This is a genomic window from Acinetobacter sp. AOR12_HL (genome assembly GCF_027855275.1).
Lineage (GTDB): Bacteria > Pseudomonadota > Gammaproteobacteria > Pseudomonadales > Moraxellaceae > Acinetobacter > Acinetobacter baumannii.
Map to the genome: position 1 here is coordinate 173,014 of NZ_JAKTIJ010000005.1, position 57,671 is coordinate 230,684.

At 40.3% G+C, this 57,671-nt stretch carries 55 protein-coding genes (1 of these 55 running past the window's edge); 26 read left to right on the forward strand and 29 right to left on the reverse strand.

What is annotated here, in order from left to right:
- Window positions 1-1,510, reverse strand: partial view of an ATP-binding cassette domain-containing protein gene (locus MKL36_RS01885; RefSeq protein WP_000323469.1) — the 5' portion only. It extends 401 nt beyond the left edge of the window; 1,510 of the gene's 1,911 nt are visible here — the first part of the coding sequence; its start codon is at window positions 1,508-1,510; the stop codon falls past the left edge of the window.
- A gap of 32 nt (window positions 1,511-1,542) precedes the next feature.
- On the opposite strand from MKL36_RS01885, the gene MKL36_RS01890 reads away from it, so the two are divergent.
- On the forward strand, window positions 1,543-1,788 hold the full coding sequence (locus tag MKL36_RS01890) for a SlyX family protein (protein WP_000165735.1): 246 nt from the start codon (window positions 1,543-1,545) through the stop codon (window positions 1,786-1,788).
- Window positions 1,789-1,836: 48 nt separating this feature from the next.
- On the opposite strand, the gene MKL36_RS01895 is transcribed toward MKL36_RS01890, so the two are convergent.
- Window positions 1,837-2,847 (reverse strand): zinc-binding alcohol dehydrogenase family protein, encoded by a 1,011-nt coding sequence (locus MKL36_RS01895; protein WP_000648637.1) that lies wholly within the window; start codon window positions 2,845-2,847, stop codon window positions 1,837-1,839.
- Between the two features lie 99 nt (window positions 2,848-2,946).
- Between MKL36_RS01895 and MKL36_RS01900 the strand changes: the two genes are divergently transcribed.
- The 10 genes from MKL36_RS01900 to MKL36_RS01945 all read left to right on the forward strand — a co-directional run bounded on the left by MKL36_RS01900 (window position 2,947) and on the right by MKL36_RS01945 (window position 11,900).
- Complete coding sequence (locus MKL36_RS01900; RefSeq protein WP_001029768.1) at window positions 2,947-3,324, forward strand: winged helix-turn-helix transcriptional regulator; 378 nt, start codon at window positions 2,947-2,949, stop codon at window positions 3,322-3,324.
- A gap of 147 nt (window positions 3,325-3,471) precedes the next feature.
- Window positions 3,472-3,921 (forward strand): hypothetical protein, encoded by a 450-nt coding sequence (locus MKL36_RS01905; RefSeq protein ID WP_000368721.1) that lies wholly within the window; start codon window positions 3,472-3,474, stop codon window positions 3,919-3,921.
- A 35-nt stretch (window positions 3,922-3,956) separates the two neighbouring features.
- The gene (gene topA, locus MKL36_RS01910; protein WP_000024261.1) at window positions 3,957-6,593 is read left to right on the forward strand and encodes a type I DNA topoisomerase; all 2,637 of its coding nucleotides are present in this window, start codon (window positions 3,957-3,959) and stop codon (window positions 6,591-6,593) included.
- A gap of 87 nt (window positions 6,594-6,680) precedes the next feature.
- On the forward strand, window positions 6,681-7,439 hold the full coding sequence (locus MKL36_RS01915) for a hypothetical protein (protein WP_000265771.1): 759 nt from the start codon (window positions 6,681-6,683) through the stop codon (window positions 7,437-7,439).
- Window positions 7,440-7,576: 137 nt separating this feature from the next.
- Window positions 7,577-8,149, forward strand: a complete 573-nt coding sequence (locus tag MKL36_RS01920; protein WP_000859452.1) for an HdeD family acid-resistance protein — start codon at window positions 7,577-7,579, stop codon at window positions 8,147-8,149.
- A 116-nt stretch (window positions 8,150-8,265) separates the two neighbouring features.
- Window positions 8,266-10,245 carry an ATP-dependent helicase gene (locus MKL36_RS01925; RefSeq protein ID WP_000050354.1) on the forward strand — a complete coding sequence of 660 codons (1,980 nt, stop codon included), beginning with the start codon at window positions 8,266-8,268 and terminating at the stop codon, window positions 10,243-10,245.
- 73 nt (window positions 10,246-10,318) lie between these two features.
- Window positions 10,319-10,558, forward strand: coding sequence for an RNA recognition motif domain-containing protein (locus MKL36_RS01930; RefSeq protein ID WP_000699342.1), 240 nt, complete (start codon window positions 10,319-10,321; stop codon window positions 10,556-10,558).
- A gap of 7 nt (window positions 10,559-10,565) precedes the next feature.
- Window positions 10,566-10,925, forward strand: coding sequence for an ASCH domain-containing protein (locus tag MKL36_RS01935; protein ID WP_001183876.1), 360 nt, complete (start codon window positions 10,566-10,568; stop codon window positions 10,923-10,925).
- Window positions 10,926-11,005: 80 nt separating this feature from the next.
- Entirely contained in the window at window positions 11,006-11,509 is a 504-nt protein-coding gene (locus MKL36_RS01940; RefSeq protein WP_002027464.1) for a DUF6586 family protein, read from the forward strand.
- 112 nt (window positions 11,510-11,621) lie between these two features.
- Window positions 11,622-11,900: a hypothetical protein gene (locus tag MKL36_RS01945; RefSeq protein ID WP_000027403.1), complete on the forward strand. Its 279-nt coding sequence runs from the start codon at window positions 11,622-11,624 to the stop codon at window positions 11,898-11,900.
- Window positions 11,901-11,937: 37 nt separating this feature from the next.
- Here MKL36_RS01945 and MKL36_RS01950 read toward each other — a convergent pair whose 3' ends face one another.
- From MKL36_RS01950 to MKL36_RS01965, 4 genes are all read right to left on the reverse strand, one after another.
- Entirely contained in the window at window positions 11,938-13,647 is a 1,710-nt protein-coding gene (locus MKL36_RS01950) for a cation:proton antiporter (protein ID WP_021511351.1), read from the reverse strand.
- A 147-nt stretch (window positions 13,648-13,794) separates the two neighbouring features.
- Window positions 13,795-13,950, reverse strand: a complete 156-nt coding sequence (gene rpmG / locus MKL36_RS01955; protein WP_001205031.1) for a 50S ribosomal protein L33 — start codon at window positions 13,948-13,950, stop codon at window positions 13,795-13,797.
- A 12-nt stretch (window positions 13,951-13,962) separates the two neighbouring features.
- Window positions 13,963-14,199 (reverse strand): 50S ribosomal protein L28, encoded by a 237-nt coding sequence (gene rpmB / locus MKL36_RS01960; protein WP_000048256.1) that lies wholly within the window; start codon window positions 14,197-14,199, stop codon window positions 13,963-13,965.
- Window positions 14,200-14,366: 167 nt separating this feature from the next.
- A complete protein-coding gene (locus MKL36_RS01965; RefSeq protein WP_001088254.1) occupies window positions 14,367-15,815 on the reverse strand; it encodes a coniferyl aldehyde dehydrogenase in 1,449 nt (482 codons plus the stop codon).
- 112 nt (window positions 15,816-15,927) lie between these two features.
- Here MKL36_RS01965 and MKL36_RS01970 point away from each other — a divergent pair, with 112 nt between their 5' ends.
- From MKL36_RS01970 to MKL36_RS01990, 5 genes are all read left to right on the forward strand, one after another.
- Complete coding sequence (locus MKL36_RS01970; protein WP_000056618.1) at window positions 15,928-16,620, forward strand: TetR/AcrR family transcriptional regulator; 693 nt, start codon at window positions 15,928-15,930, stop codon at window positions 16,618-16,620.
- 74 nt (window positions 16,621-16,694) lie between these two features.
- On the forward strand, window positions 16,695-17,558 hold the full coding sequence (purU, locus tag MKL36_RS01975) for a formyltetrahydrofolate deformylase (protein ID WP_001057506.1): 864 nt from the start codon (window positions 16,695-16,697) through the stop codon (window positions 17,556-17,558).
- A gap of 392 nt (window positions 17,559-17,950) precedes the next feature.
- Window positions 17,951-18,706 carry an energy transducer TonB gene (locus MKL36_RS01980; RefSeq protein WP_000083586.1) on the forward strand — a complete coding sequence of 252 codons (756 nt, stop codon included), beginning with the start codon at window positions 17,951-17,953 and terminating at the stop codon, window positions 18,704-18,706.
- Between the two features lie 44 nt (window positions 18,707-18,750).
- Complete coding sequence (locus MKL36_RS01985; protein ID WP_001011664.1) at window positions 18,751-19,371, forward strand: MotA/TolQ/ExbB proton channel family protein; 621 nt, start codon at window positions 18,751-18,753, stop codon at window positions 19,369-19,371.
- Window positions 19,371-19,775: an ExbD/TolR family protein gene (locus tag MKL36_RS01990; protein WP_000885431.1), complete on the forward strand. Its 405-nt coding sequence runs from the start codon at window positions 19,371-19,373 to the stop codon at window positions 19,773-19,775. Before MKL36_RS01985 ends, MKL36_RS01990 begins: the two co-directional genes overlap by 1 nt.
- A gap of 60 nt (window positions 19,776-19,835) precedes the next feature.
- Here MKL36_RS01990 and msrA read toward each other — a convergent pair whose 3' ends face one another.
- The 7 genes from msrA to lgt all read right to left on the reverse strand — a co-directional run bounded on the left by msrA (window position 19,836) and on the right by lgt (window position 24,671).
- Window positions 19,836-20,357: a peptide-methionine (S)-S-oxide reductase MsrA gene (gene msrA / locus MKL36_RS01995; RefSeq protein ID WP_001183413.1), complete on the reverse strand. Its 522-nt coding sequence runs from the start codon at window positions 20,355-20,357 to the stop codon at window positions 19,836-19,838.
- A 100-nt stretch (window positions 20,358-20,457) separates the two neighbouring features.
- Window positions 20,458-21,513: a DUF4105 domain-containing protein gene (locus MKL36_RS02000; protein ID WP_021511350.1), complete on the reverse strand. Its 1,056-nt coding sequence runs from the start codon at window positions 21,511-21,513 to the stop codon at window positions 20,458-20,460.
- Window positions 21,514-21,527: 14 nt separating this feature from the next.
- A complete protein-coding gene (locus MKL36_RS02005) occupies window positions 21,528-22,037 on the reverse strand; it encodes a dihydrofolate reductase (RefSeq protein WP_000312548.1) in 510 nt (169 codons plus the stop codon).
- 44 nt (window positions 22,038-22,081) lie between these two features.
- On the reverse strand, window positions 22,082-22,924 hold the full coding sequence (gene thyA / locus MKL36_RS02010) for a thymidylate synthase (protein WP_001203168.1): 843 nt from the start codon (window positions 22,922-22,924) through the stop codon (window positions 22,082-22,084).
- 122 nt (window positions 22,925-23,046) lie between these two features.
- Complete coding sequence (locus MKL36_RS02015) at window positions 23,047-23,409, reverse strand: hypothetical protein (RefSeq protein ID WP_021511349.1); 363 nt, start codon at window positions 23,407-23,409, stop codon at window positions 23,047-23,049.
- 10 nt (window positions 23,410-23,419) lie between these two features.
- A complete protein-coding gene (locus MKL36_RS02020) occupies window positions 23,420-23,779 on the reverse strand; it encodes a hypothetical protein (RefSeq protein ID WP_000889270.1) in 360 nt (119 codons plus the stop codon).
- 73 nt (window positions 23,780-23,852) lie between these two features.
- Window positions 23,853-24,671 (reverse strand): prolipoprotein diacylglyceryl transferase, encoded by an 819-nt coding sequence (gene lgt / locus MKL36_RS02025; protein WP_000959085.1) that lies wholly within the window; start codon window positions 24,669-24,671, stop codon window positions 23,853-23,855.
- 93 nt (window positions 24,672-24,764) lie between these two features.
- On the opposite strand from lgt, the gene MKL36_RS02030 reads away from it, so the two are divergent.
- Complete coding sequence (locus MKL36_RS02030) at window positions 24,765-25,544, forward strand: NRDE family protein (RefSeq protein ID WP_000335019.1); 780 nt, start codon at window positions 24,765-24,767, stop codon at window positions 25,542-25,544.
- A gap of 43 nt (window positions 25,545-25,587) precedes the next feature.
- Here MKL36_RS02030 and MKL36_RS02035 read toward each other — a convergent pair whose 3' ends face one another.
- The 5 genes from MKL36_RS02035 to MKL36_RS02055 all read right to left on the reverse strand — a co-directional run bounded on the left by MKL36_RS02035 (window position 25,588) and on the right by MKL36_RS02055 (window position 31,917).
- Window positions 25,588-27,921 carry a PhoX family protein gene (locus tag MKL36_RS02035; protein ID WP_021511348.1) on the reverse strand — a complete coding sequence of 778 codons (2,334 nt, stop codon included), beginning with the start codon at window positions 27,919-27,921 and terminating at the stop codon, window positions 25,588-25,590.
- Between the two features lie 208 nt (window positions 27,922-28,129).
- Complete coding sequence (locus MKL36_RS02040; protein ID WP_021511347.1) at window positions 28,130-30,310, reverse strand: PhoX family protein; 2,181 nt, start codon at window positions 30,308-30,310, stop codon at window positions 28,130-28,132.
- Between the two features lie 172 nt (window positions 30,311-30,482).
- The gene (gene tatC / locus MKL36_RS02045; RefSeq protein ID WP_001072722.1) at window positions 30,483-31,253 is read right to left on the reverse strand and encodes a twin-arginine translocase subunit TatC; all 771 of its coding nucleotides are present in this window, start codon (window positions 31,251-31,253) and stop codon (window positions 30,483-30,485) included.
- Window positions 31,250-31,687 carry a Sec-independent protein translocase protein TatB gene (gene tatB, locus MKL36_RS02050; protein WP_000887761.1) on the reverse strand — a complete coding sequence of 146 codons (438 nt, stop codon included), beginning with the start codon at window positions 31,685-31,687 and terminating at the stop codon, window positions 31,250-31,252. Before tatB ends, tatC begins: the two co-directional genes overlap by 4 nt.
- An 11-nt stretch (window positions 31,688-31,698) precedes the next feature.
- Window positions 31,699-31,917 (reverse strand): Sec-independent protein translocase subunit TatA, encoded by a 219-nt coding sequence (locus MKL36_RS02055; RefSeq protein ID WP_000908081.1) that lies wholly within the window; start codon window positions 31,915-31,917, stop codon window positions 31,699-31,701.
- A gap of 252 nt (window positions 31,918-32,169) precedes the next feature.
- Here MKL36_RS02055 and MKL36_RS02060 point away from each other — a divergent pair, with 252 nt between their 5' ends.
- Window positions 32,170-33,045, forward strand: coding sequence for an AEC family transporter (locus MKL36_RS02060; protein WP_021511346.1), 876 nt, complete (start codon window positions 32,170-32,172; stop codon window positions 33,043-33,045).
- A 195-nt stretch (window positions 33,046-33,240) separates the two neighbouring features.
- On the opposite strand, the gene rdgB is transcribed toward MKL36_RS02060, so the two are convergent.
- The 7 genes from rdgB to MKL36_RS02095 all read right to left on the reverse strand — a co-directional run bounded on the left by rdgB (window position 33,241) and on the right by MKL36_RS02095 (window position 41,632).
- Window positions 33,241-33,867 carry an RdgB/HAM1 family non-canonical purine NTP pyrophosphatase gene (gene rdgB / locus MKL36_RS02065; protein ID WP_021511345.1) on the reverse strand — a complete coding sequence of 209 codons (627 nt, stop codon included), beginning with the start codon at window positions 33,865-33,867 and terminating at the stop codon, window positions 33,241-33,243.
- Between the two features lie 168 nt (window positions 33,868-34,035).
- Window positions 34,036-34,623, reverse strand: a complete 588-nt coding sequence (locus tag MKL36_RS02070; RefSeq protein ID WP_000751692.1) for a tetratricopeptide repeat protein — start codon at window positions 34,621-34,623, stop codon at window positions 34,036-34,038.
- On the reverse strand, window positions 34,620-35,213 hold the full coding sequence (gene metW / locus MKL36_RS02075; RefSeq protein WP_001217230.1) for a methionine biosynthesis protein MetW: 594 nt from the start codon (window positions 35,211-35,213) through the stop codon (window positions 34,620-34,622). The genes MKL36_RS02070 and metW overlap by 4 nt, the downstream gene beginning before the upstream one ends.
- The gene (gene metX, locus MKL36_RS02080) at window positions 35,213-36,373 is read right to left on the reverse strand and encodes a homoserine O-succinyltransferase MetX (protein WP_000009640.1); all 1,161 of its coding nucleotides are present in this window, start codon (window positions 36,371-36,373) and stop codon (window positions 35,213-35,215) included. Before metX ends, metW begins: the two co-directional genes overlap by 1 nt.
- Before the next feature lie 83 nt (window positions 36,374-36,456).
- Entirely contained in the window at window positions 36,457-38,154 is a 1,698-nt protein-coding gene (gene leuA, locus MKL36_RS02085) for a 2-isopropylmalate synthase (protein ID WP_000978837.1), read from the reverse strand.
- A gap of 458 nt (window positions 38,155-38,612) precedes the next feature.
- Window positions 38,613-39,296, reverse strand: coding sequence for a Fe2+-dependent dioxygenase (locus MKL36_RS02090; protein ID WP_001984475.1), 684 nt, complete (start codon window positions 39,294-39,296; stop codon window positions 38,613-38,615).
- A 104-nt stretch (window positions 39,297-39,400) separates the two neighbouring features.
- Window positions 39,401-41,632, reverse strand: coding sequence for a TonB-dependent receptor (locus MKL36_RS02095; RefSeq protein WP_002072256.1), 2,232 nt, complete (start codon window positions 41,630-41,632; stop codon window positions 39,401-39,403).
- A gap of 414 nt (window positions 41,633-42,046) precedes the next feature.
- On the opposite strand from MKL36_RS02095, the gene tig reads away from it, so the two are divergent.
- The 4 genes from tig to MKL36_RS02115 all read left to right on the forward strand — a co-directional run bounded on the left by tig (window position 42,047) and on the right by MKL36_RS02115 (window position 46,459).
- Window positions 42,047-43,381 carry a trigger factor gene (gene tig / locus MKL36_RS02100; protein ID WP_001198432.1) on the forward strand — a complete coding sequence of 445 codons (1,335 nt, stop codon included), beginning with the start codon at window positions 42,047-42,049 and terminating at the stop codon, window positions 43,379-43,381.
- A 192-nt stretch (window positions 43,382-43,573) separates the two neighbouring features.
- Complete coding sequence (gene clpP / locus MKL36_RS02105) at window positions 43,574-44,179, forward strand: ATP-dependent Clp endopeptidase proteolytic subunit ClpP (protein ID WP_000289452.1); 606 nt, start codon at window positions 43,574-43,576, stop codon at window positions 44,177-44,179.
- A 101-nt stretch (window positions 44,180-44,280) separates the two neighbouring features.
- The gene (gene clpX, locus MKL36_RS02110; protein ID WP_001289250.1) at window positions 44,281-45,594 is read left to right on the forward strand and encodes an ATP-dependent Clp protease ATP-binding subunit ClpX; all 1,314 of its coding nucleotides are present in this window, start codon (window positions 44,281-44,283) and stop codon (window positions 45,592-45,594) included.
- A gap of 148 nt (window positions 45,595-45,742) precedes the next feature.
- On the forward strand, window positions 45,743-46,459 hold the full coding sequence (locus MKL36_RS02115; RefSeq protein WP_086374128.1) for a DUF2846 domain-containing protein: 717 nt from the start codon (window positions 45,743-45,745) through the stop codon (window positions 46,457-46,459).
- A gap of 24 nt (window positions 46,460-46,483) precedes the next feature.
- Here the strand turns inward: MKL36_RS02115 and MKL36_RS02120 are convergent, their stop codons facing one another.
- The 4 genes from MKL36_RS02120 to MKL36_RS02135 all read right to left on the reverse strand — a co-directional run bounded on the left by MKL36_RS02120 (window position 46,484) and on the right by MKL36_RS02135 (window position 52,323).
- On the reverse strand, window positions 46,484-47,038 hold the full coding sequence (locus MKL36_RS02120) for a DUF2059 domain-containing protein (protein ID WP_079548066.1): 555 nt from the start codon (window positions 47,036-47,038) through the stop codon (window positions 46,484-46,486).
- A gap of 141 nt (window positions 47,039-47,179) precedes the next feature.
- Window positions 47,180-48,706: a fumarate hydratase gene (locus MKL36_RS02125; RefSeq protein WP_000207467.1), complete on the reverse strand. Its 1,527-nt coding sequence runs from the start codon at window positions 48,704-48,706 to the stop codon at window positions 47,180-47,182.
- A gap of 226 nt (window positions 48,707-48,932) precedes the next feature.
- Window positions 48,933-51,077, reverse strand: coding sequence for a phosphate acetyltransferase (gene pta / locus MKL36_RS02130; RefSeq protein WP_086374127.1), 2,145 nt, complete (start codon window positions 51,075-51,077; stop codon window positions 48,933-48,935).
- A gap of 43 nt (window positions 51,078-51,120) precedes the next feature.
- Window positions 51,121-52,323, reverse strand: coding sequence for an acetate/propionate family kinase (locus MKL36_RS02135; RefSeq protein WP_000236000.1), 1,203 nt, complete (start codon window positions 52,321-52,323; stop codon window positions 51,121-51,123).
- 762 nt (window positions 52,324-53,085) lie between these two features.
- Between MKL36_RS02135 and edd the strand changes: the two genes are divergently transcribed.
- The 4 genes from edd (at window position 53,086) to MKL36_RS02155 (ending at window position 57,664) form a co-directional block, all read left to right on the forward strand.
- Complete coding sequence (edd, locus tag MKL36_RS02140; RefSeq protein WP_000365488.1) at window positions 53,086-54,939, forward strand: phosphogluconate dehydratase; 1,854 nt, start codon at window positions 53,086-53,088, stop codon at window positions 54,937-54,939.
- Between the two features lie 20 nt (window positions 54,940-54,959).
- Window positions 54,960-55,580, forward strand: coding sequence for a bifunctional 4-hydroxy-2-oxoglutarate aldolase/2-dehydro-3-deoxy-phosphogluconate aldolase (gene eda / locus MKL36_RS02145; RefSeq protein WP_000034283.1), 621 nt, complete (start codon window positions 54,960-54,962; stop codon window positions 55,578-55,580).
- A 195-nt stretch (window positions 55,581-55,775) separates the two neighbouring features.
- Window positions 55,776-57,134: a GntT/GntP/DsdX family permease gene (locus tag MKL36_RS02150; protein WP_000450961.1), complete on the forward strand. Its 1,359-nt coding sequence runs from the start codon at window positions 55,776-55,778 to the stop codon at window positions 57,132-57,134.
- A gap of 17 nt (window positions 57,135-57,151) precedes the next feature.
- Complete coding sequence (locus tag MKL36_RS02155; RefSeq protein ID WP_001978744.1) at window positions 57,152-57,664, forward strand: gluconokinase; 513 nt, start codon at window positions 57,152-57,154, stop codon at window positions 57,662-57,664.
- Window positions 57,665-57,671: the final 7 nt, after the last annotated feature.

Genomic DNA, 57,671 nt, shown 5'->3' on the forward strand with positions numbered 1-57,671 from the left:
ATGTCACAACGTTGTCCATAAAAGCACGGTCATGGCTAATTAGGAGCAAAGTACCTTTATATTCAGACAACATCTCCTCAAGTAGCTCAAGTGTGACCATATCTAAGTCATTCGTTGGCTCATCCATTACAATCAGGTTCGATGGCTTGAGCAATAGTTTTGCTAACAGGACACGATTACGCTCACCACCAGAAAGTGCTTTTACTGGTGTACGAGCTCGTTCCGGAGAGAATAGGAAGTCTTGTAAGTAACTGAGAATATGGCGACGTTGACCATTTACATCAACGAAATCTGAACCTTCAGAAACGTTTTCAGAAACCGACTTTTCAAGATCAAGCTGATTACGTAATTGGTCGAAGTAAGCAATTTCAAGCTGAGTTCCTGTTTTGACAACACCTTCGTGCTGAACTTCGCCTAAGATCGCTTTAATTAAAGTAGTCTTTCCTACGCCGTTATCACCGACCAAACCAATGCGGTCACCGCGCATAACAATGGCAGAGAAATCTCTAATGAGGGTTTGTCCATCGTAGCTTACGCTTAGATGTTCAATATCAAATACAAGTTTGCCTGAGCGTTGTGCTTCTTGAACGCCCATATTGACTTTGCCTTGTTGGAAACGGCGAGCTTTTGACTCTTCTCGTAATGCTTTAAGGGCACGAACACGACCTTCATTACGTGTACGACGTGCTTTAATACCTTGACGAATCCATGCTTCTTCTTCGGCAAGTTTCTTTTCAAACAAGGCATTTTGTTTTTCTTCAGCTTCAAGTTGCTGAGCTTTGAGGTCAAGGTAACGAGAATAGTTTCCTTCATAGCTGCGTAATATGCCGCGATCCAATTCCACAATACGAGTTGCAAGGCGGTCTACAAAAGAACGGTCATGCGAAATAAAGAGTAAGGTTAAATTATTTTGATCAAGCAGGAATTTCTCAAGCCACTCAATACTTTCAACATCTAAGTGGTTAGTTGGCTCATCGAGTAATAACACATCTGGTTGGGTAAGTAGGGCGCGGGCAAGTAAAACACGACGTTTACGACCACCCGATAGGTCGGCTAGATCTGCATTCGGATCTAACTCCATTTTACCTAAAATCGTGTTGACCTTATTTTCTAATGCCCATCCATCAAGTTGGTCAAGTTTATGCTGTAAAGATCCCATACGATCGCAAGCTTCCATGTCACCAAGTACACAGGCATCACTTGCTTCATGATAGGCTTTAAGTACGGCAGCAGCTTCTCCTGCACCTTCTGCTACAATATCTGCAACTTTGCCCGATGACATTGGAACATCTTGGGCTAACATAGAAACAGTTAAACCATTTTGGACAGAAACTTCACCAGAATCTGGTAGTAGGCTTCCCTCAATGAGTTTAAGTAAAGTAGACTTACCTTCACCATTACGACCAATTAAACAGACTCGTTCGCCACGTTCTAGGTTGAAGTTCGCGCCATCGAGCAGGGCAGGTCCGCCAAAAGCAAGTTGGACATCCCTTAAAGTAATATAGGCCATAATGTTTTCCAAAATCTCAAATGAGGACTTAAATGACTAAACCACCATATCATGATGATCAAGCGTCATTTTCCGCACCCATTGAAGATTTGCAAGTGCGAATTGCATTTTTAGATGATTTAGTTGAGGAATTAAATCAGCAACTCGCGATTCAAACTCTAGAAATAGCTGATTTAAAAAAACAAATGCAATTACTTTATCAACGTGTGGAATCTGCAGATTTATCAGAGGGTGTTGCACCTTTTGATCCATTAACGAATAAACCACCGCATTATTAATTAAAATGGCAAGCGTTAAGCTTGCCATTTATTTTTCAAAAGTACGACTTAAAATCCGTGTAAAACGATTTTCCCTTTGGTTGAACCACTTTCAATTTGCTCATGAACCTGTGTTAAGTTTTCAGCATTAATTGGGCTTAAAACCTGAGTCACAGTTGTTTTGATTTTACCTTCATCCACCAGTTTACTGACTTCATTTAGTAGCGCACTTTGTTTTTCCATATCTTCCGTTTGGAACATTGAGCGCGTAAACATAAACTCCCAGTGGACTGAGACAGACTTAGATTTAAACGGTTTAATATCTAACTGATCAGGGTCATCAATAAGTCCAAAATGACCTTGTGGAGCAATTAACTCTACGATATCTGATAAATGTTGATCTGTTTCAGTGGTTGAGAATACATATAAAGGTGCACTTAAACCTAATTGTTTAATTTGTGCAGCTAAAGGCTGACGGTGGTTTAATACATAGTCAGCACCTAGTTGTTCTACCCATTCTTTTGTTTCGGGGCGTGAAGCTGTAGCAATAATCGTGAGGTTAGTTAATTGCTTAAGAAGCTGAATGGTAATTGAACCTACCCCACCAGCTCCACCAATCACTAAAATAGTCGTATTAGCAGGCGCAGTCTTTGGAACTTGTAGACGATCAAATAACATTTCCCAAGCTGTGATTGCTGTTAAAGGAAGAGCCGCAGCTTCAGTTGCTTCTAAAGTTTTTGGTTTATGACCGACAATACGTTCATCAACTAATTGCAATTCACTATTACTGCCTTGGCGATTTAAAGCACCTGCATACCAAACCACATCACCAATTTTAAATTGAGTAACTTTATCGCCAATCGCTTCTACCGTGCCTACAGCATCCCATCCAAGAACTTTCCAGCCAGATTGTTCAGCACTTACATTTTTACGTATTTTGGTATCGACTGGATTTACTGATACAGCTTGAACACGAACAAGTAAATCATGTCCTTTAGCTACTGGAGTGTCGAGTTCAATATCTACGAGTGCCTCTGGCAATGTAATAGGCCCCGCTTTTTGATATGCCACAGCTTTCATAATCATCATTCCTCTTGTTGAGAGTTTGATCATAACGTAAGCTTAAAAATAGTGACTACAGACAAATAACGCTCATAGTGTCAAAAAGGATACTGTAAAATGGCAAAAGCTCGACATTCAAGTTTTGACTGCTCACCAGGTTGTTCAGTTGAGGCCGCAATCAGTTTGATTGATGGCAAATGGAAATGTGTCATTCTTTGGCATTTATTAAATGAAGGAACTTTACGATTTAATGAAATTCGTAAACGAGTTCCAAGCATTACACAAAGAATGCTGACCAATCAGCTTCGGGAGTTAGAACAAGATGGCATTATTCATCGTGAGGTTTATCCTCAAGTGCCTCCTAAAGTGGAATATTGTCTAACTGATTTAGGGCGCGGGCTTGAGCAGATACTTCTTGCTTTAAAAACTTGGGGAGATGCGCATCTGGATCAGTTTGGTAAGTTAACTACTCTTGAAACTGAAAAGAGCGCCTAAATATTCTGCCTAGATTGTTAAAAATATCTATGAGGAAATGTTGTAGTTTTTAGCCTTGTCGGTTAATTGGACATTATTTTTATGATGTAACTTGCGTTTTCTGGTCAGCTTATGCAACTCTAATAAAAGAGATTAATAGGTTTTGCTATGGACAATATCGGAATTTGGGTTACCGTTATCATTGTTCTTTTCGTGCTAGGCTCCATTTTTGGTTTAAGAGTGAGTCCACGTGAAAAGGCGCTGGGAATTATGCGAGACAAAGCCCGCAAAATGGGGCTACATCCACGCGTAATTGCTGCACCTGAATGGACACATGTCCCGATGGCAACTGAAAAGCGTGCCAGCATGGTTGCTTACTATAGTGTATTGATCCCCGATGCTCGTTTACCGCTCATGCGTGCTCGCGTTATAGACGGAAAATTAAAAGTTGTGCAAGGCGATGAGAAATTTAATGATTCTCCCATTGCATTAAAAGGGATTTATGCTATTGATATGCAGGCAAACTGTGTAGGCCTTTATTGGGATGAGGAATCGGACCTGAAAGCTACGCAATTAGATGAGATGAAGGCTTATCTGTTGGCCTTGGCTGAAGCCTGATTTTTAAATTTATTGGTATAGGAATAACATTTTATATGGCGAATACCTCGCGCTCTGCATCTCAAAGCACAGCATCTTCTGCCTCTGCTGCACATAAACGTGCCTTAGTGATTGTGGAGTCGCCTGCCAAAGCGAAAACCATCAACAAATATTTAGGTTCGCAGTACATTGTTAAGTCTTCTGTAGGTCACGTACGTGACTTGCCAACAGGCGGCAGTAAAGCAACAGAGAAAAAGCCGGCTGCCCGGACCAAACTCACTGAGGCTGAAAAAGAACAAAAAGCGAATCAGGCTTTAATCAATCGTATGGGCGTCGATCCGGAACATGGATGGCAAGCGCATTACGAAGTTCTGCCTGGCAAAGAAAATGTTGTTGCTGAACTCAAGAAACTTGCTAAAGATGCAGATGCAATCTATCTCGCAACGGACTTGGATAGAGAAGGGGAAGCAATCGCTTGGCACTTACGCGAAGTGATTGGTGGTGACGATAGCCGTTATCATCGTGTGGTATTTAACGAAATTACTAAAAATGCCATTCAAGAAGCATTTAAACAGCCAACACGTCTCGACTTAAACCGTGTTAATGCACAACAAGCACGTCGTTTCTTGGACCGTGTAGTAGGCTTCATGGTTTCGCCATTATTATGGGAAAAGATTGCCCGTGGTTTATCGGCAGGTCGTGTACAGTCTGTAGCGGTAAAGCTTGTTGTTGAACGTGAACGTGAAATTCGTGCTTTTATTCCAGAAGAATATTGGCAAGTCTTTGCAGACACTAAAGCTAAAAAAGATGACATTCGTCTTGAGGCTGTAAAACAGGCGGGTAAAACGCTTAAATTAAAAAATAAAGCTGAAACAGATGCCCTGTTAGATGTATTAAAAGGTGCTGAATATAAAGTTGCCCAGCGTGAAGATAAACCAACTAAGGTGAATCCAAGCGCCCCATACATCACATCGACTTTGCAACAGGCTGCAAGTACACGTTTAGGTTTCTCTGTAAAGAAAACCATGATGTTAGCGCAGCGCTTGTATGAAGCTGGTTTCATTACTTATATGCGTACTGACTCAACGTTTTTGAGTGATGATGCTGTAAGTATGGTACGTGCGCATATTGAAAGCCAATATGGCGAAAAATATTTACCAGCTAAGCCAAATCGCTATGGTAATAAAGCAGGTGCTCAAGAAGCCCACGAAGCTATTCGTCCATCAAATGTTGCGCTGACTGGTGATCAACTTGCTGGTGTAGAGCGTGATGCTCAGCGTTTGTATGATTTAATTTGGCGTCAATTCGTAGCTTGCCAAATGACTCCGGCAGAATATTTATCTTCAACTTTAACAGTTGAAGCTGGCAATGTTGAGTTAAAGGCAAAAGGCCGTACGCTTGTATTTGATGGCTTTACTAAAGTTCGTGGTGCCAACAAATCTGATGACGATATCATTTTACCTGCAATTAAAGTGGGTGAAATTTTAAAGCTCGAAAAGCTAGATCCAAGTCAGCATTTTACCAAACCGCCAGCTCGTTTTACTGAAGCATCTTTAGTAAAAGAACTTGAAAAACGTGGTATTGGTCGTCCGTCGACTTATGCTGCCATTATTTCTACGATTCAAGAACGTGGTTACGTTAAGTTAGAAAATCGCCGTCTCTTTGCTGAGAAAATGGGTGAGATCGTAACGGATCGTCTTGATGAAAGTTTTAATAACCTAATGAATTATGCATTTACTGCAGATTTAGAAGGTCAGTTGGACCGTGTAGCAACGGGTGAGCGTAACTGGAAGGAATTGCTAGACACATTCTATGGTGATTTTAAAAAGCGTCTGACCAATGCTCAAGGTGAGCAGGGAATGCGTCGTAACCAGCCAGTTGAAGTACCAGCAGTACATTGCCCTGAATGTTCACGTCCAATGCAGATTCGTACGGGAACAACAGGTGTATTCTTAGGGTGTTCTGGTTATAACTTGCCGCCTAAAGAACGCTGTAAAGGGACCTTGAACTTAACGCCAGTTGAGTCTTTAGCAGCGTTATCTGATGACGATAGTGCTGAAACAGCAGACTTGATGTCAAAACATCGTTGTCCGAAATGTGGTACAGCAATGGACAGCTACGTCATTGATGGTGGCCGTAAGTTACATGTTTGTGGTAACAACCCGGATTGCGATGGCTATGAGCTTGAAGAAGGCGAGTTCAAGATCAAAGGTTATGATGGCCCAACCATTCCATGTGATAAATGTGATGGTGAAATGCAGCTTAAAACTGGCCGTTTTGGTCCGTATTTCGCTTGTACAAGCTGTGACAATACTCGTAAAGTCTTGAAAAATGGTCAACCTGCACCACCACGTGTAGAACCAATCAAGATGGAACATTTGCGTTCAACCAAGCATGATGATTATTTTGTGTTACGTGATGGCGCGGCTGGTCTGTTCTTGGCTGCAAGTAAGTTCCCGAAAATTCGTGAAACACGTGCACCAAAAGTTGCTGAGCTTCGTAGCGTAGCTGATCAACTTGATCCAAAATACCAGTTTATTTTACAAGCTCCAGATGTAGACCCTGAAGGTAATCCAACCATTGTGAAGTTTAGTCGTAAGAACCAATCACAATATGTGGGTTCTGAAACACCAGAAGGTAAACAAACTAAATGGAGCCTAATTTATCAAGATGGTAAATGGATTGAAGGCTAAATAAGACAGATAAAAAATGCTAGCTCAGCTAGCATTTTTTTCATCTACAACAATAAAAGAAAATATTAATTTTTATGGGGAAAAAGAATGTGGAAAAACATTCGGATTTTATGTCTATTAATTGTTTTATTAATCGTTGCAGTTCAAGCGTGGCGTGACCAAAACCAAGACTGGAATCAGCCTATTGTGGTGGTATTGCACCCAATAAATGCAGATGGCTTACAAACCACACAAGCTTATATTCATCAGTTACAAAACACTGATTTCCAGACGCTTAAAAGCTATTTAAGTGAATGGTCGCAACATTATCGGGGGCAATCAGCAAACTTTGAAATACGTTTGGGGCAACAGTTACAGCAGCGTCCACCTGAGGTGCCACAAAATGCCGGTATTTTTCATGTGGTTTGGTGGAGTTTAAAGTTTCGTTTTTATGCCTGGCGACAACAACAGCCTGAAGATAATGGAGCATCGCTCAAACTTTATTTAAATTATTACGATCCCAATTATCAAAAAGTTTTGGTGCATTCGACTGCTTTAGAAAAGGGCCGTATTGGTAGTGTTAATTTGTTTGCTACACGTGGGCAAGCATCACAAAATCAGGTTGTAATCGTTCATGAGCTATTGCATGGCTTTGGGGCAAAAGATAAATATGATTTAAAAACAGGTCAGCCCATATATCCATTAGGATATGCACAACCTGAAAAAGTACCTCTTTATCCACAAAAGCGAGCAGAAATCATGGGTGGTCGAACACCATTATCTGAGCAGACCAGCAAAATGCCAAGTGATTTACAAGAAACCGTCATAGGTTTACCAACAGCTCAAGAAGTGGGGTGGCTGAAATAAAATTGTGGATAAATACTGTTTTATCCACATCAATTGTTAATAAACGATGCACATCTTATACAGACAATAAATGTGAAGTACATCACTATAATGACATTATATAAACTTCCTAATACCTGATAATAAGAGTCGCCGTCATGAAAACTGTAGGTAATGATTTGGTTCGTAATCAGCTACATGCTGATCGTAAATGGTATCTAATATTAGGCTTTGTGCTCATTATTTTTGGTTTGGTGTTATTTAGCTCACTGCCATTTGCCACATTTTCGGTTGTTTTTCTGTTTGGTATTTTAATGATGGTGGGTGGTGTATTGCATTTAATTGCTGCCTTAAGTGTGTTTAAAGGCGGTAGCCGATGGCTGTGGGCACTTTTTGGAGTGCTGTATTTAATGGCAGGCTATTATGCATTTTCTACGCCTGTTACTACGGCTGTGGTTTTAACAAGCTTATTATCAATTGCTCTGATTATTGCGGGTGTAATCCGCACTATAAATGCATTTTTACTAAGACCAATTGCAGGGTGGGGCTGGACCTTATTTTCAGGATTATTAACCCTCGCTACAGGTATTTTAATTTTAGTTTCTAAAGATTCTCCGTTTTGGGTGTTGGGAATGTTTTTAGCAGTAGATATTTTATTTCAGGGCATTAACTTTTTAGGGCTCGCTTCTGCGATTAAGCATTTACCTTCTAGTTCAAAAACGGTTTCTTAATATAAATAACGAACAAAAGAGCACTTAGGGTGCTCTTTTTTGTTTTTAGTGAGCGAAGGTCCATCTCATGGCATGGGTCTGTTAAACTAAGCCTTGGTGTTTTAGCGATATGTGTTATGAGTCTTGCAAAGTTAATTAATGAATTAAATGCTCAGCAAAAAAAAGCAGCGACGACTATGGCTCAAAACTGTTTGGTTTTGGCTGGAGCGGGTTGTGGCAAGACGAAAACTATTGTTGCTCGCGCAGCTTATTTAATTGATCAAGGTTTGCCTGCAAATCAAATTCAGATTTTAACGTTTACCCGCCGAGCTGCGAGTGAAATTGTTGCAAGGGTCGAACAGCATGTTGGAGCACAAGCCAAAGGTCTTCGTGCATCCACTTTCCATACCTTTTGCATGTATTTATTGCGTCGTAATCCGCAAGCGTTTGGTTTAACCCAATTTAGTATTATTGATCGTGATGATCAGTTACTCATGTTTCGCTTATTAAGAGGCAAAGACAAAGATAATGTTTTGCCTAAAGCGGCAGAGCTGTGTGATTTGTATTCTTATGCCCGAAATACGCAATCGAAGCTTTCTGAAGCGTTACTCAAGCAATTACCTGAAGCATATGAATATAAATCACAAATTGCTGAGTTAATGAAAACCTATGAACAGCGTAAAAGAGAGCGTAATTTTTTAGACTATGATGACATTTTGTCGATCGTCGCTGTTCATTTACAAAACTCGGAAGCACTGACGAACTGGGTTGCTGGTTTCTGCCAAGCTTTGTTGGTTGATGAGATGCAAGATACCAACCCTTTACAGTGGGCACTTTTGCAGCCACTGATTGGTAAGGTGAAATTATTTTGTGTGGGAGATGATGCCCAGTCAATTTACGGTTTCCGTGGGGCCGATTTTGAAAACATTCATTCTTTTAAAGAACGTATTCCTGATGCTGTTATTCATACTTTAGATCTGAATTATCGCTCGACTCAAGAAATATTAGATTTATCAAATTGGTTACTCGCTCACAGTCCAATCGATTACCAAAAACAGTTACAGGCACATCGTGGCAAAGGACAAAAGCCACAACTCCATTTGTTTGGTAATGAATTTGAAGAAGCCAACTGGATTGCACAAGACTTAATAGAGCGACACCAACAGGGCGCAAATTGGTACGACCATATGGTGTTAGTCCGCTCTGGTTACAGCGCACGCTATTTGGAAGGTGCATTTATTGCCGCTGAAATTCCGTATCGTTTTATTGGTGGCGTAAAGTTACTTGAATCAGCGCATGTAAAGGATGTGCTCAGTTTATTGCGTATTGTGAGTAACCCGCAGGATGACTTGGCTTGGATGCGCTTTTTAACCTTATGGGATGGTATTGGAGATGTGGGTGCCAGCAAGTTGGCGCAAGAGTTAATGAGCATTAGTGAGGTCGAAGAGCGTTGTCAGCGTTTGGAGCGTCATGGAAAAGTTCCTTTACAGGCCATTTTGATTTTGAAACAGCTTGATGTGCTACAGCAGCATGTTGAGGCAAGCATTGGTCTAGCACTAGATGCATTAAGTGAACAGTTAGAGCAAAACTATAAAACTAAAGACTGGTCACGTCGTGCTAGGGATTTTGATTTAGTCAAACAACTTGCGCGTAAACATGCATCTCTTGGTGAGTTTCTTGAAGAATATGTGCTTGAACCAATTTCAATTTCTGAAATTGAAAAAGCGGGTGATGATGATTTAGTGACCTTAATTACAATTCACTCCGCTAAAGGTGCAGAACAGAAAGTGTGTTATGTGCCACATGTCTCACCAAACCAATATCCCTATGCGCGAGCACAGGGCGATTTTGATGAAGTCGAAGAAGAGCGCAGAGTATTGTATGTTGCATTAACACGTGCGGAAAATGAATTGATTTTGACGAAGCAAAATCTCAATACATGGTCACAAGACACGTATGACGAACAAGGCCGCAAAATCGAAAGCTATTTTCTAAATGATTTACCTGCCCATTTGGTTCAGGCAAAAATTCATCGTCAGGTGCCACAGCCATTCGCCAAAAAACAATGGAATACTTCACGAACAGTAAACTTAGGTTTTGGTATCGATCTTGACTAAATTACTGTATAAGACACTGTGAATACTCAAATGTATATTGGCCTTTCTTTTGATGGTCAATGAAGGTTGGAAAATGAAAATATTAGTTCGTAATTTAGATCGTTCAGTGACTGAAGCTGAAGTTTTAGAGCTGTTTAAAGCTTATGGTAAAGTTGAGTCTTGTGTCGTTGTAACCGATAAAGATACGGGTAAATCAAAGGGCTTTGGCTTTGTCGAAATGCCGAATCCGCGTGAAGCCATTAAAGCAATCAAAGGTCTAAATACACTTAAAGTAAAAGGTTACGGTATTCGGGTTAAGGCAGCTGAAGAGTAAGGCTTTTATGCAACAATTTTTAGCTCTTTCTGTGGTTGCTCCAAATGGAACCCGTATAGCTCAGGGAATAAAAACACTTGAAGTTCGTTCATGGGTCCCTGCACAGCTGCCTCTTAAAGATCTATTCATTGTTGAGAACCAAAATTTTTTAATAAATGATGGTGATGAAGAAGAGGGAGTCGCCGTCGCTTTGGTTGATGTTGATTCTATTCATGTTTGGCGAAACGATGAAATTGAACCTGCCTGTGCCTCTGGTTGGAGTGAAGGATATTTTGCTTGGGTTCTAAGTAATGTGCGTCCTATGAAGCGACAGTTGAAAGTTCCGGCTAAACGTAAAATTTATCAAGTCTCTCTGGATTTACCATAAATAACGTTGATTTTATCAATGGAGTCGTTAAGCTAAGAATAGCCATATAGATGGCAATTTTAGAACAGGAAAGTTTAGTTATGTCACGTGTTGCTCGTTATCATGCCGATCGTACCAATCAAAAACTCTATTTTGCACGCTTAGCGTGTCAACAAGCAGAGCAAACTGATCATGTACAGCAGGTGCAAGCGTATCGTGAAGCAGCTGTATTTCATTTACATGGTGCGATGTTGGCATTTTTGCAAGAATTGGTACGTTATTACCGTTTAAATGACTTGCAACCGACATTAAAATCTATTGAAGAGCATATGGCGGCAAAAGGACAAGTTTCTCCGGAAGTTTCTGTTTTGCAGCAATTGGCAAAAGATGGCTTCGTTGCAGAATTAAAACGTGCTTACCGTATGTGCCAATATGCACCGGAACCAACTGAACCGACACCGGAAGAAGAAACTTCTTCTAATTTGATCATTAAAGTGACTCAGGGACCACAATCATGGTTACCTGATGTGAAAATTTTGCGTGAATGGCATAGAGAGTTAAGTCATTTAATTGATGGTTTTCGTAACGAAATGGTCGAGTTCTAAAATTAAACTATCTGAGCGCTTGAAATTTAATCCCAGTGCGCCTATATAAATAAGACGAGAGATGCAAAGTGCAAGGGTGCTTTGCCACCATGTTGAAACATGGAGGAAGTATATGTCTATACAGCAATTGAAAGAGTTATTTGGAAATCAAGAAGCAGTGTTGGAATTAGTCCAACTAGAAGGTGGTGAGCTCGCCTTGCGTAATGCTGGTTCTGAAAAAGAGCCCTTGGTTAAAATTCAGTTTAGTGATGAACTAAAGGCAATATTAGGTGAACAGACGCCTATAGTTGCACAACATATGATTCAAGCTGCTTTGTTTGGGCTGTTAGAAAAGCAGGTCAATGAATGGCAGGCTGAAGTTGTGGATGAGCAGCCTAAATTCTTAAGTTAAAAAAAGCGTACTCTTGAGTACGCTTTTTTTGTATGCATTAATGATGTGTGGACTGATGCGCAAGTTCGATTTGATTTAAAATATGATGGCTCATATTCTTAGCCATTTCTTCTTTCGCATAGAATACTTCACCAATGTGTTCGTCTCTAATCACTGCGGCTTCTTCTTTACTTTCTGCACAAATTAAAACCTGAATTTGAGGGTTCAATTGCTTCGCAATATCTACAATCCGATGAATATCTAAAATATCCATAGGTGAAATTACCAAGAGTCGTGCGTGCATGATATGTGCTTGAATTAAAACGCCAGGTTCGGTTGCTACACCACTTACAGCTGCAATATTTGCCTGACGTAGTTTTTCTACGATTTCACGATTCTCTTCTGCAATTACGACTTTAATATTTTGATTAATTAAATTTTCAGTAATACGTCGTCCAACGCCACCATACCCTATAATCACCACTTGATCGCGTAGATAAGATTGATCGACTTCATCGGGCAGCATGGCTAATGGGTCGCCACTACGTTCAAGAAGTCGTGCTAAATGAGAGCGTTCACGAATCCAACGTTGTACCGGCTCAATTGCCGAGAAGATGAAAGAGTTCAGTGTAATTGAGAATAATGCGCCTGCTAAAATCAGGTTTTGAGCTTCTAAAGTTAATAGACCTAAAGAGACACCAAGGGTAGCCAAAATAAATGAAAACTCACCAATTTGAGCAAGGCTGGCCCCGACTGTTAAAGCAGTATTGATTGGATAGCGGAAGAATAAAACCAAGGCCATTGCAGCAAGTGTTTTACCCACCATAATAATTGCGATAACAGCCAAGATATGTAGTGGACGTTCAATAAGAATATGTGGATCAAACAACATCCCTACTGAAACGAAAAATAAAATCGAGAAAATTTCACGTAGTGGTAGCGTTTCTTCTTCTGCGCGATGGCTAAAATCTGATTCTTTAACGACCATTCCGGCAAAAAATGCCCCTAATGCCATTGAAACCCCAAAGATGGCATAAGAACCATAGGCAATCGATACAGCCGCAGCGACTACAGTAAGTGTAAAAAGCTCTCTTGAACCTAAGCGAGCAACAAACTGCATAATGATAGGCACTACACGCTTGCCTACAATCAGCATAAAGGCGATAAAGCCAATAACCTTTAATAGGGTGATTCCAAGTGTTAGCCAGATGTTACCTTCTGCGCCTGCTGGAGCTTTTCCGCCCAGTAAAACAGCTGTAGCTGGAAGAAGTACTAAAACAAGTACCATGACTAAATCTTCAACTAATAGCCAGCCCACAGCAATTTTGCCGTTTACAGAATCTAGAAGACCACGGTCTCCCAAAGCTTTTAATAATACAACTGTACTCGCACATGACAGGCTTAAGCCAAAAACGAGTGCGGAGCCAAAGCTCCAGCCCCATAACATTGAAACGCCAATACCCAGTAAAGTTGCAACAGCAATTTGTAAGATTGCACCTGGCAAGGCAATGCGGCGAACAAGTAAAAGATCATTTAAGGAAAAATGCATACCAACGCCAAACATGAGGAACATTACACCGAGTTCAGCAAGTTGGTTTGCAAGATGAATATCTGCTTCAACACCAGGAGTATTAGGACTAATAATAATTCCGGCAATGAGATAGCCAATAAGAGGGGGAAGTCGTAGTCGGGCGGCAATATAGCCAAAAAACAGGGCAACGCCGAAACCAACAGCAAGTAAAATAATTAAATCTACGTCATGCGGCACTAAAAACTCCTTTTACGTGAGTTAGGCTAAAGACAAGCATAAAAAATGCCAAGGCGGAATATGTGGAAAGTTTAACAAAAAGGCAGGTATAAAAAAAATGCAAAAAAAAACGACTTCATAAAGAAGTCGTTTTTTTCGAGGCTAAAATTATTTGATTTTAGCTTCTTTGAAAATCACGTGTTGACGGATTTTTGGATCAAATTTTTTGATTTCCATTTTTTCCGGCATAGTACGTTTGTTTTTAGTCGTGGTATAGAAGTAACCTGTACCAGCTGAAGAAACGAGGCGAATCTTATCACGCATTGCTCAGACTCCTTAGATCTTTTGACCTTGAGCACGAAGGTCTGCAACAACCTTTTCGATACCCAATTTGTCAATAATACGCATACCTTTAGTGGTTAAACGAAGACGTACAAAACGTTTTTCGCTTTCTAACCAGAAACGGTGGTGGTGCAGGTTCGGCTCGAACCGGCGCTTGGTTTTGTTGTTGGCGTGTGAGACGTTGTTACCAACGACTGGACGCTTGCCGGTAACTTGGCAAACCTTAGACATGGTGTAACTCCATTGATTTAGCCAACAGCAAATCTGTGGCCAGTCATACTAAATGTAAACGGATGAATTCATTCAAGGGGCGTTTTATACCAAAAATACGATTAAAAGACAAGCGAAATTGGTAAAAACGAGGCATGATCTAGTATAACAGATCATGCCTTGATCAGTTAACGCAACAAGGTTTTCGAAATGAAGCGATGAATCGGTTTATTGAACGGCGGAAGAATATATTTCAAGCTATAAAGTTTTGGATTTGACATGACCGAACGTTCATGCGAAAGCCCAAAAAAGCCCTCCGGTCCGTGATATTTACCCATACCTGACGCACCAATACCGCCAAAAGGTAAATCATCTTGGGCTACATGGGTAATCACCATGTTAATTCCGAAATGCCCTGAATGAGTATGCTGAGAGATATAATCGGCGCGTGCCTGATCATAGTCAAAATAATACATCGCCAAAGGACGTGGTCGACTATTAATAAATTCGATGACTTCTTCTATTTGGTCATATTCTAAAATTGGTAGAACAGGACCAAAAATTTCATTTTGCATAATATCCATTGCAGTTGTTACACCAGTAACCAGAGTCGGTGCAATTTTGCGGACATCATCTAAAATTTCATTTTGAGGATTAATTTCAATAATACGAGCACCCTGATCACGGGCATTTTCTAGATAGCCCTGAATACGGTTATACTGCTTATCATTAATAATAGATGTGTAGTCTTGATTGTTACGGAAATGAGGATACATTCCAGCCACAATCAATTTAAAGTTTTCAATGAACTCGGCAGTTTTACCACGCGGCAAGAAAATATGGTCTGGCGCAACGCAAGTTTGGCCTGCATTCCATAATTTACCCACAGCAATACGCTGTGCGACATCTTTCATGTCTACGGAAGCATGTACAAGCGCAGGGGATTTACCACCCAACTCAAGAATGACTGGCACAAGGTTTTGAGCTGCAGCCGCCATGACTGTTTTACCGACAGAAGTCGAGCCTGTGAAAATCATTTTGTCAAAAGGCAGGTGACTAAACGCATCAGAGATCACACCGCCGCCATTAACCACAGCAACCAATTCTTGTGGAAAAGCTTCAGAAAGAGCATTTTCAAGAACCTGTCCAAAATTTGGAGAAGCACTCGAAATTTTGATCATGGCATGGTTACCAGCCGCCAAAGCACAGATGAGTGGGCCAACGGAAAGTAGTAATGGGTAGTTCCAAGGTGTAATAATGCCAATAACACCCATTGGTTGATATTGTACCCAACCTTTTGCTGGCTGATGTAATACACTGATATGGCGTTTTGATGGTTTCATCCATCCGGTCAGGTTCTTACTGTAATACTTGATTTGTTCAAGACAGGTAAGTAACTCACCAATTTTGGTTTCCATAATGGCACGATTGCCATAATCAAGGTTAATTGCTTCGGCAATCTGATCTTGATATTTTACCAAGACTCTTTTAAGACGAGCTAAACGATCAATACGCTCTTTAGCAGTGGGTACCGGATGACGTAAGTAGGCAATCTTTTGCTGCTCAAGCAAATCATGTAAATGCTTAACATCATAAGGAACCTGAGTCTCTGGATTTGTTTTTGTTTGACTGTTCATCGGTACTTACCAAATATACTGATATACTTATTTTTTAGAGTAAATACTCTAAAGAGTCAAGTTGGTTTCTGTGTGCAAGTCTTAACCATATGAATTAACGAAGGTTATTAAAATGTCTCTACCTAAAGCTCTGAAGACAAAAGACCGGATTTTACAAATCAGTTTGCAGCTTTTTAATGAGCGTGGCGAACGGTCTGTCACTACCAATCATATTGCTGCAGAGTTGGGGATTAGTCCTGGAAACTTGTATTATCACTTTCGAAACAAGCATGAAATCATTAAGGAATTAATGCACCAATATCAGGTCGAGACTTTAGAAATGCTCTCTTTACCTGAGGACAGACCATTAACGACCAATGATAAAATTAATTATTTTCAGGTGCTCAGTGGTCAGCTATGGAACTATCGTTTTATCCACCGCGATGTTTATCATTTAGTTGAAAGTAACGAAGACTTTAAAAAGATCTATCCTCGGTTTGCAGGACAGGTCATGCAGCAAGGGCAAAGAATTTATCAGGCCTTTGTTGATGCCGGGCTTATGAAAATGACGCCATCGGAAATTGAAGCGCTCATTATTAACCTCTGGATTGTCTTAACGAACTGGACCAACTTTCTATATATGTCCGGACACATTAGTGACAATAACCACCTTGAAGAAAAATGGGTTTGGCAAGCTTTACGTCAAATGGTTTTTTTAGAAGGCCCTTATTTAATGGGTGAAAGCCGCGCGACTTATGAGCAATTATTGGAGTCGCTTGGACCTTCTGATCTTTTTGCCAGCTTATCGTCCCTAAAAGATGAATAGTTGTGCTTGTTTATTTAGAGCGCTAGAATACTCGGCTTATCAAAATTTTGTCTCAATTAAGTGATATTAACCAAATGAATATGACCACTGCCAATACAGCCCGTTTACTGATTACTTGTGAAGACAAGCCTGGGATCGTACAGGCTGTATCGAGCTTTTTGTACCATCAGGGTGCAAACATTACCGCGCTTGATCAGTATGCGACGGAAGCTCAAGGCGGACGTTATTTCATGCGTGTTGAATTTGAACTTGATCATTTACAGTCTCGTAAAGATGCTTTAATTCAGACTTTCGCAGCAAATGTAGCGGAACGTTATGGCATGCAATGGCGTCTTGCTTTTGTTAATGATATTAAAAAGGTTGGTATTTTAGTTTCTAAAGTTGACCATGCTTTGCTTGAGCTATTGTGGCGTCATGCACGTGGTTCTTTACCGTGTGAAATTACCCACGTAATTTCTAACCACGAAGATTTACGTGAAGCGGTTGAAAACTTTGGTATTCCATTTACAGTCATTAAAGTAACCAAAGACAATAAAGCAGAAGCTTATGCTCAAATTCATGAAATGATGCAAGGCAATGACTTATTAGTTCTTGCACGTTACATGCAGATTTTAAGTGAAGATTTCGTTTCTAAATGGGAAATGAAAATTATCAATATTCACCACTCATTCTTACCTGCTTTTGTGGGCGCAAACCCATACAAGCAAGCATATGAAAAAGGTGTAAAGTTGATTGGTGCAACAGCTCACTATGTGACTGCTGACCTAGACCAAGGCCCAATTATTGAGCAAGACGTTGAACGTGTGAGCCATGATTATAATGTTGAGCAGTTGCGTGAGCTTGGCGAAGATGTTGAACGTAATGTATTAGCTCGTGCTGTTAAATGGCATTTAGAAGACCGAATTATTGTAGATGGCAATAAGACTGTTGTTTTCTAACAACTTATATTCCTTTAAAAGCATGCTTTTGAGCGTGCTTTTTTTATGGCTAAAATAAATTTAAAATGTTATAACATAACTAGAGTCTGTTGCTCTATAGATTACTTTTAATATCTAGCTACTTAATTATTTTTTTAAGCTGAGCGCGATCTGATAAGTGAAAATAGGGAACTTACAAATTTTAGTGCGTTGCCTAAGCATGAGAAAACTAAGGTGATATCACTTTATCAAGTTAGACCTCGCGATAATGAGGAATGTTTTCATAAAAAAGTAGTTGCAAATGAAAACACTTCTCATTTATTATTGTGGCACTTTATTGTTCTATCCGATGTTTGAAATCGTTTCTATAAATTGAAAGCCGAAATCATCATCCATTAGGTAATTAGATTCTTATGAGTCAATCTTCCGCAGCCTTAAACTCTCCCAATCCGATGAAAAAGAAAGTCATCACGGCACTAATTGCGGTTGCAATTGGTCATATCGGGGTCTTATGGGCAGTCAGCCACATTAAGCCTGCTGAACTAAAGCCAATTGAAAAGAAACCTTTACAAGTCCGCTTTGTAAAAATTCAAGAGCAACCAAAACCTTTACCACCAAAACCAAAAGAACCGCCTAAAAAGCCGGAACCTAAAAAAGAAGTGAAAGAGGTTAAAGTTGTCGAGAAACCTGTAACTCCACCTAAGAAAGTGGAAAAAATTCAGCAGGTCAAAAAGGCTGAAACACCTAAAGAAACAGTAAAAACAGAACCTAAAGTTGAACCGAAAATAGTAACGCCAACGACTACTGTGACTGAAAAAGTCGTTGAAAAGCCAAAGCCAGTGGTTCAAGAAGCACCTAAAGCTCAACCTGCTCCAGATCCATCGCCAAAACGCGTTTCAATTGGTGGTTCGGGTGTACAGTGGAGCCGCTCACCACGTTTGACTGTTTCACCAAAAGATTTACAGGGCGAAGCACGCTCGGTTGTTGTACTTATTGAAGCCGATGAGAAAGGCAAGATTACTAACGTGCGCGTAACCCGTAGCAGCGGTATTCCAAGTCTAGATGACAAAGTAGTCCGTGCTGTACGTAGTGCAAAATTTAAACCTTATATGGAAAACGGTGTTGCTTATCCAATTAAAGCAGAGCAACCGTTTGACTTAACCCCTTAAACGAATTTGAGTCCCAACGGCTAACCTTAATCAGGAGTTCGAATATGAACTTTTCAATCTATTGGCAACATGCAGATGCAGTGAGTAAAACCCTGTATTTCATCTTATTGGCAATGTCGATTGCTACCTGGACAGTTTTCATCTTACGTTTGATGGGGACTCGCCAACTAAAACAACAAGCTTATGCTCAACTCTCTCAGGCTATTACTTCGCTCAAAGCAAAGTTACAACCTTTGAGTTTTGAACAACGTAAAGCAGTTGCAGAGCAAGCATTATTGCGTCAGATTTCTGCTGAGAAAGCCAATGCTGATAAAGGTATTTCAGTTTTAGGAACAATTGCTTCAATTGCACCATTCGTGGGTTTGTTTGGTACAGTATGGGGTATTTTCCACGCGTTAGTTGCTGTTGGTAAGAGCGGACAGGCAGGTTTAGCTCAAGTGGCTACACCAGTAGGTGAAGCACTTATTATGACTGGTCTTGGTCTAGCAGTTGCGATTCCAGCGGTATTGGCTTATAACATCTGTGTACGTGCGAATCGTGGCCTTGCTCATGATTTACAAGATCAAGCACACAGTTTGTTAATCGACACCATGTTGCAGCAAGACTCAACTGTAAAGTCTGATGTTAAAACTGCACAGCAAAGTTATGTTGGAGGTCAAGCTTAATGGCTTTTCAATTGGGTGAAGACCACGATAGTGGCATGAATGAGATGAATCTCATTCCGCTAATCGACATTATGTTGGTGTTAATGATCATCTTTTTGGTCACAGCAACAGTTGCCAACCCATCGATTCCATTAACGCTTCCTAAAACAACTGCTGAAATTATTGATCCACCACCAAAAGCAATTACGATTAGTATCAATGCAAATGGTGAAGTGGCTTGGGATACTCAAGTAATTAGCCTTGATGAGCTTCAAAAACGTTTCCAAGAAGCAGGTCAAGGTGCGGTTAAACCGACAGTTCAACTTCGCGCTGATAAAGAGTCGAAGTACGATACTGTTGCTCAGGTAATGTCTCGCGCCAGTGAAGCCGGACTGAGCGATATTGCCTTTGTAAGTGAAAATTAAAATCTAGTTTCACGTAATAAAAAAGCAACCAATTCGGTTGCTTTTTTATTTTCTCATTTATTAATTTTTCATGAGATGTTGGAATTTACTATGTAACTTTAACAGTTTAGGTGGGATTGCAAAGTTGCAGTAACCTTGTGAAGGGTTCTTTTCATAGTAATTTTGATGATAGTCTTCTGCTGGATAGAACGTAGGAGCAGGAGATAATTCAGTCACAATATCAAGATCGTCATCTTTTAATGTCTGAATGGTGTGTTCTGCTGCCTGCTTTTGCTCTTCATTAAAATAGTAAATAACAGAGCGATATTGAGTACCAATATCATTACCTTGGCGGTTTAAAGTCGTTGGATCATGCGTTGCAAAGAACACATCAAGTAACTGAGAATATGTAACTTGTTGTTCATCAAAGTCGATAAGGACCACTTCAGCATGCTGAGTGTCACCTTGACATACTTGCTCATAAGTTGGGTGAGTTGTATGCCCACCAGCATAACCACTTGTTACTTTTTCTACACCACGTATTTGTAAAAATACGGCTTCGACGCACCAAAAACAGCCGCCGCCAAATAATGCCTGTTGCATTGTTTTTTCCTCTATTTCCTGCCTATTAGAATAGGGTTTATCTAGTTAGATTACAAAGTAAAGCGTGTATAAAAAAGTAAAGAAAATTGCATTACTTATTTCATTTTACTTTAGGTAAACCCTGTCGAACAATTTGAGAGAAATGCTCACTGCTTTGGTCTGCAAATTGTTCGAAATGTTCAGTACGTGGGTTAATGTGTGCAATTTGGTACCACTGTTTCAAGCTAATATTTTGATCGAGTGCTTTAAGATCATATAAATAATTAGGCAAGTAACCAGAGGCAATTAACCGATAATCTTTAGGAAGCTGATATGGGTTAATGGCTTGAACCATATCAAAAATTAAAGTTGTACAATTACTTGTGAGCGTATTGTACCACTTTGGTTCTGCACGTAGTTCATCTGCTTTTTTAAGATATTCTAAAAAGAGCGCTTTTTGCTCAGAGCGAGGCATATTGACCGGGAAATTATAAACTTGCTCTTTACGGATATTGCTACGCGTGTAGACAATATCTTTTTCATCAGATGCAATTAAGCTCAGTTCATATTTTCTAAAGAAGCCGCCAATTGCTGAAAACTCTTCCGTCTTTTCTTTTCGAATTTCGATCGAAAAAACTAAAGGTTGTTGATTTTTAAATTCGAAACTGACTAGCGTATGGGCAATTTGTGGCCCCATCCAGTAAGAAGTAATAATATTTATGCCATTTAACTGGCTCAGATCAAAAGTACGGGTTTCCCAGCGAACATCATAGGTTCCATCAGGATGCCAGTTGAAGTTACGGACATTATGCAAAGTAATAACATCGCCGTGTTTTTTGTAACTTAGCATATTGGCAACTTCAGGGTTCCAGTCACGGTCTTGACGTGCAGTAATCGAAAAGTACCAAACCAAAGAGCAGGCAAAAGCTAACAGGTAGATTAAAACGTCTGTACGACGGCTAATAATATGCCCATTAAAATATAAACCCGCCATACTTAAAGCAAAGGCAATCCATATGCCAATAATAATACGGCTGCCTAACCAGCCAAAAGGTTGTTGGACCCATAGGGCTAAGCATACCCAAATGCTGGAAAGCACAATAAACAACGTGAATAAACTATGTAAAGCGCCGAAGAGGAGGGCGATAATAAATTCACGTGTTCCAATATTGTGCATAGGCGACCAGAAAATTATTTTTTATAAGTGGCAAATTCGAATGAAGTTCCTGATTTTTCATCTACTTGCTGTTCGCTTGCAGTTTTGTGAAATTCACTCGGTATTGTTGGATAATGTGCATCACCTTGTACATCTAAGTCAACATGAGTGAGCTCAAGACGGTCTGCAATTGACAAGGTTTGCTTAAAGATTTCACCACCACCAATAATGAATAAAGCTTGCTTTTCGGTGTTTTTGGCATCTTCTAAAGCAGCATTTAAAGCATCTTCAATTGAATACGCAATTTTTACGCCGTCAAAATGCCAGTTAATGTCACGGGTAATTACCCAGTTCACACGGTTCGGTAGAGCACGGCCCATAGACTCAAGCGTTTTGCGGCCCATGATCACCACACCACCTTGTGTGATTTCTTTAAAGTGTTTTAAGTCGGCAGAGATATGCCATGGCAACGCATTGCCTTTACCAATACAGTGATTTTTGTCCATTGCGACAACGTGGACAACTTCTACATTTTGCCATGCCATAATCTTATTCTCTAAACCGTAATCTAATGAAATTTAAGCCGTCGTTATACTGCAACTGGTGCTTTAATTGCCGGATGTGACTCGTAACCTACAATCTCGATGTCTTCAAATTTGAAGTCGAAAATATCTTTAACATCCGGATTAAGTTTTAATTGGCAAAGTGGTAATGGCTCACGCGTCAATTGTAGTTTTGCCTGCTCAAAATGGTTGGCATAAAGATGCGTATCGCCACCTGTCCAAACAAAATCACCAACACCTAAGCCACACACTTGAGCAATCATATGGGTGAGTAGGGCATAGCTGGCAATATTAAATGGCACGCCTAAGAATACGTCAGCACTACGTTGATAAAGCTGGCATGACAACTTGTTGTCTTGTACGAAGAATTGGAAGAGCGTATGGCAAGGCGGTAAAGCAACTTGTCCAGCCTCATTTGGGTTCCAGCCAGAGACAATTAAACGGCGTGAATTTGGGTTGGTTTTAATTTCATTAATTAACCATTTAATTTGGTCAAAACCATCTTGGTTATAAGTACCATCGGCATTTTTAGTTGCGCCGAAATTACGCCATTGATGGCCATAAACTGGGCCAAGCTCATGTTCTGGGCGGCCGAAACGGGCAGTTTGTTCTGCTGTGGCCCATTCATCCCAAATGGTGACTTTATTGTCTTGTAAGTACTTAACGTTAGTATCGCCTTTTAAGAACCAAAGTAACTCAATCACGATAGAACGAAAGTGAACTTTTTTTGTGGTGAGTAAAGGAAAACCCTTAGAGAGATCAAAACGCATTTGATGACCAAATACAGAACGGGTTCCTGTGCCTGTACGGTCGCCTTTGTCACCGCCATTATCAAGGATATGTTGTAGAAGGTCTAAATATGCACGCATAACACTCTCGAGTTCGGATTAATTTCCATAAAATAAAAGGGGAGACGGTTCATGGATTAATAAACCGTGGAAGATAATAGCATGCTTTAACGATAGGTAGGAAAGAGAGCTACATTTACTGTTTAAAAACGTTTGGCCCGATTTTGATAAATCGGAACAAGAAAAAATCCAACCAGTACAAAGCCTAAAGCTTGTAGTGTTGCGATCCAATTGTGTTGAGGGGGCAGTAACCACATTATAATAGCTACAATAATGAGAGGGTAAATTCTAAGCAGAAACTGGAGCTTAAGTTTATATGAACTGTGCTCTGGAATTTTTGTTTGTAAATATTGCCCGAAATGAAGCCCAAAACCTAACACGAGGCTAAGAACAGTGTAAGTCGGCGATAAAGGCTGTACCTGATTGGCTGCATAAATTGCAGCACAAACGACAATAATGAAGATGAGTTTGATGTGACGCGGTGCGTTATACCAATAAGCCAACATAAAAATGAGCCTATTTGTTAAATAACGATTGGGGTGAAAAAATAAAAGCAGCAAGCGCCATAAATGCGATTCCTTGAACGCCCCAGATCAGCAAGTTAGGCATGGTTTTTACAAAGATAAGTGCAAATAAAAGAGCGATAGGAACCCACGTAAATAGGCGGTAAAGTAAACCAGTCGGGTTACTTTGAGCAAAATGCAATTTAAAGTAACGGCAGATTAAAAAAATAACCCCAGTTCCTGTAAACATTAAAATGGTATCTAAAGGCAATGGTTGATATTGATATAACCCAATACAGATTAAGAGGGTAATAATTAAAATGATCAATTTTTTAAAAGTCGGGACTTGCGTATTAAACCAGAATTCCAGCATGGCGAATCTTCTTTCTTGGGAGATAAAAACTGTAGCATAAAAAAGAGGAGCCGAAACTCCTCTGATTTAGATGTTAACTGTTCTTTTGAGGGCCCCAGTCATAAATTTTCTTTTGGTAGGCATACCACATCATCCAAAGGCCTATCAGTAGCATTGGAACGGTGAGGATTTGTCCTTTCGTCATCCAGCCAAACAAGATGAAACCTTGGTCGGCATCCGGTTGACGGAAGAATTCCATCACAAAGCGTGCAACACCATAACCCATTAAAAATAGGGCAGATACAGCCATACGTGGGCGTGGTTTTGAGCTAAACCACCACAAAATAATAAAGAGTAATAGTCCTTCGCAAAGCGCTTGGTAGATTTGAGAAGGGTGACGAACCAGATGTAATGGATCGGTTGGGAAAATCATTCCGAATGGATAATTCGGATCTGTGACCGCACGGCCATATAACTCTCCGCCAATAAAGTTACCAATACGACCGAACATTAAGCCTGTCGGTACACATGGGGCAACAAAGTCGAGTGTCTGGAACCATGTTTTTTGATATTTTTTACACCAGAATAGCATTGCGATCATGACGCCTAAGAAGCCGCCGTGGAAGCTCATACCACCTGTCCAGACTTGGAATAACCAGATTGGGTTTTCAAGGAATTTGTCAAACTCATAGAAAAGCACATAGCCGATACGTCCGCCGAGTACAACACCTAAGGCGCCGTAAAACACCAGATCGGAAACCATGTCCGATGTCCAGCCATCACGCTGTTTGGCACGGTAGGAAGCAAGCCCCCAAGCACATAAAAATGCCAATAAATACATGAGTCCATACCAATGGACTTGAAGAGGTCCTAGATGTATTGCGACCGGATCGATATTAGGATAGGTCAGCATTGCTGCTCCTTGATCTTACGTTTTGACAGATTGTAGCGGAATGATGTGAAAAATGTTGTACATTCAATGTGTAAACATAGGGAACAAGAATCAATGTGTATTGTGGCTTTAGCATGGCATGTTCTGGATGATATGCCCTTGTGTCTGATTTCAAATCGTGATGAATTTTATCATCGACCAACCGCATTGTTGCATCAATGGGAACATACACCAATCATTGCAGGGCAAGACTTACAGTCGGGTGGTACTTGGATGGGTGTTACGCCGCAGGGCCGATGGGCTGTGTTAACCAATTTCCGTGATGGACGTGATAAAAAACAATATGAGACCTCTCGTGGTCATTTGGTTCAGGCTTTTTTAGAGTCTGATTTGTTACCGATTCGCTTTGCTCAGCAATTAGAACAACAGCAACAGAACTTTGCTGGTTTTAACCTGTTTATGGGAACTGCTGATCAGGCGGTCTATATGAGTAACCGCGGTGAGGCTCCTCAAGTATTAGCCAACGGCGTATATGTGGTTTCGAATGGTTTAATGTCCGATCACTGGGAAAAAACCAGACATTTACGTACACGTTTTACGCAAGAGTTCTTGCCTATGCATCAGCACAAAACAGAAGAGTTAAGTTTGCAGCATGCAGCGTGGGATATTTTAGAAGATGAGCGTAAGGTCACCACAGCATTGTTGCCAAACACGGGCATTCAGCCGGAAATGGAAGAATTATTGTCATCGACTTTTATTCAAAGCCCCGTATATGGAACACGGTGTTCGAATTTTTTAAGAATGACCAATAATGAATGGATATGGTTGGAAAAGACCCAGCAAGGTGAACATAGTGGTCAAATTGTGCAGCAACAGGTGCTTTTAAACCGTTAGAAAAATGCCGATCAAGTGATCGGCATTTTTTTGGGTAAATCAATTAACCGGCAATAACGCCGCCATCTTTACGGGTAATCACAACAGTTGCTGAGCGTGGGCGCGCAGTTTTATTGCTTGGGTCTTTTTGTGTGGCAGGCCAGTTACTTTCTGGTTTTGCGTAACTTGGTGAATCTTCACCAGGGTGCTGAACATTAATGAAAATTGCTTTGTAGTCAGGAGTCATGGCAATACCAGTAATTTCACATTGCTTTGGTCCGACTAAGAAACGACGTAATGTTGCGTCTGTAACTTTGGCACCTGTTATGGTCTGCTGACCATTTGAAGTTGTTGCTGTACCACCATCACCGATTTGACCCGGCAGAGCTGCAAGCATCATACAGTTAGTAACATCAGTGTAAGCGCCGTCATCGGTTTCAATCCAGAGAACACCGCGTGGGTCAAACCACATACCATCCGGAGATGAAAAATCATTGTTATCTGTTAAGCCAGATAAGTTGATGTTTGAAGCCATTGCTGCTTCTGCGCCAAATAAATAGATATCCCATTTGAAGGTTTCAGCAGTCGTTTTATCATCAGTTTCTTTAAAACGGATAATATGACCGTTTACGTTTCCTTTTTGTTCTTTTGTGCCTGCATATAGGTCTGTATAGTTGCGTGGGTTAGCTGCATCAGTTGCATAGTCTTTACCACGATTTGAGTTATTGGTGAGTGTGACATAAATTTCACCATTTAATGGATTGATCGTACACCATTCTGGGCGGTCCATTTTTGTAGCGCCTACAGAATCTGCTGCTAAGCGTGCAAATGTAACAACGTCTGCCTGTGACTTAAACGGGTAGGTGGTGTTGCTTTCATTTAAGCCATTTTTGCCATAAGCAAGTTCAATCCATTGACCTGAGCCATCGTTATTAAACTTAGCAACATACAATTTGCCTGCATTCATGTATTTGTCGCCAGCTGTATAACCACCGTTTATATCTTTGGTGTCCCACACAGCGGTTGAAACGAATTTATAGATGTATTCACCACGAGAGTCATCACCCATATAAAATGCTAATGGTTGACCTACTACGGCACGGCAAGCACTGTCTTCATGTGCGAAACGGCCTAATGAAGTACGCTTAACCGGATTTTGGCGTCCATCAAATGGATCAATCTCAACCATCCAGCCAAATGTATTTGGCCCATTTCGGTAATCTTGGGTAGCTTGAGCTGCTTTTACATCGGCATTCCAGCGATCATACAAGTCTTGTGACTCTACTTGACCAATTGCTGTTTCCCAGCCGTAACGCGAACTTGTGCCTAAATAAATTTGTCGCCCTTGTTCATCAACGTTAGGGATTAACTCACCATTTTTATCTTTTAAGTAAATGATCTTGCCATCTTTATCTTTTTTAGGTGCACCTTTTTCATCTTTCTCATACAGATAAGGTTCATCTTTTTTAACGCCTAAACCATAACGTTTTAATGCAATTTTTTCTGCATCTGTACGTGCATATTCATCGCTACCCGAACGTTGGAAATAACCAATAAAGTTTTCTTCAGTGGTTAAATAAGTGCCCCAAGGTGTATAACCGTTACCGCAGTTATTATGAGTGCCACGTGTTTGACGTCCAGCAGGTGAGAAGCGAGTTGCAAGCAGGCTTGAACCCGCTGCAGCACCTGCAAACTCCATAACTGTAGAAGCTGTAATACGACGATTAAAAATAGAGTTTTTAACAATCTCTACTTTTTGAGTGGTTGGATCTTTTTTAATATGAATTACAGAAACCCCATGTGCATTGGTTTCACGAATGACTTCATCTTCAGGGCGACGTCCATCCACTTTTGTAGGACCTTTGGGATGAAGGAAGGTCTGATTAATATATTCGTGATTCATCACCAACAAACCTTGTGCTGACACAGTCTCGTCAAAGCGGTTTGTTGATGTGTTTAAGCCAAAATAATGCATGCCGTCATGGCAGTCGCCAGAGCGAAACTGGAAGCTTGGGCCAGATGGAATATTATTGTCGTCCCAATCTCCAACTCTTGGATTGATTGAGTCACCTAAAGCGTAGATGACATTAGCTTCATAACCTTCAGGTACAGTCACAATATCATTTAAATTTTTAGCTACAGGCGTAAATGTGAGTTTTTCCGGTTTTTTATTTGGATCTACAGGTGTGGTTCCACCATTATTAGAGCCAGAGTCATCATCGTTATCATTACAGCCAGTTAAAGTAGAAGCTAAAGTCAGTGCTACTGCACCGCTTGCTGCTTTGGTGATTAAACTACGACGACTGATGTGTTGTTCTAAAATGTCACGAAAGTGGATATTGTCAGAAGTATTATTATCCAATTCTTGGTCTTCATGATATGGCGTCAGCTCTGTCATGGGAAATTCCTAAGTAAATAAAGAGATTGTTCTAAAAGTCTTCATGAGCTTAGTTTGTGAATGTGACGAGGCTTTGACGTTTTGATGATAAGTTAATGAAATATTTGACCGTTTAGTGAAAGGTTGAAGGAATTTTATTTTTTTAATGAGACTTTAAAAATAAAAGAAACCTGCATAAAGCAGGCCTCTTTTATAGTGTTGAAAGAAATTATTTCTTCACAACAGATGGTGCAATTGGGTCGGCAGTGATATAGCCAACTGCTGCTGCAAATTTATTACTGTAATTTGTATTAATTGCAGTATCAATTTGAGCAAGTAAATCTGCGCTAATACCAGTACGAACACCATCTTTTTCTTTGTAGAAACGGTTCCATTCGTCACCTGGATGCTGGAAGTTACTCATGATGTAAGTCCAACCGTTTACCTCGTCGACTGCATGTAGACCCGTCGATTCAGCACCTGCCGGTGTAGATAAAATACGGATGAGCTGTTTGGTATCAACGTTATAAGCCCATAAGAAGTTATTTAAGTGGTTACCAGAGTCTTCACCGATAAATAAAGTGCGAAGCTTTTCTGAGAACTTCAAGTTATCAGGGCTAGCAATTTGCTCTGGGTCAGCGGTGTTCCCTAAGCTGTCAAAGCTAATATCTTTACCTTTAATGAGAAGGTTAGATTGGCTAGGTACCCACTCACTATTGATTGCAACATTTGAGCTGTCTTTCTGTCCACCAGTTAATGTGTGCTCCAAAATACCACCAGCAGTGATTTTCGGGAATTTAACGTTGTGCTCAGCAAGATAACCGCTACCACCTTCAACCATTGAGTCGACAATATTAGCTAAAGCTGAATAAGCTTTTTTATCTGCAATATTGACTGTTGTGCCTTCATTTTTGGTCAATGCCATTGAAGCACCCATGTAAGCAGCATAACGGTGTGTTTCAAGGAAAGCCGCTGCAAGTTTAGTTCTGTCGCTATTATCTTTAAGCTTGAGATATACGCCAGTTTTACTTAAATAAGTAAATTTAAAACCTTGAGCTTCCAATTCTGCTTTTTGGGCAGTTTGTTGTAGTTTTAAACGCTCTTTTGCAGCTTTGGCTAAAGCTTGTTGTTCAGGAGTACCTTTGTCGCCTGCATCAATAGCCTCTTTCTCTGCTGTTGTTGCATCGCTTGGATATTTAGCAATTTGTAGAACTGACTCAAAAATATCAGTTCCTTTAATGCCGCTCTTGATGAGGTTTTCAATCTCGGCACTTGTTGCATGACCAAGTCTGATCCAAGAAATCTGACCAGTCGTTGTATCACTAAGTATCGTTGTATATTTTGCAACGTAGAGTGTACCTGCAGATAAATCTTTCTCCTTATCTGCAACGAACATAAATAGGCCACCGTTGGTATAGTCATCGCCCATTAACACAGTGCGGTTATCAGGGAAAACCTGTACAAGTTCGTGTGAAATACGACCTAAACAATAGTGCTTTGTAACGCGACCAGTACCATCTGCATTTACGGTAATTTCTGGCAAGTGGCCATAGTTATATGGATTGGCAATGTTTTCATCGCCATATATATTTTTACTGAAGGCTTTAAGTGTTGAAAGTGATTGACCTAATTTTTGGTCAAAAGCATCTGGTTCGTATTCTTCACTAGAAAGATGAGTTCCCCATGGAGATAAACTTGCACCACAAGTAATCCATAGCCCATGTGCACTTGAAGTATCAACGTTATGGTATTTAATTAAAGTTAAGTGACCTGTCTTTGGATCTTGATCTAAAGTTAAGACAGCAATCGGAGATGATAATTTACCGTAAGTATCACCACCATTTTGGTCTTTTGATAGATATTCAAATTGGACCACATGGAACACTGGGTTACCGGTTACACCTAATGCTTTTTTGTCAGCATCTGTGAAATCTTTGCCTGTTGCTTGTTTGAAACTAATGAGAGAACTACCATCTGGGCAGTCAGAGAAGAATTGACGTTCTTTACCTGCAACTGATTTATCAATAATTGGCTTATTATTAATATCGTAATAACCACCCGCGATGACTTTTCCTCCTTTACCATCAGGCACTTCTGTACCTGTTAAGAAGAATGGTTTGTAAGCGAGTTGATATTCTGTTTTGCTGCCGTCTTCCCATGAAATAGCAAGTTTTGATGCACATGCTGTTGTGGCAATATCTGCTACCGTTGAAGGAGCTGGCATTGAAGTGAACGTTGCATTCTTAAAGTTAATTGGCTTTGACGGAGTGACAATAGATGAGTCGTTATCGCTATCGTTACAACCTGCTAACGTTGCTGCCGTAGCCATCGCACCTAATGGAAGAAAAGGGATCCCCGTAAACCATTTTAAAATATCGCGACGTGTTGGGTGGTTAGAAGCAGTGGTCATAATAAATCCGTAACTTTTGTGTGTATATTTGTTGAGTCGATTCTATGGATTGAAAATGACACTTTTCTTACATTTTTAAGTCACTTTGAAGACAGTTTATTGCTTTGTAGATTAAAAAGCGTTCTACATAAAAAAGCCTGAACTTCTTAGTTCAGGCTTTTTTATATTATTTTTATTCAGCAGAATGAGTTTTTCTTTTTTCAAGAATTTTGCCGAAGAGTAAACCTATTTCGAAAAGTAGCCACATTGGAATTGCTAGCATCACCATTGAAATCGCATCGGGTGGGGTAATAAACATCGCTACAAAGAAGCATCCTACAATAATAAAACGTCGTTTTTCAGCAAGGCTTTGCGTATTTACCACACCAATCAAAATGAGTAGCAAGGTTGCGATAGGAATTTCAAAAGTGACACCAAACACCAAAAATAGCTTTAAGCAGAAGCTTAAATAACTATTAATGTCGGTCATTGGTGCTACCGTTTCAGGTGAAACGCTAATAAAGAAATGTAATATGGCAGGCAGGGTAATGTAATAAGCAAAAGCGACACCTGCATAAAATAAAATAATACTACCAATCAGTAACGGCAGCGCTAAATGACGCTCTTTTTGATAAAGCGCCGGGCGAACAAAAGACCATATTTCATAAAGAATAAATGGCATTGCCAGCATGAGCGCAACAAATAAATTAAGTTTAAATGGTGCCATAAAGGTTGCTGTAACATCCGTTGCAATCATGGAAGATGAGGCAGGAAGTTGTAACCTTAGAGGCTCAGATAATAATTGATAAGTATGATTTCGAAAGGGCAGTAAACAAAAAAATAAGAATAATGTTACCCCTACAATCCTAAATAAATGACGTCTTAAAACCACCAAATGATTCATGATTGGCATTTGGTCTAGGTTTTCTTGACTATTTACAGCGGTTGAAGGCAGTTGATTCATACGGCAATCTTCAATTCAACAGGAGATGTTTCTGAAATATCAGTTTGAGGAGCCAAAGGCGTAACTTTAGTCAGATACGGCACTTTGTAATGGCCCGATATAGGAGTACATTTCCGAATAGGCTTTTGTGTTGTTTTAGCTGTTTCAGTTGCTTCTAAAGATTCTGAAACCTGCTGTTTTTGTATTTCTTCAAGCTGTTGTTGTACTTTACGTTCCAATGCTTCAATGCGGTTAAGTTCCTCTTGCATTTCTTTGCGGAACTCAGACAGACGTAGCTCCTGATCAATCTCGTTTTGCAGATTCGTAATATAGCGTTTTAGTCGAACATACCAGCGACCTGCAAAGCGTGCAGCTTCTGGAAGCTTCTCTGGACCTAAAACTAAAATTGCAATAATTGCAAAACAGAGTAACTCTGTCATTCCTACATCAAGCATGGGTCAAACCTTTAGCTTTTCACTGATGTGCTTTCAGATGTTTTAACTTGTGCATCAATTGTACGAGGGCTATTTAAAGATGCAGCTTCGTCTTCTTCACGAACTGACTTTTTAAAATCTCTTACTGCACCGCCTACATCTTTACCGATATTTTTTAGCTTAGATGTACCGAACAATAAAATAACGACAATTGCGAAAATAACGACATGCCAAATAGATAAACCAGCCATGATTTTATACCTCTTTTTAGTTCGCTTTATATCAACAGGTTGCCATGACAGGAATGTGACATTTATATTTCATTTTTAAGACAATATTTATAAGTAGACACTTACGATCAGATTTTTAAAAATATTTTTTGGGAGGATTTTTAAATTTTATCGAGCTTCGTTCTTAGACGAATTTACTTGAAATAGATCATACATTTCAAAATCAAAAGGTGTAGCATAACAAGCTGATTTTGACGAGCGAGAGGAGAGAGCGTGGCATTATTACTGCCTGTATTGGCATTTATCACAGGACTTCTACTTGCTCAGACCTCCATTTCAGAAACCGTAAAACCTATTCTCTCAGCTTGGCTTGCACGACTCCTGATTCCGATTGTGATTATTTACAACATGGTCTTTTATCAATCGGGAAGCTTGAGCTTAATGCTCTTTAGTTTTGGTTCGGCGTTCATTATTTTCTTTGCTTATCTGGCTTTATTTAAAGACCGCTTATTGGCACTTTGCGTAAGTTATACCAACATGGGATGGCTTGGTTTTCCTTTTGCTATGGCTTTATTCGGTCCTGAAGCAACTGCTCCAATTGTTGCTTTATATATTGGAATGTCGCTTTTTGGCAATGCTTGGGCTGTGACTGCCGTTACTACGGCACCGCAAAGTAAGCTCAATATATTAAAAAAGGTTTTAACTTCTCCGCCTTGTATATCGATATTCTGTGCTGTTGTACTCAGACTTTTAGGGACCCAACATATCGAAAGCCCTGCTATACATTGGGTTTATGAGGTTGCTAAATTTGCAATGACTTTTGCAGGTATGTGTGTGCTTGGAATGTGGCTGCGCCGTACCAGAGTTTATGCAAAAGATTTAATTTACAGTACAAAAGCTCAAGCATTTAAAGTGGCCTGTGGATTTGTACTTTGTGGATTAAGTTATAGATTTTTACAGATTCCAAATATAAATCAGCACATCGGTGTAATGTTTTTAATGTTCTGTCTGCCGCCAGCAGCCAATATTGTAGCTCTAGAAACTCATTATCAAGGGACGGGTAGATCTGCTGCTTATATTGCTTCAGGGACGATTGTGAGTTGTGTGTGTATTGCGATTTATGCAGTGTTTTTACACTTGTTCGTCTAATTAATTATTTAATTATAAGTTTCCTGCACTTGCTGGTGCGAAGGCGGCATGGATGCCGCCAGTTAGACTGTGGCACAGGGAAGTGCCATCAGTCTAACAAAAGATTTTTGCTTACTTTTCATCTTTGAAAAGTAAGGTTCGCCTATACAAAGTTTAATCTGTTTTAACGCTGTATAGTTTGGCCGTGTGATCAGCCTACTTCTGCAAGCTCTCTCTAAATAACTGCATCGCTTGCCCACGATGACTAATCTTATTCTTATCTTCTTTAGACAACTCAGCGCTAGAAACTTGTAGCTCTGGCAACCAGAACAGTGGGTCATAGCCAAAACCATTTTCACCACGTGGCGCTTCTAAAATTTCACCATGCCAGATGCCTTGGAAAATTTGTGGCAATGGATCTTCCGCATGCGTTACTAGAGCAAGTACACACACAAACATGCCTTCAATCACTTCACCATTTTTACGAAATGGTAAAAGATCATTTAATAATTTGGCATTGTTCGCTGCATCGTCACCGTGTTCTCCAGCATAACGTGCTGAATAAATACCAGGTGCGCCGCCTAAGACTGGTACACAAATACCAGAGTCGTCAGCCATAGCAGGTTTACCTGAAATTTTAGAGGCATGACGCGCTTTAATAATGGCATTTTCAATAAAGCTTAAGCCGTCTTCAATGGCGTCGGGAATATTTAGGTGACCCTGAGGAATAATTTCTACAGGCAACTTGAGCTGTTCAAAAAGTTTTTCAAACTCTGCGACTTTACCTTTGTTGTTACTTGCAAGGACTAAAGAGCCCTGATCAAACCAATGTGGGGTAGACATAAGATAACCAAACTTTATAACCAATATTGAACGTGAGCTATGTTACGTGTTTTTTGAAAGGGGATATAGAGCAAAACAAATGGAATATAAAATTAGAAGCTTAAAAAACTAAAACCACCTTATAGGTGATATAAGGTGGTTTTAGTCGAGTAAGTATAAGCTGGATTATTATTGTGCTTGAATCCATTTATCCGCGCGGTCACGTGCCATACGGATTTGCTCTTGAGTTAAGTTTGCAGCAAGAGCCGTCTTTTTACCTTCAGATAAGCTAATCACTTTATTGTCGAGCATGCCATCACGAGTTGAAAGTTCATACCACTGGTAAGCACCTACGTAGTTTTTCTTTTGCTCTTCCATCATCGCGAGGTTGTAGCTTGCACGGTTATCGCCGTTACTTGCCGCTTTTTCGAAATATTTACGAGCCATAGCTTCGTCTTTCTTAACGCCAATACCATCAGCATACATACGGCCAACATTTAATTGCGCAGGTGAAAGACCTTGATCAGCAGCAGCTTTAAACCATGCAAATGCTTGTTTATCGTCTTTTGCTACATCTTTGCCGTATTGATAACGTGTACCAAGATAAAACTGTGCTCCAGCTTGACCCGCTTGAGCAGCTTTTTGAAGGTCATGAATCCCCATTGTGGAGAAGCGCGCAGCTTGGCTCGCAACCGATTGTGGCTGGGCGATATAATCTGCATGAGCCTGCATACTTAGCAGTCCTGCAATTAGTGTGCTAAATAATGTCTTTTTCATAGTGCACTCACTCGATAAATAGCGACTTCACCAAACAAATTCGGAACATGTTTGCTTAACAGGCTTCCCTGCTGGTTTCCATTGACGGCGAGTCGATTAATAATTTGTATTTGATTTTCCGCACATAGTGCTTCGAAATCTTTAAACGTACATAAATGAATGTTGGGGGTGTTATACCACATATATGGTAGAGCATCCGATACAGGCATCATCCCTTTTAATGCTAGAAAAGAGCGAGTCTTCCAGTGTGCAAAGTTTGGAAAAGTGATAATGGCCTGTTTACCCACACGCACCATGTCTCTTAATAAAACATCGGGTGCATCTACGGCTTGCAAAGCCTGTGCCATAACCACATAGTCAAAAGACTGGTCGGCAAAACGGCTTAAACCGAGATTCAAATCTTGTTGAATAATATTTAACCCGCGACTGACGGCAATTGCAATCTTTTCTTGATCAATTTCTAAACCATAAGCACGAATTTGATGCTTTTGGCTCATATGAGCGAGTAATTCACCGTCACCACACCCTAAATCGAGTACGCTAGAGCCGGGTTTAATCCACTTTTCTGCTAGTTGTTGATCAATACGCATTAGCTTGCCTCCAGTGAAGTCGATTTTAAATGTTCTTCACCGCCTAAGAAAGCGCGCAGTGTTTTGACATACAGTGGAATCGGGAATAAGAACGAGTCATGACCTTGTTCAGCATCAATATCAAGATAACTTACCGGTTTATGATTGGTAATGAGTGCATCTACAATTTCTTGTGAGCGACTTGGTGCAAAACGCCAGTCAGTGGTGAATGAGACAATCAGAAACTGGCATTTGGTTTTACTCATCGCTTCTGTAAGCGAGTGACCGTACTCACGCGATGGATCAAAATAATCCAAAGCTTTGGTCATAATGAGATAAGTATTGGCATCAAAGTTACGACTAAACTGTTCACCTTGATAACGGAGATAACTTTCGACCTGAAACTCGACATCAAAACCATACATAAACTTGCCGGATTTTAAATCACGACCAAATTTTTGTTTCATGGCTTCTTCAGAAAGATAGGTAATATGGCCGACCATACGAGCCAAAATTAGACCACGCTTCGGATAGCTATCATTTTCCAAATAACGACCATGATGGAAGTCCGGGTCAGACAGAATGGACTGACGTGCCACTTCGTTAAACGCAATATTTTGTGCTGAAAGCTTTGGCGCACTGGCAATAACGACACATTTTTGTAAACGGTCAGGGTAGTCTACCGACCATTGTAATGCCTGCATGCCACCCAAAGAACCACCGACCACCGCATACCAGACACTTATTCCTAAGCGGTCAGAAAGCATGGCTTGAGTTTTGACCCAGTCACGGACCGTTACTAACGGGAAATCTGGACCATAGGGACGATTGTCATTTTCAGGATTTGGTGAAGTTGGACCAGTTGATCCACTACATCCGCCAATATTATTAAGCGCAACTACAAAAAATTTATTTGTGTCGATTGCCTTGCCCGGGCCAATACAGCTATCCCACCATCCAGCTTTTTTATCATCTTCATGGTGATAACCCGCTGCATGATGATGTCCGGAAAGGGCATGGCAGATTAAAATCGCATTTGATTTATCTGCATTTAAAGTGCCGTAAGTTTCAACCATTAACTCAAAGCGCGGTAAAACACGGCCACATTCAAGATGTAAGGGTTCTTCAAATTGGAACTTTTGCGGAGTGACTAACCCCACTGAGTCAGCTGGAAAAGACACGGGAACATTTCGCCTTTTAAATCTTTCAGGAATAAAAAGAAAGGATACCAAGCTAGGTATCCTTTCCAAAGTCTTTTTTTTAATTAAACAGCGGCGGCAACAACCTGATCTGTACTTAAAACACCTTGATCAATCAAACGGTTGGTACATGCAATAATAGCTTCAATAGATGAAGTGACTGTGTTGTCGTGAACACCTGCACCAAATGAGCCTCTGCCTGTACCTTTCACTTGAAGTTCAATTAAGGTTAATGCTTTGGCATTTGCACCTGAACTAATACTGCGTTCTTCGTAGTTCAATACATCAATTGGTAATTGAAGTGCATTTAAGAATGCAGAGATTGGACCATTACCTTCGCCACGTAATTGTTGAGTTTCACCTTCAACATCAATCTCAAGTTCAATAATTTGAGTACCATTAATGTCAGATAACTTATAGTTTTTGACCGTGTAATGGTGGTTTTTCACTTCAACATACGTGTCTTTAAATAAGGTCCAGATTTGTTTAGCGCTAATCTCTGTACCATTCTCATCAGTATATTGTTGAACAACTTGACTAAATTCGATTTGTAAGCGACGAGGCAATACAACGTTATAGTTTGATTCTAATAAGTAAGCGATACCGCCTTTACCAGACTGACTATTTACACGAATGACAGCATCATAGTCGCGGCCCAAATCTTTCGGATCGATTGGTAAGTAAGGCATATCCCAGATTTCTTCGTTTTTCTGGTATTCAAAGCCTTTTTTGATTGCGTCCTGATGCGAACCAGAGAATGCAGTAAATACCAAGTCACCTGCATATGGATGACGAGGGTGTACAGGTAAACCAGTACATTCTTCAACCGTTGCAATGACTTCATTAATATTAGAGAAATCTAACTCTGGTGCTACACCTTGGGTGTACATGTTCAATGCAATTGCAGCAACGTCAACGTTACCGGTACGTTCGCCGTTACCAAATACGCAGCCTTCAACACGGTCGGCACCTGCCATAATGGCAAGTTCTGATGCAGCAATACCACAGCCACGGTCATTGTGACAGTGAACAGAAATAATCACGCCATCACGACGTGCCAAATTACGATGCATCCATTCGATTTGGTCTGCATAAACATTTGGTGTTGAAACTTCGACAGTCGCAGGTAAGTTCAAAATAACTTTATGATCTGGACGTGCATCCCAAATTTCTGTAACCGCATCACAGACTTCTTTTGCTACTTCTAATTCAGTTGCAGAGAAGCATTCTGGGCTATACTGGAAAATCCAGTCAGTTTCAGGATATTGCGCAGCATATTCTTTCACTTTCTGAGCTGCATTCACCGCCAACTGTTTTGCGCCATTAATATCTACATTCAACACTTTTTGACGGAAAGTTGGAGAGTTAGAGTTATAAATGTGCACAATTGCACGCTTAGCACCTGCTAAAGCTTCGAAAGTACGCTCAATTAAATGGTCACGTGCCTGAACCAATACTTCAATGTATACATCATCAGGAATATGATTTTCTTCGATCAACATACGAGTAAAATCGAAGTCAATTTGAGACGCAGAAGGGAAGCCGATTTCAATATGTTTAAAACCGATTTTTACAAGCATTTTGAACATTTTGAACTTTTGTTCCATGTTCATCGGTTCAAAAATTGCTTGGTTACCATCACGTAAATCCGTGCTCATCCAGATTGGCGCTTTTGTAATTTCATTATTTGGCCATTGGCGATCTGGTAAATCGACTCGCTGGTACATACGGCGGTATTTTTTGCTAGGGTCAGCCAACATCATGAGAAAACTCCTTATCTCGTAGCACGGTTGCGTCAAGTATCGTGTGAAAGGCAACGTCTACAGTTATATATGGTATCTAATACAGAAAAATTAAAGGGAATTTGAAAAGGTCTGCTCTAAAATACAGACAAAAATTTATACGCGCGCGAGGCGCAGCATCAGGAGTTCGAGATGATGTCTTGCTTGAGTAGGCTGGGCAAACAAGTAATTCGTTTTCATCTATAGACCATGAAATAGTAAGTTTGGTGGTTTGCAAATATGCTTATTGTTTAGATATACCACATCTAAACGATGATTACACGTTGTGCAAAAGTCTTATAAAGATTTTAATTTCAGTGTTTAGAAAATAATTTTCTAATTTTGCATTGTTTTATATTTTGTCGAAAATAATTTTCATTATTTTGCCTTATTGAGATAAAAATAATTAATTAGCTAAAATAAGGCAAAAATAAATAGTGTTACAGTTCAGCCCATTTACGCATGAGATTATGGTAAAGGTTAGTCAGTTTAATTACTTCGCTATGATTATCACCCAGTTGCATTCTTAGGTTTTGTACCGTTTGATCTAAGTTAAAAAGCATATGTCGCTCGGCGTCATCACGAACCATACTTTGCACCCAGAAAAAAGAAGCAATACGGCAGCCAGAAGTAATTGCAGTCACTTCATGTAAGCTGGTGGATGGATATAAAATCATATCTCCTGCTGGGAGTTTCACTTCGTGATAACCATAAGTGTCTTCCACGACCAGATCACCACCTTCATATTCTTCAGGTTCGCTTAAAAATAAAGTGCATGACAAATCAGTTCTAAGCCGTTCGTTTGTACCACGTATGCGTCGGATAGAATTATCTACATGGAAACCAAAAGACTCCTGATTCTCATAACGATTAAAAAGAGGAGGGATGATATCAAGTGGAATTGCAGCAGATAAAAATAAAGGGTGTGTGCCTAGTGCCTCAAGAATAATATTGCTGAGATGGTGAGTAAGAGGGTGATCTTCAGGTAGCTGCTGATTGCGTTTTACAGTTGCAGAGAGTGTACCAGCGGTTACTTTGCCATTGACCCATTCAATTTTATCCATTTCATTACGAAAATATTGGACCTGCTCTTTACTCAAGACATTGGGAATATGATGGATCACGGTGATACCTGCGAGTAATAATAGTAGAAAATTAAAATAGCCTCTAACAAGAGAGGCTATTTTATATTATAAACCATAAAAATATTATGGGATTTTAGGTTAACTTAGTATTTAAAGTTAACTGCTAGAACTGCACTACGGCCTTCTGCTTCTGTTGCATAGTGAGAAGCGTAAGCTTTAGTGAAATAGCGCTTATCAGATAGGTTGTTGATATTTAATTGAAGATCAACATTTTTATTTACGTTGTAACGTGCCATCGCATCGTAACGTACGTAAGATGGAACCCATTTAGTATTCGCTACATCACCATATACTTTGTCAGAGTAAACAGCGCCAGCGCCTACCGTCAATTGTGGAAGTACTTTATAGGTAGTCCATAACGTAGCAGCTTGCTTAGGTACGTTTGGCATTTGGTTGCCATTATAAATGGATTGGTCAGTACATTTTCCGCTACGGCAAGATTTACCATTTTTGGTTAGTTCACTGTCTAAATAAGTATAGCCAGCTGAAATGTTCCATTTATCAGTAATTTCACCATTTAAGCCTAATTCAAAACCATCAACTTTACTTTCACCTACATTTGCATAAGTAGTTGGGTCGATTTGTACACGTGTATTTTGTTTTTCAGTACGGAAAATAGCAGCTGTTAAATTTAGGTGGTTATCTAGGAAATCCCATTTCGTACCGATTTCAAATGTTTGTGCCTCTTCGGGATCAATCATTTGATTATTGGCATTAATTGTTTCGCTATTATCCCCCCAACCTGCATTTAAGCCGACTGGACTAGCTGAGGTTGCATAGCTTGTATAAATTGAGCCATTCTCTGTTGGTTTAAATGTAATGCCCGCTTGATAGGTCACGAAATCTGAATCATTTTTTGCTGTATAGGCCGCTGCACTAGAAGTGGCTAAGAAGTTTTGTTCAGCTTCAAACTTATCCCAACGTAGGCCAAGATCTAATAACCATTTTGGTGTGATCTCAATATTGTCGAGTAAGTAGACAGAAGTACTTTCTACAGTTGCATCAAAGTCTGGGCGTGCTTGTAAACGGTCAACAAATGGCTTTTGAGTTGGACCATTGAGCGAAGTACACCAATTTGTTGATAAGTCTGAACAATCGCTATAGAAGCCAGTACTAGAAACATTACCTTTGGCATCAATAATGTTATAGCCGCCTTTATCAGTTTTTTGTTTGCTGTACTCTGCTCCTACATTAAATCTGTGCTTTAAGAAGCCAGTATCAAATTTACCTGTAAGTGCTAATTGATCGGTAAATGTCTCACTATCTGTAATAGCTGAGTTCAAACGATGCCAAACAAGACCTTTGCCAACATTACCTTTTGAGTCATCTGGGTTTGTCCAGACATAATCATTTTTTGATTTGGCATACATGGCCGTATTAGTAATAGTTATATTGTCGGTAAGGTCGTGTTCTAATTTAATTGTACCGATGTGATTTTCTTGCTTTTGAAAATCTCGATCTTTCCAGCCGTAATATGTACCTTGTTTGACTTCAGCCGGTTTACCTTGAGCTTTTCCAAGAGATGAATCCCAATAAGGAATACCTGAATCAGGTTTATCATCAGTTTGTAAATAATAGTAGCTCAAAGTTGCACGTGTCGGTGTATCTAAGCCAAAAGTAATACTTGGTGCAATACCAACACGTTTATATTCAGCCCCATTACTTTGGCCAGCCTTTTCATTTTGATGTCCCAAAACAGCTACACGTGCTGCAATGCCATTTCCAAAATCTTTATTACCATCTAAAGTGATACGTTGGTAGTTATCAGTACCAGCGGCTACTGAGCCTTCTAGAAAATCACCCTTTTTAGCTACCTTGGAAATCATATTGATGCTGCCACCAACTGAACCTGCACCACCCATTGCTGATGCGGAACCTTTGGTTACCTCTACTTGCTCGACCGCAAACATTTCACGGTTTTGTGAGGTAGAGTTGCGGATACCATCAATATACATAGAGCTTTCTGAACTATAACCACGGATGAAAGGTCGATCACCATTCGGATTACCGCCTTCACCTGCACCTAAAGTAATGCCAGGAACAGTACGCAATGCATCTGCTAAAGTTGTTACTTTTGTATCTTCTATAAGTTGTTTTGAGATAACTGATACTGATTTAGGAGTATCTAGAAGGGGAGCAACAAATTTAGAGTTTGCTGATTGATCAACCTTTAAAGATTCTTCTTGAGTCGCTTTAGTATGGATAGTTGGTAATTGCGAAACTGCTTCTTGCGCCATCGCAGTTGTTGCTATCATCGAGAGCGATGAGGCGATTGCAGAGGAAACAATTTTTTTACGTGTTCTAATCAATGACATGACTTTCAGGACTTAAATATAAACGTTATGCGAATAATAATAATTCTTATTTATATGTACAGTTTGTGTTAATTGGATTTGCCGATAGAATTATGAAGAAAATGTGAAAGTTTTAATCACTTTTAGTTACAAATTGGCCCTAATTAATTGATTAAACTTAACTGTTTAGAAAAACGATAACTTTATTAAAATTAATTGTAATTTTAGATTTGTAAAGGATAGTTAAAAAATTACTTTTGCTTAACGTTGCATTAAAAAAAATTAAAAAATCATAAAATTACTGTGAAATTTCCTAAAAATACGTCCTTCAATTTTATGATCTGATCGGTTAATTTTGTATATCTTGAAAGTTGTCATATAATACAGCACTTTTTTAAAAACTGTTCCTACTAACTAATTTTTATCGAGGAAGCCATGCAAGTAACGACTGAAGCGGTTTCGGGCGTTGCCCGTCGTTTAAATGTTTCTGTACCGACGAGCCGTATTAACGAGCAATTTGAAGCTCGTTTGAAGCGCACTGCCAAAACTGTGAAGATCAACGGCTTCCGTCCGGGCAAAGTACCTGCAAACGTTGTTCGCCGCGAATACGGTGCAAGTATTTATCAAGAAGTTGTGAATGACATCATTCGTGACAGCGTATTTGAAGCAATTCAACAAGAAAAAATCAATGCGGTAGGTATGCCGAACATTGAGAAAGTTGAACACAAAGAAGATGCTTTAGTTTTTGAAGCAACTGTAGAAGTTTATCCTGAAGTTGAAGTAAAAGCATTTGACGGTTTGGAAGTTGAACGTAAAACAGCTGAAATTAAAGACGCTGACGTTGACACCATGATCGAAAACTTGCAAAAGCAACGTCAAACTTGGGCTGTAACCAAGGGTATGGCGAAAAAAGACATGCAAGTGACTTTTGACTTCGAAGGTTCTATCGACGGTGAGAAGTTCGAAGGCGGTTCTGCTGAAGACTTTAAACTTGTGTTAGGTTCAGGCCGTATGATTCCTGGCTTCGAAGACGGCATCATTGGCATGAAAGCTGGTGAAGAGAAAGTTATTGATGTAACTTTCCCTGAAGATTACCAAGCTGAAAACTTAGCGGGTAAAGCAGCTCAGTTCAAAATCACTGTGAAGCAAGTTGAAAAGCCTAAACTTCCAGAGATTGATGCTGAATTCTTAAAAATCTTCGGTGTTTCTGAAGAAGAAGGCATTGAAAAATTAAAAGCTGACGTTCGTAAAAACATGGAACGTGAAGTTCGCAATGGTTTACGTAACCAAGTTAAACAAGCTGCATTTGATGCTCTTGTTGCTGCTAACGAAATTGAAGTTCCAGCTGCCATGGTTGCTCAAGAAATTGACCGTCAACGTCAACAAATGGTTCAACAATTCACTCAACAATTTGGTGGTGCGGGCGCGCAATCTTTTGACAAGAGCATGCTTCCTGACGAATTGTTCAAAGAACAAGCAGAACGTTCTGTTAAGCTTGGCGTATTGGTAAGCAAAGTATTAGCTGATGCTAAACTTGAAGTTGACCAAGCACGTGTTGATGCTTACATCGACGACATGGCTTCTTCTTATGAAGATCCAACTGAAGTGATTGAATACTTCAAAAATGATGCTCAACAACGCGCTCAAATTGAAGCTGTTGTGTTAGAAGATCAAGTTGTTGATCACATCTTAGCTTCTGCTAAAGTGACTGACAAAGCAGTATCTTACGAAGATTTATTGAAAGAACAACAAGCTCGCCGTATGGGCTAATCTTTTGAGAAGTCAGGAAAAGGCGCTTTAGGCGCCTTTTTCATTTTTAGGTATATGGTTAATTTGAGTACGTCTTAAGTACTTAGGTATAAATAATATAATATTTCAGTGCGAACCTTTTGCAATTTGAGAAATTATCCCGCATATTGTTGCCATAGGTTAAGTCACAAAAAATTTAGGAATAAATAACGTATGTATGTTCCAACAATTGAAAATGCTTTAGTTCCTGTTGTGGTTGAACAATCTTCTCGCGGCGAACGTTCTTTTGATATTTATTCACGACTTTTACGTGAGCGCGTCATTTTTCTAACTGGTGAAGTTGAAGACAACATGGCAAATTTGATTGTTGCCCAAATGTTGTTCTTGGAAGCTGAAAACCCAGATAAAGATATCCATCTTTATATTAACTCGCCAGGTGGTTCGGTCACTGCTGGTATGGCGATTTATGACACGATGCAATTTATTAAACCTGATGTAGTGACATACTGTATGGGGCAGGCTGCATCTATGGGCGCATTCTTATTAAATGCTGGTGCTAAAGGTAAACGCTATTGCCTTGAAAATGCACGTGTAATGATTCACCAACCATTAGGTGGATTCCGTGGTCAAGCATCAGATATTGAAATTCATGCTCGTGAAATTCTATTTATTAAAGAGCGTTTGAACCGTTTGATGGCAGAACACAGTGGTCAAGACTATGACACGATTGCTCGTGATACCGATCGTGATAACTTTATGACTGCACAAGCAGCAAAAGAATATGGCTTGGTCGATCAGGTATTAAGTAAGCGTCCATAAGGGAAAATATTAAGTGGCTTGAGTTGTTGGAAAACGCCTCCATATAGTCATTTAACCCTATCGCTTGCCCTCATATTTAAGATTCTATTTGTGGAGAGAATATGTCCGAACATCCTCAAGGACAAAAACATTGTTCATTTTGCGGTAAAACGCAGTCTGAAGTCGGGAAACTGATTGCGGGCGAGGACGCATATATTTGTAATGAGTGTGTAGATGTCTGCTTAGACCTTGTACAAACCAGCCAACAGGTTGAAGCAGGTGACTGGGCGAGCAAGGCATTGCCAAAACCACATGAAATACGTGCTGCGCTTGATCAATATGTAATTGGTCAGGATCTTGCCAAAAAGACATTATCTGTTGCCGTTTATAACCATTATAAGCGTTTGAAAGTCGGGCAATCTGGTCATGTGTCTAAAGATGTGGAAATTGCTAAAAGTAACATTCTACTGATTGGGCCTACCGGTTCAGGTAAAACATTACTTGCTCAAACATTGGCTCGTTTGTTAGATGTGCCGTTTGCAATGGCAGATGCGACTACTTTGACTGAAGCGGGTTATGTTGGCGAAGACGTTGAAAATATCGTACAAAAGCTTTTGCAAAAAGCAGATTACGATGTAGAAAAAGCTCAAAAGGGCATTATCTACATTGATGAAATCGACAAGATTACACGTAAATCTGAAAATCCATCGATTACTCGTGATGTGTCTGGTGAAGGTGTACAACAAGCTTTGCTTAAGATGATTGAAGGTACTGTAGCTTCAATTCCACCACAAGGTGGACGTAAACATCCGCAGCAAGAGTTCATTCAAATTGATACCTCAAATATCCTATTTATTTGTGGTGGTGCATTTGCTGGACTGGAAAAAATTGTACAACAGCGTCAAGAGAAAGGTGGAATTGGCTTTACGGCTGATGTTAAAAACAAAGATGAAACCAAAAAACTTGCTGAATTATTCCGTCAAGTTGAGCCAACCGATTTAGTTAAATTTGGTTTAATTCCAGAATTCATTGGCCGTTTACCAGTGATTGCAACGCTTGAAGAGCTTGATGAAGAAGCATTAATGCAAATTTTGACTGAACCGAAAAATGCATTAACTCGTCAGTATCAATACCTGTTCAATATGGAAAATGTTGACCTCGTATTTGAAGATTCAGCTTTACGTGCAGTGGCTAAGCGAGCGCTTGAGCGTAATACCGGAGCTCGTGGCCTACGTTCGATTTTGGAAAATGTTCTACTTGAAACGATGTATGACTTGCCAAGCCGTACAGATGTAGGAACAGTTTTCATTAATGAAGCAGTTATTAATGGTGAAGCTGAACCTGTCTACAAGTCAGAACGTCAGCCTAAAGAAGCAGTAACACATGAAAGTGTTGCCAAGGCAGATTTAAAAGTAATTGATTCGAAGTCTGCTTAGATTTCATTCATCTAAAAAGCATGAATTGCCTCGGTGATTCATGCTTTTTTTGTTTTCAATTCATGTAGGTGGTGTTAATCTAAAAAAACAAAATACGCATAGTTTTGCGATATAGAAAAAATCAAAAGAAAACGCTTTGAGGGATGTCATGCGTTATTTAATTATTGCTTTAAGTTGTGCCGCATTACTTGCAGGTTGCCAAAGTTCATCACACTTAGAAAAGAATTCAGGTGAGCTGACCGCCACTTTACCTAAAGTTGATGTTGATAAAGAACCCGGTTTATTGGATCAATATCGTTTAGGGGGCTTCACTGTAGGGGGATGGGTAAATCAAAAGTTAGGTCAGACATTTGCGCCAGTTAAACCCCAAAATGAGCAGGCAGCAGTTGTCTATCTTTACCGGCCAGACACGAAATGGAATCGTCAGGAAATTGCAGCCATCAATTTATTTGTAAATGGAAAACGAATTCCAAGTTTATTGCATAACCATTATTACTGGATTGAACTGCCAGCAGGAACTTACCGTATTTCAGCAAGCCGCCCTTTGTTGGGGATTCATTTTCAAGAACCTAAATATATCGATATTACGGTAGATGCAGGAGCATCTTATTATTTGAAGTATGATGAAGAAAATAAAATGGACCGTAGTGAGCACACGGGTCCATTTATGTTAATGCAAGATAATATTGGTCGTAGAGAAATTGCATTTACCGAGCTTAAATCTTCTAGCTATAATTTTGTTGCTGAAGATGCTTCAGGAAAAATACGTCATAAACCCCAAGAGTTAAAACCTGCTAAATATAATGAAAAGTCAGATGTACATCTGATAAAACCATTTAAATTGTGGAATCTCTTAACGTGGTAACAATTTGAGGTCGATAAAGAAAAGTTAAGGCTTTTCTTTATCTTTCATTAAGGGTGCAATAATTTTTAGCATTTCTTCTTGCATATGATCTCGTGCTTTAGGGTCATTAAAAGTTTGCTGTCCCAATTCCATCATATATTCTGAAATTTGCCCCATAATCTGTACATTTTTACGGGTAATTGATTGGCCTTCTGGGGTTTTCAAAAACTTTAAATTTGCTTGGATTTCTTCTTCGGTATACGTTTTTAAATAAATATCTTGTAAGGCTTGAGTCGTTTTAGGGCTGCTAATCAGCTGGTTACTCGAATCTTTTAAAAGTAAGCCTAACTTTTTCGCTGCCTCTTTTTCTTTCGGGCCTAAAGTTTTGATGCCCGTAATATTGCTAATGATCTGTTCAGCTTGTTGATCATAGTAAGGCGTTAACTCATTGATTGATTCTTTCAATAGATAATCAATTTGGCTCATTTGCATGAGTTCTTTCACTGAACTTAACTTGGCAGGAGAAGCAAATAAGCTTGTAGTAATACAGCTTAGACAGAGACTGATTGAAAGATTTTTAAGAATAGGGCGAATAGTCATGAAATGACCTATATGCAGTGTAGGGCGGGTGGGTGTATTCATTAATAGCACAGATTGGCGAACCAATTGTTACAATTCTTTTCAATTTCAAAAAAATATTAAAAGGCATAAAAAAAGCACCGAATCCGGTGCTTTTCTTGATTAGCCAGCTGCGGCATCGATTACTGGAATTTTACCAATTTTCGCTTGCCAGATTTTTGGAGCTACTGCGTGAATTGATGTACCGTTTACATCAACTGCAACAGATACAGGCATATCTTCCACTACAAATTTGTAGATTGCTTCCATACCCAAGTCTGCAAATGCAACCACTTCAGCTTCGCGAACAGCTTTAGATACGAGGTAAGCTGCACCGCCAACTGCCATAAGGTAAGTTGCTTTGTTGTCCTTGATTGCTTCAATTGCTGTAGGACCACGATCAGCTTTACCGATCATACCGAATAGACCGGTATGCTCGAGTACTTTACGTGTGAATTTGTCCATACGTGTAGCCGTTGTAGGACCGGCAGGACCAACCACTTCATCACGTACCGGATCAACAGGACCAACGTAGTAAATAAACTTGCCTTTAAGATCAACCGGTAACTCTTCACCGTTGTCGATCATTTCAACCATACGTTTATGTGCAGCATCACGACCTGTGTACATTGTCCCGCTAAGAAGTAATGTGTCGCCTGGTTTCCAAGAATCCATTTCTTCTTGAGTAATGGTATCAAGGTTTACACGTTTAGATTGTGAAGCATCCCAAGTTACAGATGGGTAGTCTTCAAGTTTTGGTGCTTGAATATGAGCTACACCTGAACCATCAAGCTGGAAGTGAGCGTGACGAGTCGCAGCACAGTTAGGAATCATACCTACTGGTTTGCCAGCAGCGTGACATGGGTAGTCTTTGATTTTAATGTCAAGAACAGTCGTTAAACCGCCAAGACCTTGTGCACCAATACCAAGAGCGTTTACTTTTTCAAAGATTTCGATACGAAGTTCTTCGATTTTGTTCTCTGGTCCACGGCGAAGTAATTCGTCCATGTTGATTTCTTCCATGAGCGCTTCTTTCGCAAGCATCATGGCTTTTTCAGCAGTACCACCAATACCGATACCGAGCATACCAGGAGGACACCAGCCTGCACCCATAGTTGGAACGGTTTTAAGAACCCAGTCAACAATCGAGTCAGATGGGTTAAGCATCGCAAGTTTAGATTTGTTTTCTGAACCGCCACCTTTAGCAGCAACAGTGATATCTACTTTGTTACCTGGTACGAGTTTGTAGTGAATAACGGCAGGGGTGTTATCTTTTGTATTTTTACGACCAAATGCAGGGTCAGCAAGAACAGATGCACGAAGAACGTTGCTGTTTTCAAGGTAACCTTGGCGAACACCTTCATTTACTGCATCGTCTAAGCTCATTGTTAAATCAAATTTAACATCTAAGCCCACTTCAAGGAAAACGTTAACAATACCAGTATCTTGGCAAATTGGACGATGACCTTCCGCACACATGCGAGAGTTAATTAAAATCTGTGCAATTGCATCCTTTGCAGCTTTGTTTTCTTCGCGATCATAAGCACGGCTCATCGCTTGGATAAAGTCTTGCGGGTGATAGTACGAAATAAACTGTAGGGCGTCCTTGATTGATGTAATCAAGTCATCTTGTTTGATAATCGTTGTCATACCAAAAAATCTCTTGAGCGGGCTGTTAGCTAGCGGGCTAAATTATATGACAAAAAGACAATCTTGTGGGGGATTGGTTGATCTTTTGACCGAAAGTCGAATAACACAAAGGCTAAGTTATTTAAAATTAAGAACAACCTAGAATCCGGCTTATTTTTAAAAAATAAAAAAAGCCATTTGAGCGGATATCAAATGGCGAGAGGTAGAAAAGATTAAATGATATTAATTATTTGGCAGCAGCTTGTTGCTCGGCCTGAATGGCTGTTAATGCGATAGTAAAGACGATGTCATCTACTAAAGCACCACGAGACAAGTCATTGACTGGCTTATTTAGGCCTTGCAGCATTGGGCCAACGCTAACTACATTTGCTGCACGTTGTACTGCTTTATAGGTTGTGTTTCCTGTATTTAAGTCAGGGAAAATAAACACATTGGCACGGCCGGCAACGCGTGAGTCTGGTGCCTTTTGGCGTCCTACACTTTCAACTGAAGCCGCATCGTATTGTAGTGGACCGTCAATCAGTAAATCAGGGCGACGTTGCTGTGCAATTTGAGTCGCTTGCTGTACTTTCTCAACATCAGCACCCGTTCCAGATGTACCAGTTGAGTAGCTGATCATGGCAATACGTGGGTCAATTCCAAACGCTTTTGCAGAGTCAGCAGACTGAATCGCAATTTCGGCAAGCTGTTCGGCTGTAGGATCCGGGTTAATTGCACAGTCACCGTAGACATAGACTTCATCCGGTAAAAGCATAAAGAAAATGGATGAAACCAGTGAGTACGCTGGTGCGGTTTTAATCAGCTGGAACGCTGGACGCACTGTATTGGCGGTTGTATGAACTGCCCCCGAAACTAATCCATCCACATGATCTAGAGCTAGCATCATGGTGCCGAGAACTACAGTATCTTGTAATTGCTCTTTAGCTTGTAGGTCGTTGAGTTTGCCTTTGCGGAGTTCAACCATTGGTGCAATATATTGGTCACGGATCTGATCTGGATCAATAATTTCTAACCCGGCTGGTAACTCGATACCACGTGCTTTTGCTACGTCATGTACAGTTTCTGGTTTTGCTAACAAAATACAATGCGCAATACCACGAGCCTGACATATAGCAGCAGCTTCAATAGTGCGTGGCTCATCACCTTCTGGAAGGACAATCCGTTTTTTAGCTGCAATCGATTTTTGTACCAGTTCATGACGGAATGCAGAAGGGGAAAGGCGTGGTGTAGCACCGTTATTACTATGCTGTTTAAGCCATTCGACATCTATGTGACTGGAAACAAATCGGGTCACTTGTTCGGCACGTTCAGTGTCATCGGTTGGAATTTCATTACCAAAATCGGATAGGCGCTGCGCAGTTTCTAGTGTATTTAAATGGGTATGTAAAATTGGCAACCCTTGTTTAATTGCACTTTGGCAAAACTCTAAAAGCTTGGGAGCAGGAGCTTCACGCTCAGTCAACACCAAGCCTGCCAGTGGAATACCATTACTGGTGGCGAGACTACTTGCCAGTAATACATCGGTACGTTCAGAGGCGCTAATGATCAGTTCACCAGCAATGAATTTATTCAGTTCATATTCAATGCTTGAGGCAATTAAACTTGAGTGCAAAATACGACGTGTTTTTGCTTCGCCTTGATTTACCCATTGGCCATCAATCACGCTCGCGATATCTAATGTTCTAGGTACACTTAAGGTATTACTAAACGGAACTAGACCAATAATTGGTAAATCGCTTGATCCAAAGTAGCGGTTATATTTTTGCAATTCTGCCGTAAATTTTGCGATGTCTTCAGTTGGACGTAACGATGGGTCAAATGCAACAGGTATTTGAGCTGTTTCTTCCGACAACCCGCGTGTACGCATAAAGAGTACGCCTGCTGTTCGGTTAGAGGTTGCACCACCAAACTGCCGTAAGTGAGCTTCAACTTTCTCTGCTGTTTTACGTGGGTTTTGAATATCTGCTGTACTGACTAAAACCACTTCAGCATCAAGCGCTTGAGCAAGGCTTGCATTAAGTTCACTGGCAAAATGGTCTTGCCCATTTGGTAATAAGCCTTCAACAATAATCACATTATTGTCTGCTGCGATACTGCGATGAAGACTTACTGCTTCTTCAAGTAACTCATCGATTTCACCAGCCGCAATGCGTTGGGTTAGCTTTTCATGAGAAATGGATTGAACAGTTTTGCTTTGAAATAAATGACCAAATAAAGAGGTAGTTCGGTCTAAATTTTCTTGATCTACCTGAGAGAACGGTTTTAAAAAGCCTGCTTTAATCCCATTACAATCAAGTGCATAAATCATACCTAAGCAGGCAGAGGTTAAACCAACCCCTTCACCTGTAGGAATTAATAAAATTGTATTCATATAAACCTATAAATAAATGAATAGCGTTTTTTAACTTCTGTAATTAAGCAAGGCTAACTTCAGGAGATGTATTTTGTGAAACCTCTACAACCTGACGAGTTTCTTTGGCAATACGGCCTTCTTCATCGGTTGGAATCACCCAGATTTGTGGGCCTGTGCCGCTATCTATACGGCCTTCAGTGCCACGTTTTAAATTGTTGTTCTGGTCTTTATCGAGCTGTAAACCGAAATGAGGTAAATAAGCTAGAGTTTTCTCACGAATATAAGCAGAGTTCTCACCAATACCGCCTGTAAAGATCAAGCCATCAATACTTGGTAAACCACAGCTTAGGGCAGCAAGTGATTTTGCAAGGCGATAGCTAAATACTTCAATCGCGAGGCAAGCATCCTCATTGCCATTTTCAGCAGCTTCAATCACTGTACGCATATCGTTAGAGAGTTGTGATAAGCCAAGTAATCCACTTTCGTTATTTAAAACTTTATCGATTTTTGCTAAGTCCCAGCCAAGATTTTTAGCAAGGAAGCTGTGTAAGCTTGGATCGACATCACCACTACGTGTTCCCATTACAACACCTTCAAGTGGAGTAAGGCCCATAGAAGTATCAACACTTTGTCCATTCCACACTGCACAAGTCGAGCTACCATTGCCCAAGTGTGCTGTTAACCAACCGCCTTTTTGGAATTTTCCTGCCAGTTCACTGCCGCGGTCAGACACATAAGCATGGCTTGTACCGTGGAAACCATAGCGACGAACATTATGTTCTGTATACAAAAACTTAGGGATTGCATAACGGTATGCATGTGCAGGCATAGTTTGATGAAATGCGGTGTCAAATACGGCAACTTGAGGTAATTCAGGGAAAAGGCGCATCGTTGCTTCAATCCCGATTAAGTGAGCAGGATTATGAAGCGGTGCAAGCGGAGTGGCTGCACGAATACGTTCTACAATTTCAGGGGTGAGTAATTCAGCTTTGGTAAGGCTTCCACCATGTACGACACGGTGACCGATTGCTTGAGGTTTATAGTTTGCAAGACGTGCAAGTAAAGTTTCTAAAGCTTTGGCGTGGTCAGCATAAGGAATTGAAAGCTCTAGCGGTTCTCCACCGACAGTAATCCCTTTAATACGAGCATCAGCTGCCCCTAAGTTTTCTGCTAAACCGTAAATACGATCTTCACGACGCTCTGAAACCAGTGCGTATTTAATAGATGAAGAACCGCAATTAATAACTAATACTGATGTAGCCACGTTGAAATACCCAAGTCCTGATATAAAAATAGTTTTCCTAACTTCCTGATCAAAAGGCATTAATTGTGTGATGCATTAAGAGCAGGTTGTGATGTTTTAACATGTGTTGTTTTTCTGTCCAAGATAGACTTTAGCCCATTAGACTTAAGCACTATCGACCATTAAATTTTTTATAACTAATATTCGCTCAGTATAAAGCTTAACCACTGTATTTATTGTTTTTTTGTAGAAGAATTAAACAGTTTTTTGTATATATTTATGAAAGGTAGATTTCTATTTAATGTATTTTTCAAATATTTGGTATAAATTTTTTAAGAAAAAAGAAGTGCTGTTATTTTAATCAAACTAGAGGGGAGTATTACAAATAATATACGTAAATGAAATTAAATTTTAATCGTTTATATATAGGTTAAAATGAATAAATCATAAACATTTTTAATATAAAACTTAGTATAAAAAAGTCGGTATTAATACATTTATAAGAATAATTTATTGCTTTGATATTATGAGAATTTTCTCATAGTTAATAGAGGCAGATTTACCAATAAATATAGTCAAAAATAAAACCAGCTTCTCGTTTAAAACTTAAACATAATTTGTATTTAATACCGATGCTCGAGTATTACCGTAAAGTTGACTAGGGCTTGCATGTCGCTTTTTGCCTTAATAATATTGTTCCTCCCCCTTATCAAATGATGATGAAATATATCATTTGGTCTATTTTTATGTTCCGGCTTATCCGGTTGTACAGGAGCGTCCAGCATGGACTTGCCGAATCCAGTATTGGCAAAAGTTACTGAACGTGTAATTGCGCGTAGCCAAAAAACTCGTTCTGCATATTTACAACGTATTGAACATGCCCAAGGCAAATTCCCAGCTCGTGGTGCACTCTCATGTGCCAACCTGGCTCATGGTTTTGCTGGCATGGAAGATAATGAAAAATTAATTATTAAAGTTGGCCGTGAACCAAATATTGGCATTGTGTCTTCATATAATGAAATGCTTTCAGCACATGCCCCATATAAAACATTCCCTGACATTATAAAAACAGCTGCACGTGAAAATGGTGGTGTTGCACAGTTTGCGGGCGGTGTACCGGCAATGTGTGATGGTATTACTCAAGGTAATGCCGGTATGGAATTATCACTATTTTCACGTGAAACCATTGCGATGGGGACTGCGATTGCACTTTCCCATAACATGTTTGATGCCGCATTGTGTCTCGGGGTATGCGATAAGATTGTTCCGGGCTTGCTGATTGGTGCTTTGCAGTTTGGTTATCTACCAACCATTTTTGTACCTGCGGGGCCAATGAGTAGCGGTTTGTCGAATGATGATAAAGCTAAAATCCGCCAGCAATTCGCGACAGGTCAAGTAGGACGCGATGCCCTACTTGAAGCTGAATCGGCTGCCTATCATGGTCAAGGAACATGTACATTCTATGGTACTGCGAACAGTAACCAAATGTTGATGGAAGTGATGGGCTTACATTTGCCAAGTGCGGCATTTGTTCATCCTCATACCCCATTACGTGATGCGCTCACTGCTGAAGCTGCTAAACGTGTACTTGACTTAACTGCCGAGCGAGGCAACTACACGCCGATTGGCCATGTTATTGATGAAAAAGCCATTATCAATGGCATTGTGGCTCTATTGGCTACAGGCGGTTCAACCAACCATACGTTGCATCTTATTGCGATTGCGCGTGCGGCTGGCATTTTAATTGACTGGGATGACTTTGATGAGTTGTCTGCTGTTGTTCCATTGCTCGCAAAAATCTATCCAAATGGTAAGGCCGATGTAAACCATTTCCAAGCTGCGGGTGGGGTAGCATTCCTTATTCGTAACTTACTTGAGGCTGGTTTGTTACATAACGATGTGACGACCGTCGCTGGTAAAGGTTTACAGCATTACACCAAAGAACCGAAATTGATTGACGGTAAGCTTACTTGGGTTGACGGGGTAGTTCAAAGCCTTGATGACAAAGTACTCCGTAGCATTGATGCGCCGTTTCAGCCAGATGGCGGATTGCGCTTAATGCAAGGTCGCCTTGGCCGTGGTGTTATCAAGATTTCTGCGGTTGCTCCAGAGCACCGTAAAGTGAAAGCACCGGCAATTGTTTTTGACTCGCAAGAAGCGGTACAGGCAGCGTTTGATCGTGGTGAATTGCACCGAGACTTTATTGCGGTTGTTCGTTTCCAAGGTGCGCGTGCTAATGGTATGCCTGAGTTGCACCGCTTGACTCCTGTGTTGGGTGTTTTACAAGATCAAGGCTTCCATGTTGCATTAGTAACCGATGGCCGTATGTCTGGTGCTTCAGGCAAAGTACCGGCAGTCATTCATTTGTCTCCAGAAGCGTTATTGAACGGCCCGATTGGCAAAGTTCAAACCGGGGATATGTTAATTATTGATGCTGAAGCTGGTGTACTTGATATTGAGTTAGATGAGCAGACTTGGCAGTCACGTCCTGTTGCTCAACCAGAACATCAGGCAGAAAACGAAGTTGGTTTTGGCCGTGAATTATTTGGTGTGTTCCGTGCGGCAGCAGCGCCTGCTGAACATGGCGCATCTGTGTTTGGTGCACTTGTTGGCGAAGAGCCACAAGGGCAGATTTAAGACAAAGGAATTACAAAGTAATGAGCAAGATTGAAGATGTTGTCAAATTAGGTCCAGTAATTCCGGTGTTGGCTTTTGACTCTGCCGAACAAGGTGAACATGTATCACGTGCGTTGCATGCTGGTGGTGTAAAGGTACTGGAAATTACTTTACGTACAGCAGCTGGGCTTGCTGCCATTGAACGTGCATCTCAGTTAGCAGATGACATTGTGGTAGGTGTAGGAACGATTACTAAGCCTGAGCATTGCGCGCAAGCTAAAAAGGCTGGTGCTAAATTTGGGGTATCACCTGGTTTGACCAAAGACTTACATTTGGCTGCACAAGATGCAGGTTTACCTCTTTTACCAGGCGTAATGACACCGAGTGATCTTATTCAAGCGATTGAGTTGGGCTACGACATTGTGAAGTTTTTCCCTGCTCAACAGGCAGGTGGGGTTGAGATGCTAAAAGCATTTTATGGTCCATTTCCAAACTTACGTTTCTGCCCAACAGGTGGAATTACAGCAGAGACAGCTCCAGATTTCTTAAAGCAACCTAATGTGGTGTGTGTAGGTGGGTCATGGTTAACGCCTAAACCTGTTGTCGCTGCACAAGATTGGGCTGAAATTACCCGTTTAGCCCAAATTGCAAGCCAGTTGTGAGTTTTACGAAAGTAATTGTGGTTTAAAAATCTAAAGTGTCTTTTAGGTGCTTTAGATTTTTTGTGATGCTGTGACTGGCGGTTGCCAGTCATACTAAATATAAAAAATGAGTGCTTCAACAATGAGTATATCTCTGGTTGAAGACCTTTATTTAGGCAGTGCCTAGATAACATTATTCCAAGGAGAAAGTGTCACATGGAGACGGTTCAGGGTGGCATGTTGCTTGTCTATACTTTAATTGCGATCGTTGCTTTGATTGTCATGATCGCGAAGTTTAGAATTTACCCCTTTTTAGTTCTTATTATTGTTTCTCTTGGTTTAGCTCTTGCAGTTGGCATGCCAATGGACGGGATTGTTAAATCATATGAAGCAGGTACCGGTAAAACACTAGGTCACCTTGCGATTGTGATTGCGTTAGGAACCATGCTTGGCAAGATGATGGCCGAGTCAGGTGGTGCAGAGCGAATAGCAATTACTTTAATTAAATGGTTTGGTGAAAAACATATTCACTGGGCCATGATGTTCATTGCGTTAATTGTAGGGCTTCCGGTATTTTTTGAAGTTGGTTTTGTACTTCTTATTCCAATTGCATTCAATATTGCCAAACGTACAGGTAAATCATTATTAATTGTTGGTTTACCTATGGTTGCGGGTCTATCGGTCGTACATGGGTTGATTCCACCGCATCCAGCCGCTTTGCTTGCGGTACAGGCTTACCATGCCGACATCGGTAAAACCATTATGTACAGTTTGTTGGTTGGCGTCCCGACGGCGGTTGTTGCAGGTCCATTGTATGCATTATGGATCAACAAATATGTCAAATTGCCTGAAAATAATCCTTTAGCAAAGCAGTTTGTTGAAGCAGATGCTAACAACACACGTGAATTGCCGAGCTTTGGGATTACCTTATTTACGATCATGCTACCAGTTGCATTGATGCTAGTTGGTAGTTGGGCAGATGTTTTCTTTGCACCAAAAACGTTCCCAAATGAGTTATTACGCTTTATTGGTACTTCTGATATTGCATTGCTTATTGCTGTTTTGGTCAGCTTTATTACTTTTGGCACCATGCAGGGTTTTAACCGTGAACAAATTGAAAAATTCTGTGGTGGATGTCTAGCTTCAATTGCGGGTATTTTGCTGATTGTTGGTGCTGGTGGCGGTTTCGGCGGTATTTTAAGAGACAGCGGAATTTCTAATGAAATCGTCTCTACTGCTTTAAAAGCAAACCTTTCACCATTGTTATTAGGATGGCTTGTTGCTGCTCTCATACGTCTGGCAACAGGTTCGGCTACTGTTGCGATGGCCACGGCTTGTAGCATTGTTGCACCTATTGCGGCAGCAGCAGGTGTAGTCGTTAGACCTGAACTTTTAGTATTAGCGACAGGTTCTGGATCATTAATTTTCTCGCATGTAAACGATGCTGGTTTCTGGCTAATCAAAGAATATTTTGGAATGACAGTTGGGCAGACACTGAAGACTTGGTCTGTACTGGAAACAATTATTTCGGTACTTGGTTTGTCTTTCACATTGTTGCTTAGTGCTGTTTTGTAATTAGAGGTAGGTAATCCATGATAGTGATAGCAATGGGTGTTTGTGGCACAGGGAAAACCCTTATTGGTGAGTTGTTATCAGAGCGTTTGGCTTGTGAGTTTCTTGATGGCGATACGCTTCATTCAGCTGCAAATAAAAGTAAGATGAGCCAAGGTATCCCTTTAACCGATGAAGACCGCTTGCCGTGGTTGCAAGCTATTCGTCAGGCAATTGAAGCAAAACAAAGAGATGGTGAAACGGCTGTGTTTACATGCTCATCTTTAAAGCGGATGTATCGCGATATTTTAAGAGGGCAGGACCAAAATGTTAAGTTTGTATATCTAAAAGGTTCTTATGAACTATTACAGCAAAGACTTGCAGAAAGATCTGGTCATTTTTTTGATCCAGCATTGTTACAAACCCAACTAGATACATTAGAGGAACCTGATGTGAATGAAGCAATTGCTATTGATATTGCTCTCACACCAGAACAGATCATTGAACAAGTTATCCAGAAGCTAGGGGTAACTGATAGTGTGTGTCGGGGGTAAATTCATC

Coding starts and splice junctions, on each gene's coding strand:
- MKL36_RS01890 (WP_000165735.1), top strand. CDS start 1,543: ATGACTAAACCACCATATCATGATGATCAAGCGTCATTTTCCGCACCC.
- MKL36_RS01895 (WP_000648637.1), bottom strand. CDS start 2,847: ATGAAAGCTGTGGCATATCAAAAAGCGGGGCCTATTACATTGCCAGAG.
- MKL36_RS01900 (WP_001029768.1), top strand. CDS start 2,947: ATGGCAAAAGCTCGACATTCAAGTTTTGACTGCTCACCAGGTTGTTCA.
- MKL36_RS01905 (WP_000368721.1), top strand. CDS start 3,472: ATGGACAATATCGGAATTTGGGTTACCGTTATCATTGTTCTTTTCGTG.
- topA (WP_000024261.1), top strand. CDS start 3,957: ATGGCGAATACCTCGCGCTCTGCATCTCAAAGCACAGCATCTTCTGCC.
- MKL36_RS01915 (WP_000265771.1), top strand. CDS start 6,681: ATGTGGAAAAACATTCGGATTTTATGTCTATTAATTGTTTTATTAATC.
- MKL36_RS01920 (WP_000859452.1), top strand. CDS start 7,577: ATGAAAACTGTAGGTAATGATTTGGTTCGTAATCAGCTACATGCTGAT.
- MKL36_RS01925 (WP_000050354.1), top strand. CDS start 8,266: ATGAGTCTTGCAAAGTTAATTAATGAATTAAATGCTCAGCAAAAAAAA.
- MKL36_RS01930 (WP_000699342.1), top strand. CDS start 10,319: ATGAAAATATTAGTTCGTAATTTAGATCGTTCAGTGACTGAAGCTGAA.
- MKL36_RS01935 (WP_001183876.1), top strand. CDS start 10,566: ATGCAACAATTTTTAGCTCTTTCTGTGGTTGCTCCAAATGGAACCCGT.
- MKL36_RS01940 (WP_002027464.1), top strand. CDS start 11,006: ATGTCACGTGTTGCTCGTTATCATGCCGATCGTACCAATCAAAAACTC.
- MKL36_RS01945 (WP_000027403.1), top strand. CDS start 11,622: ATGTCTATACAGCAATTGAAAGAGTTATTTGGAAATCAAGAAGCAGTG.
- rpmG (WP_001205031.1), bottom strand. CDS start 13,950: ATGCGTGATAAGATTCGCCTCGTTTCTTCAGCTGGTACAGGTTACTTC.
- rpmB (WP_000048256.1), bottom strand. CDS start 14,199: ATGTCTAAGGTTTGCCAAGTTACCGGCAAGCGTCCAGTCGTTGGTAAC.
- MKL36_RS01965 (WP_001088254.1), bottom strand. CDS start 15,815: ATGAACAGTCAAACAAAAACAAATCCAGAGACTCAGGTTCCTTATGAT.
- MKL36_RS01970 (WP_000056618.1), top strand. CDS start 15,928: ATGTCTCTACCTAAAGCTCTGAAGACAAAAGACCGGATTTTACAAATC.
- purU (WP_001057506.1), top strand. CDS start 16,695: ATGAATATGACCACTGCCAATACAGCCCGTTTACTGATTACTTGTGAA.
- MKL36_RS01980 (WP_000083586.1), top strand. CDS start 17,951: ATGAGTCAATCTTCCGCAGCCTTAAACTCTCCCAATCCGATGAAAAAG.
- MKL36_RS01985 (WP_001011664.1), top strand. CDS start 18,751: ATGAACTTTTCAATCTATTGGCAACATGCAGATGCAGTGAGTAAAACC.
- MKL36_RS01990 (WP_000885431.1), top strand. CDS start 19,371: ATGGCTTTTCAATTGGGTGAAGACCACGATAGTGGCATGAATGAGATG.
- msrA (WP_001183413.1), bottom strand. CDS start 20,357: ATGCAACAGGCATTATTTGGCGGCGGCTGTTTTTGGTGCGTCGAAGCC.
- MKL36_RS02000 (WP_021511350.1), bottom strand. CDS start 21,513: ATGCACAATATTGGAACACGTGAATTTATTATCGCCCTCCTCTTCGGC.
- MKL36_RS02005 (WP_000312548.1), bottom strand. CDS start 22,037: ATGGCATGGCAAAATGTAGAAGTTGTCCACGTTGTCGCAATGGACAAA.
- thyA (WP_001203168.1), bottom strand. CDS start 22,924: ATGCGTGCATATTTAGACCTTCTACAACATATCCTTGATAATGGCGGT.
- MKL36_RS02015 (WP_021511349.1), bottom strand. CDS start 23,409: ATGTTGGCTTATTGGTATAACGCACCGCGTCACATCAAACTCATCTTC.
- MKL36_RS02020 (WP_000889270.1), bottom strand. CDS start 23,779: ATGCTGGAATTCTGGTTTAATACGCAAGTCCCGACTTTTAAAAAATTG.
- lgt (WP_000959085.1), bottom strand. CDS start 24,671: ATGCTGACCTATCCTAATATCGATCCGGTCGCAATACATCTAGGACCT.
- MKL36_RS02030 (WP_000335019.1), top strand. CDS start 24,765: ATGTGTATTGTGGCTTTAGCATGGCATGTTCTGGATGATATGCCCTTG.
- MKL36_RS02035 (WP_021511348.1), bottom strand. CDS start 27,921: ATGACAGAGCTGACGCCATATCATGAAGACCAAGAATTGGATAATAAT.
- MKL36_RS02040 (WP_021511347.1), bottom strand. CDS start 30,310: ATGACCACTGCTTCTAACCACCCAACACGTCGCGATATTTTAAAATGG.
- tatC (WP_001072722.1), bottom strand. CDS start 31,253: ATGAATCAACTGCCTTCAACCGCTGTAAATAGTCAAGAAAACCTAGAC.
- tatB (WP_000887761.1), bottom strand. CDS start 31,687: ATGCTTGATGTAGGAATGACAGAGTTACTCTGTTTTGCAATTATTGCA.
- MKL36_RS02055 (WP_000908081.1), bottom strand. CDS start 31,917: ATGGCTGGTTTATCTATTTGGCATGTCGTTATTTTCGCAATTGTCGTT.
- rdgB (WP_021511345.1), bottom strand. CDS start 33,867: ATGTCTACCCCACATTGGTTTGATCAGGGCTCTTTAGTCCTTGCAAGT.
- MKL36_RS02070 (WP_000751692.1), bottom strand. CDS start 34,623: ATGAAAAAGACATTATTTAGCACACTAATTGCAGGACTGCTAAGTATG.
- metW (WP_001217230.1), bottom strand. CDS start 35,213: ATGCGTATTGATCAACAACTAGCAGAAAAGTGGATTAAACCCGGCTCT.
- leuA (WP_000978837.1), bottom strand. CDS start 38,154: ATGATGTTGGCTGACCCTAGCAAAAAATACCGCCGTATGTACCAGCGA.
- MKL36_RS02095 (WP_002072256.1), bottom strand. CDS start 41,632: ATGTCATTGATTAGAACACGTAAAAAAATTGTTTCCTCTGCAATCGCC.
- tig (WP_001198432.1), top strand. CDS start 42,047: ATGCAAGTAACGACTGAAGCGGTTTCGGGCGTTGCCCGTCGTTTAAAT.
- clpP (WP_000289452.1), top strand. CDS start 43,574: ATGTATGTTCCAACAATTGAAAATGCTTTAGTTCCTGTTGTGGTTGAA.
- clpX (WP_001289250.1), top strand. CDS start 44,281: ATGTCCGAACATCCTCAAGGACAAAAACATTGTTCATTTTGCGGTAAA.
- MKL36_RS02115 (WP_086374128.1), top strand. CDS start 45,743: ATGCGTTATTTAATTATTGCTTTAAGTTGTGCCGCATTACTTGCAGGT.
- MKL36_RS02120 (WP_079548066.1), bottom strand. CDS start 47,038: ATGACTATTCGCCCTATTCTTAAAAATCTTTCAATCAGTCTCTGTCTA.
- MKL36_RS02125 (WP_000207467.1), bottom strand. CDS start 48,706: ATGACAACGATTATCAAACAAGATGACTTGATTACATCAATCAAGGAC.
- pta (WP_086374127.1), bottom strand. CDS start 51,077: ATGAATACAATTTTATTAATTCCTACAGGTGAAGGGGTTGGTTTAACC.
- edd (WP_000365488.1), top strand. CDS start 53,086: ATGGACTTGCCGAATCCAGTATTGGCAAAAGTTACTGAACGTGTAATT.
- eda (WP_000034283.1), top strand. CDS start 54,960: ATGAGCAAGATTGAAGATGTTGTCAAATTAGGTCCAGTAATTCCGGTG.
- MKL36_RS02150 (WP_000450961.1), top strand. CDS start 55,776: ATGGAGACGGTTCAGGGTGGCATGTTGCTTGTCTATACTTTAATTGCG.
- MKL36_RS02155 (WP_001978744.1), top strand. CDS start 57,152: ATGATAGTGATAGCAATGGGTGTTTGTGGCACAGGGAAAACCCTTATT.